52 protein-coding genes and 3 pseudogenes (1 of these 55 running past the window's edge) are annotated in these 56614 nt (G+C 63.9%); 23 read left to right on the plus strand and 32 right to left on the minus strand.

Going from position 1 to position 56614, the window contains the following annotated elements; all coding sequences use genetic code 11:
- The 3 genes in view from P6U27_RS19055 to P6U27_RS19065 are tightly spaced (at most 46 nt apart) and all read right to left on the minus strand, a layout consistent with a single transcriptional unit that may run on beyond the window.
- Positions 1-24 carry the beginning of a Bug family tripartite tricarboxylate transporter substrate binding protein gene (locus P6U27_RS19055; protein ID WP_407192321.1) on the minus strand. The gene continues 969 nt to the left of window position 1, outside the view, so 24 of the gene's 993 nt are visible here — the first part of the coding sequence; the start codon lies at positions 22-24; its stop codon lies beyond the left edge, outside the window.
- A 46-nt stretch (positions 25-70) separates the two neighbouring features.
- A complete protein-coding gene (locus tag P6U27_RS19060) occupies positions 71-1330 on the minus strand; it encodes a CaiB/BaiF CoA transferase family protein (protein WP_407192322.1) in 1260 nt (419 codons plus the stop codon).
- A gap of 9 nt (positions 1331-1339) precedes the next feature.
- Complete coding sequence (locus P6U27_RS19065) at positions 1340-2134, minus strand: enoyl-CoA hydratase/isomerase family protein (protein ID WP_407192323.1); 795 nt, start codon at positions 2132-2134, stop codon at positions 1340-1342.
- Positions 2135-2250: 116 nt separating this feature from the next.
- On the opposite strand from P6U27_RS19065, the gene P6U27_RS19070 reads away from it, so the two are divergent.
- Positions 2251-2916, plus strand: a complete 666-nt coding sequence (locus P6U27_RS19070) for a GntR family transcriptional regulator (protein ID WP_129142837.1) — start codon at positions 2251-2253, stop codon at positions 2914-2916.
- A 4-nt stretch (positions 2917-2920) separates the two neighbouring features.
- On the opposite strand, the gene P6U27_RS19075 is transcribed toward P6U27_RS19070, so the two are convergent.
- The 6 genes from P6U27_RS19075 to P6U27_RS19100 all read right to left on the minus strand — a co-directional run bounded on the left by P6U27_RS19075 (position 2921) and on the right by P6U27_RS19100 (position 8535).
- The gene (locus tag P6U27_RS19075) at positions 2921-3361 is read right to left on the minus strand and encodes an ASCH domain-containing protein (protein ID WP_209294265.1); all 441 of its coding nucleotides are present in this window, start codon (positions 3359-3361) and stop codon (positions 2921-2923) included.
- Between the two features lie 78 nt (positions 3362-3439).
- The gene (locus P6U27_RS19080) at positions 3440-4159 is read right to left on the minus strand and encodes a haloacid dehalogenase type II (RefSeq protein ID WP_122403381.1); all 720 of its coding nucleotides are present in this window, start codon (positions 4157-4159) and stop codon (positions 3440-3442) included.
- Positions 4160-4302: 143 nt separating this feature from the next.
- The gene (gene glpX / locus P6U27_RS19085) at positions 4303-5304 is read right to left on the minus strand and encodes a class II fructose-bisphosphatase (RefSeq protein WP_122403382.1); all 1002 of its coding nucleotides are present in this window, start codon (positions 5302-5304) and stop codon (positions 4303-4305) included.
- A 161-nt stretch (positions 5305-5465) separates the two neighbouring features.
- Positions 5466-6782, minus strand: coding sequence for a homoserine dehydrogenase (locus tag P6U27_RS19090; RefSeq protein WP_407192324.1), 1317 nt, complete (start codon positions 6780-6782; stop codon positions 5466-5468).
- Between the two features lie 29 nt (positions 6783-6811).
- The gene (locus P6U27_RS19095; protein ID WP_407192325.1) at positions 6812-8032 is read right to left on the minus strand and encodes an LL-diaminopimelate aminotransferase; all 1221 of its coding nucleotides are present in this window, start codon (positions 8030-8032) and stop codon (positions 6812-6814) included.
- 227 nt (positions 8033-8259) lie between these two features.
- On the minus strand, positions 8260-8535 hold the full coding sequence (locus P6U27_RS19100) for a hypothetical protein (protein WP_122403385.1): 276 nt from the start codon (positions 8533-8535) through the stop codon (positions 8260-8262).
- Positions 8536-8789: 254 nt separating this feature from the next.
- Between P6U27_RS19100 and P6U27_RS19105 the strand changes: the two genes are divergently transcribed.
- The 3 genes from P6U27_RS19105 to P6U27_RS19115 all read left to right on the plus strand — a co-directional run bounded on the left by P6U27_RS19105 (position 8790) and on the right by P6U27_RS19115 (position 11490).
- Entirely contained in the window at positions 8790-10598 is a 1809-nt protein-coding gene (locus P6U27_RS19105; RefSeq protein ID WP_162500291.1) for an alpha/beta hydrolase, read from the plus strand.
- A 64-nt stretch (positions 10599-10662) separates the two neighbouring features.
- Entirely contained in the window at positions 10663-11061 is a 399-nt protein-coding gene (locus P6U27_RS19110) for an MAPEG family protein (RefSeq protein WP_122403387.1), read from the plus strand.
- Between the two features lie 105 nt (positions 11062-11166).
- Positions 11167-11490 carry a hypothetical protein gene (locus P6U27_RS19115; RefSeq protein WP_407192326.1) on the plus strand — a complete coding sequence of 108 codons (324 nt, stop codon included), beginning with the start codon at positions 11167-11169 and terminating at the stop codon, positions 11488-11490.
- 88 nt (positions 11491-11578) lie between these two features.
- Here P6U27_RS19115 and argC read toward each other — a convergent pair whose 3' ends face one another.
- The 3 genes from argC to P6U27_RS19130 all read right to left on the minus strand — a co-directional run bounded on the left by argC (position 11579) and on the right by P6U27_RS19130 (position 13995).
- Entirely contained in the window at positions 11579-12562 is a 984-nt protein-coding gene (gene argC, locus P6U27_RS19120) for an N-acetyl-gamma-glutamyl-phosphate reductase (protein WP_407192327.1), read from the minus strand.
- Positions 12559-13239 (minus strand): FMN-binding negative transcriptional regulator, encoded by a 681-nt coding sequence (locus tag P6U27_RS19125; protein ID WP_122403390.1) that lies wholly within the window; start codon positions 13237-13239, stop codon positions 12559-12561. Before P6U27_RS19125 ends, argC begins: the two co-directional genes overlap by 4 nt.
- Positions 13240-13464: 225 nt before the next feature.
- Positions 13465-13995 carry a DedA family protein gene (locus P6U27_RS19130; RefSeq protein WP_122403391.1) on the minus strand — a complete coding sequence of 177 codons (531 nt, stop codon included), beginning with the start codon at positions 13993-13995 and terminating at the stop codon, positions 13465-13467.
- Between the two features lie 273 nt (positions 13996-14268).
- Between P6U27_RS19130 and parE the strand changes: the two genes are divergently transcribed.
- The 4 genes from parE to P6U27_RS19150 all read left to right on the plus strand — a co-directional run bounded on the left by parE (position 14269) and on the right by P6U27_RS19150 (position 18721).
- Positions 14269-16311 carry a DNA topoisomerase IV subunit B gene (gene parE, locus P6U27_RS19135; protein WP_407192328.1) on the plus strand — a complete coding sequence of 681 codons (2043 nt, stop codon included), beginning with the start codon at positions 14269-14271 and terminating at the stop codon, positions 16309-16311.
- A gap of 443 nt (positions 16312-16754) precedes the next feature.
- A complete protein-coding gene (locus P6U27_RS19140; RefSeq protein WP_209294258.1) occupies positions 16755-17531 on the plus strand; it encodes an outer membrane protein in 777 nt (258 codons plus the stop codon).
- A 212-nt stretch (positions 17532-17743) separates the two neighbouring features.
- Positions 17744-17929, plus strand: coding sequence for a hypothetical protein (locus tag P6U27_RS19145; protein WP_018641722.1), 186 nt, complete (start codon positions 17744-17746; stop codon positions 17927-17929).
- Between the two features lie 21 nt (positions 17930-17950).
- A complete protein-coding gene (locus tag P6U27_RS19150; RefSeq protein WP_407192329.1) occupies positions 17951-18721 on the plus strand; it encodes an SDR family NAD(P)-dependent oxidoreductase in 771 nt (256 codons plus the stop codon).
- Positions 18722-18833: 112 nt separating this feature from the next.
- Here the strand turns inward: P6U27_RS19150 and P6U27_RS19155 are convergent, their stop codons facing one another.
- The 5 genes from P6U27_RS19155 to P6U27_RS19175 all read right to left on the minus strand — a co-directional run bounded on the left by P6U27_RS19155 (position 18834) and on the right by P6U27_RS19175 (position 24593).
- Positions 18834-19595 (minus strand): outer membrane protein, encoded by a 762-nt coding sequence (locus tag P6U27_RS19155; protein WP_122403396.1) that lies wholly within the window; start codon positions 19593-19595, stop codon positions 18834-18836.
- 178 nt (positions 19596-19773) lie between these two features.
- Positions 19774-21021: an FAD-dependent oxidoreductase gene (locus P6U27_RS19160; RefSeq protein WP_407194459.1), complete on the minus strand. Its 1248-nt coding sequence runs from the start codon at positions 21019-21021 to the stop codon at positions 19774-19776.
- A 174-nt stretch (positions 21022-21195) separates the two neighbouring features.
- Positions 21196-21624: a hypothetical protein gene (locus P6U27_RS19165; RefSeq protein ID WP_407192330.1), complete on the minus strand. Its 429-nt coding sequence runs from the start codon at positions 21622-21624 to the stop codon at positions 21196-21198.
- 388 nt (positions 21625-22012) lie between these two features.
- A complete protein-coding gene (locus tag P6U27_RS19170; protein WP_407192331.1) occupies positions 22013-23521 on the minus strand; it encodes a caspase domain-containing protein in 1509 nt (502 codons plus the stop codon).
- A 118-nt stretch (positions 23522-23639) separates the two neighbouring features.
- Positions 23640-24593 carry an AraC family transcriptional regulator gene (locus P6U27_RS19175; RefSeq protein ID WP_407192332.1) on the minus strand — a complete coding sequence of 318 codons (954 nt, stop codon included), beginning with the start codon at positions 24591-24593 and terminating at the stop codon, positions 23640-23642.
- A 307-nt stretch (positions 24594-24900) separates the two neighbouring features.
- Here P6U27_RS19175 and P6U27_RS19180 point away from each other — a divergent pair, with 307 nt between their 5' ends.
- The 7 genes and pseudogenes from P6U27_RS19180 (at position 24901) to P6U27_RS19210 (ending at position 32898) form a co-directional block, all read left to right on the plus strand.
- On the plus strand, positions 24901-26010 hold the full coding sequence (locus P6U27_RS19180; RefSeq protein ID WP_122403401.1) for a YadA-like family protein: 1110 nt from the start codon (positions 24901-24903) through the stop codon (positions 26008-26010).
- A gap of 5 nt (positions 26011-26015) precedes the next feature.
- A complete protein-coding gene (locus P6U27_RS19185) occupies positions 26016-26717 on the plus strand; it encodes a hypothetical protein (protein WP_407192333.1) in 702 nt (233 codons plus the stop codon).
- A 132-nt stretch (positions 26718-26849) separates the two neighbouring features.
- On the plus strand, positions 26850-27824 hold the full coding sequence (locus tag P6U27_RS19190) for a helix-turn-helix transcriptional regulator (protein WP_407192334.1): 975 nt from the start codon (positions 26850-26852) through the stop codon (positions 27822-27824).
- A 298-nt stretch (positions 27825-28122) separates the two neighbouring features.
- Complete coding sequence (locus P6U27_RS19195; protein ID WP_407192335.1) at positions 28123-29589, plus strand: DEAD/DEAH box helicase; 1467 nt, start codon at positions 28123-28125, stop codon at positions 29587-29589.
- Positions 29590-29753: 164 nt separating this feature from the next.
- Positions 29754-30818, plus strand: a complete 1065-nt coding sequence (locus P6U27_RS19200; protein WP_407192336.1) for a GGDEF domain-containing protein — start codon at positions 29754-29756, stop codon at positions 30816-30818.
- A 93-nt stretch (positions 30819-30911) separates the two neighbouring features.
- A complete protein-coding gene (gene fabA, locus P6U27_RS19205) occupies positions 30912-31403 on the plus strand; it encodes a bifunctional 3-hydroxydecanoyl-ACP dehydratase/trans-2-decenoyl-ACP isomerase (protein ID WP_407192337.1) in 492 nt (163 codons plus the stop codon).
- A gap of 146 nt (positions 31404-31549) precedes the next feature.
- A pseudogene (locus P6U27_RS19210) lies at positions 31550-32898 on the plus strand (IS5 family transposase).
- Positions 32899-32976: 78 nt separating this feature from the next.
- On the opposite strand, the gene P6U27_RS19215 reads toward P6U27_RS19210, so the two are convergent.
- From P6U27_RS19215 to P6U27_RS19250, 8 genes are all read right to left on the minus strand, one after another.
- The gene (locus tag P6U27_RS19215) at positions 32977-33420 is read right to left on the minus strand and encodes a TfoX/Sxy family protein (RefSeq protein ID WP_407192338.1); all 444 of its coding nucleotides are present in this window, start codon (positions 33418-33420) and stop codon (positions 32977-32979) included.
- A 225-nt stretch (positions 33421-33645) separates the two neighbouring features.
- Positions 33646-34047, minus strand: coding sequence for a HesB/IscA family protein (locus P6U27_RS19220; RefSeq protein ID WP_407192339.1), 402 nt, complete (start codon positions 34045-34047; stop codon positions 33646-33648).
- A gap of 49 nt (positions 34048-34096) precedes the next feature.
- On the minus strand, positions 34097-34468 hold the full coding sequence (locus P6U27_RS19225) for an SUF system Fe-S cluster assembly protein (protein WP_122403409.1): 372 nt from the start codon (positions 34466-34468) through the stop codon (positions 34097-34099).
- Positions 34465-35712: a cysteine desulfurase gene (locus P6U27_RS19230; protein WP_122403410.1), complete on the minus strand. Its 1248-nt coding sequence runs from the start codon at positions 35710-35712 to the stop codon at positions 34465-34467. Before P6U27_RS19230 ends, P6U27_RS19225 begins: the two co-directional genes overlap by 4 nt.
- Positions 35709-37013 carry a Fe-S cluster assembly protein SufD gene (gene sufD, locus P6U27_RS19235; RefSeq protein WP_407192340.1) on the minus strand — a complete coding sequence of 435 codons (1305 nt, stop codon included), beginning with the start codon at positions 37011-37013 and terminating at the stop codon, positions 35709-35711. The genes P6U27_RS19230 and sufD overlap by 4 nt, the downstream gene beginning before the upstream one ends.
- A gap of 11 nt (positions 37014-37024) precedes the next feature.
- A complete protein-coding gene (gene sufC / locus P6U27_RS19240; protein WP_122403412.1) occupies positions 37025-37777 on the minus strand; it encodes a Fe-S cluster assembly ATPase SufC in 753 nt (250 codons plus the stop codon).
- Positions 37778-37837: 60 nt separating this feature from the next.
- Positions 37838-39334: a Fe-S cluster assembly protein SufB gene (sufB, locus tag P6U27_RS19245; protein WP_122403413.1), complete on the minus strand. Its 1497-nt coding sequence runs from the start codon at positions 39332-39334 to the stop codon at positions 37838-37840.
- 113 nt (positions 39335-39447) lie between these two features.
- The gene (locus P6U27_RS19250; RefSeq protein WP_407192341.1) at positions 39448-40587 is read right to left on the minus strand and encodes a cysteine desulfurase family protein; all 1140 of its coding nucleotides are present in this window, start codon (positions 40585-40587) and stop codon (positions 39448-39450) included.
- Between the two features lie 330 nt (positions 40588-40917).
- Here P6U27_RS19250 and P6U27_RS19255 point away from each other — a divergent pair, with 330 nt between their 5' ends.
- Positions 40918-41565 (plus strand): alpha/beta hydrolase, encoded by a 648-nt coding sequence (locus tag P6U27_RS19255; protein WP_025036034.1) that lies wholly within the window; start codon positions 40918-40920, stop codon positions 41563-41565.
- 9 nt (positions 41566-41574) lie between these two features.
- Here P6U27_RS19255 and P6U27_RS19260 read toward each other — a convergent pair whose 3' ends face one another.
- The 3 genes from P6U27_RS19260 to P6U27_RS19270 all read right to left on the minus strand — a co-directional run bounded on the left by P6U27_RS19260 (position 41575) and on the right by P6U27_RS19270 (position 43801).
- The gene (locus P6U27_RS19260; RefSeq protein WP_407192342.1) at positions 41575-41898 is read right to left on the minus strand and encodes a DMT family transporter; all 324 of its coding nucleotides are present in this window, start codon (positions 41896-41898) and stop codon (positions 41575-41577) included.
- A gap of 10 nt (positions 41899-41908) precedes the next feature.
- The gene (locus P6U27_RS19265; RefSeq protein ID WP_122403416.1) at positions 41909-42586 is read right to left on the minus strand and encodes a glutathione S-transferase family protein; all 678 of its coding nucleotides are present in this window, start codon (positions 42584-42586) and stop codon (positions 41909-41911) included.
- Positions 42587-42697: 111 nt separating this feature from the next.
- The gene (locus P6U27_RS19270; protein ID WP_407192343.1) at positions 42698-43801 is read right to left on the minus strand and encodes an anhydro-N-acetylmuramic acid kinase; all 1104 of its coding nucleotides are present in this window, start codon (positions 43799-43801) and stop codon (positions 42698-42700) included.
- A 165-nt stretch (positions 43802-43966) separates the two neighbouring features.
- Between P6U27_RS19270 and tyrS the strand changes: the two genes are divergently transcribed.
- The 5 genes and pseudogenes from tyrS to P6U27_RS19295 all read left to right on the plus strand — a co-directional run bounded on the left by tyrS (position 43967) and on the right by P6U27_RS19295 (position 47913).
- Positions 43967-45220, plus strand: coding sequence for a tyrosine--tRNA ligase (gene tyrS / locus P6U27_RS19275; RefSeq protein ID WP_129142845.1), 1254 nt, complete (start codon positions 43967-43969; stop codon positions 45218-45220).
- Positions 45221-45275: 55 nt separating this feature from the next.
- On the plus strand, positions 45276-46523 hold the full coding sequence (locus tag P6U27_RS19280; RefSeq protein ID WP_407194460.1) for an MFS transporter: 1248 nt from the start codon (positions 45276-45278) through the stop codon (positions 46521-46523).
- A gap of 218 nt (positions 46524-46741) precedes the next feature.
- Positions 46742-47146, plus strand: coding sequence for a DoxX family protein (locus P6U27_RS19285; protein ID WP_122403420.1), 405 nt, complete (start codon positions 46742-46744; stop codon positions 47144-47146).
- 282 nt (positions 47147-47428) lie between these two features.
- Positions 47429-47563 (plus strand): annotated as a pseudogene (locus P6U27_RS19290) (hypothetical protein); the annotation flags it as partial.
- A gap of 185 nt (positions 47564-47748) precedes the next feature.
- A complete protein-coding gene (locus P6U27_RS19295; RefSeq protein WP_407194546.1) occupies positions 47749-47913 on the plus strand; it encodes a hypothetical protein in 165 nt (54 codons plus the stop codon).
- Here P6U27_RS19295 and P6U27_RS19300 read toward each other — a convergent pair.
- Positions 47839-48021 (minus strand): hypothetical protein, encoded by a 183-nt coding sequence (locus P6U27_RS19300; protein WP_407192344.1) that lies wholly within the window; start codon positions 48019-48021, stop codon positions 47839-47841. The two genes, P6U27_RS19295 and P6U27_RS19300, sit on opposite strands and share 75 nt — an antisense overlap.
- A 25-nt stretch (positions 48022-48046) precedes the next feature.
- Complete coding sequence (locus tag P6U27_RS19305) at positions 48047-51856, minus strand: DUF3971 domain-containing protein (RefSeq protein ID WP_407192345.1); 3810 nt, start codon at positions 51854-51856, stop codon at positions 48047-48049.
- A 195-nt stretch (positions 51857-52051) separates the two neighbouring features.
- Between P6U27_RS19305 and P6U27_RS19310 the strand changes: the two genes are divergently transcribed.
- Together P6U27_RS19310 and P6U27_RS19315 are read left to right on the plus strand one after the other, a co-directional pair.
- Positions 52052-52741: a redoxin domain-containing protein gene (locus tag P6U27_RS19310; protein ID WP_407192346.1), complete on the plus strand. Its 690-nt coding sequence runs from the start codon at positions 52052-52054 to the stop codon at positions 52739-52741.
- 111 nt (positions 52742-52852) lie between these two features.
- Positions 52853-54208, plus strand: coding sequence for a M23 family metallopeptidase (locus tag P6U27_RS19315; protein ID WP_209295864.1), 1356 nt, complete (start codon positions 52853-52855; stop codon positions 54206-54208).
- Between the two features lie 18 nt (positions 54209-54226).
- On the opposite strand, the gene P6U27_RS19320 is transcribed toward P6U27_RS19315, so the two are convergent.
- Both P6U27_RS19320 and P6U27_RS19325 read right to left on the minus strand, forming a co-directional pair.
- Positions 54227-55462, minus strand: coding sequence for an ABC transporter substrate-binding protein (locus tag P6U27_RS19320; RefSeq protein ID WP_407192347.1), 1236 nt, complete (start codon positions 55460-55462; stop codon positions 54227-54229).
- Positions 55463-55528: 66 nt separating this feature from the next.
- Positions 55529-56475 (minus strand): annotated as a pseudogene (locus P6U27_RS19325) (DMT family transporter).
- Between the last annotated feature and the right edge of the window lie 139 nt (positions 56476-56614).

The raw sequence follows: 56614 nt of genomic DNA on the forward strand, positions 1-56614 counted from the left end.
CAGAAATGTTGACGTCCGACCCATGATTTCCTCCAGCTGATCTTGTCTTTTGTTGTTGTCGGCCCCCTGTTCAGGCGACGCGTTCCTCGCGTTGTCCCGATGCGAGCACGATCGCGCCTTCTTTTTCGAGCGCTTCGATTCGTGACTGGTCGAACCCGTGCTCGGCCAGCACCTCGCTCGTGTGCTCACCATAGACCGGCGCGCCTGACAGCACTTTGCCTGGCGTCTCCGAAAACTTGATCGGAAGCCCGATCGTCTTGACCGGGCCGAGCGTGGAGTGCTCGACCTCGACGACCATCTCGCGCGCCAGCGTCTGCGGATCGTTTAAGGCCTCCAGCATGTCGTGCACGGGGCCGCACGGCACGCCCCTCTCGTCCAGCGCCGCCAGCCAATGCGCCCGCGACTTGGTGCGGAAGCGTTCGCTCAGGACGGATTCGAGCTCTTTCAGATTGGCCATGCGATCGGCGCCCGTGACGAAGCGCGGATCGGCGGCAAGCTCGCTCGCGCCGAGCGCTTCCAGCATCAGCAGCCAATGCTTCTTGTTGGCGCCGCCGACCACGAGCCAGCCGTCCGAGGCTTCGAACGCCTGATACGGCGCATTGAGCGGATGCGCCGAGCCCATGGCGCGCGGCGCCGTGCCGGCCGCAAGCGCAATGGTCGACTGCCAATAGGTCTGCACCAGGGCGGCTTCATAGAGCGAGGTCTCGACCCACTGCCCTTTGCCGGTCTTGAGACGATGCGCGTAGGCCGCAAGGATGCCCATGCTCGCGAGCAGGCCGGCCGTGATGTCGGACAGCGGCGGACCGCATTTGACGGGCGGACCGTCCGGGCGTTCGCCGGTAAAGCTCATGATGCCGCTCATCGCCTGCGCGACGAGGTCAAATCCCCTGCGGTGCTTGTAGGGACCGGTGCGGCCGAAACCCGACAGCGAGCAGTAGATCAGTGCCGGGAATTCCGTGTGCAGCGCCTCGTAGCCGAAGCCGAGGCGCTCCATCGCGCCCGGCGCAAAGTTCTCGACCAGCACGTCGGCATCCGCGATCAGCCGTCGCAGCACCTGTTTGCCACCGTCGGTCTTCAGATCCAGCACGATGCCGCGCTTGTTGCGGTTCATCATCAGGAAGGACGCCGCCTCCTCGCCGATCTTCGGCGGCACCGAATGGCGGGTGTCGTCACCGTTGGGCCACTTCTCGATCTTGATGACGTCGGCGCCCATGTCGGCGAGCATCAAGGTGCAGGTCGGCCCGGCCATGACATGGGTGAGATCGATGACCTTGAGGCCGGCCAGCGGTCCCGAACGGCGGGAGGTGGATTGAGATCGGTCGCTTTGCATCGGCTCGTCCTATTGGCCGCGCCATTGCGGCGCGCGCTTGTTGAGGAAAGCATCGAGCCCTTCGCGAAAGTCCTGGCTCGTGTAGCACATCAGGATGAGGTCCTCGCCCTCGTCCCGGGTCAGCCGCCTTTGCAGGCGGGCGACCGCCTGCTTGGTCGCATTCAGCGTCAGCGGCGCATGGCTCGCGAGGAGGCGGGCCACCTCCTCGGCACGCTGGTCGAGGGCCGCAAGATCGTCGACGACCTCGCCCAGCAGCCCGATGCTCGCAGCCTCCGCGGCATCGACAAGGCGCGCGGTGAAGATGAGATCCTTGACGCGCGCGGCGCCGATGAGCGCGGTGAGACGGCTGACATTGGACATCGACAGGCAGTTGCCGAGCGTCCTGGCGATGGGGAATCCGATTCTCGCAGCTTTCGTGCCGATGCGGAGGTCGCAGGCCGCAGCAATGCCCGCCCCGCCTCCGGTACAGAACCCGTTGATCGCCGCGATCGTCGGCACCCGGCACTGCTCCAGCGTGGTCAGCACGCGATCGATGCGGTTCTCGTAGTCGATCGCGTCCTGCGGCGTCCTGAATTCGCGGAACTGGTTGATGTCCGTGCCCGAGGCGAAGGCCTTGTCGCCGGCCCCGCGCAGCACCAGCACCTTGATCGCATGGTCGCGGTTGGCCTCCTCGCAGATCGCGGCAAGCCGTTCGTACATGGCGAAGGTGAAGGCATTGCGGGCCTGCGGTCGGTTGAAGGTGATCCGCCCGATGCCGTCGTCGCGCTCGAAGACGAGGTCTTCTGCCGCCAGTTGCAGGTCCATTTCCTCACACCTTTCTGTCTTTTGCATTTTTGAATGCAAAATTTGGAATTTTCAAGCTATAACTTACAAATAGATGCGTATAAGTTCACTTTTGCATTCAAATTGAGCTCGGACCCATGCTTCATGAGGAAGTCGTCGGCCGCATCCGCGCCATCCTGCTCGACGGCGAAATCCCCCCGGGTGCGAGGATTCCGGAGCGCGAGCTGTGCGAGCGGCTCGAGATTTCGCGCACGCCGCTGCGCGAGGCGCTCAAGGTGCTGGCGGCGGAAGGGCTGGTGCAGCTGCTGCCGCATCGCGGCTCGCGCGCAGCAAAACTGACCGACAAGGACATGCGCGACCTGTTCGAGGTCTGCCAGGGGCTGGAGGCCCTCGCCGGCGAGCTCGCCTGCGAGCGCATCACGGACGCCGAGATCGACGCGATCGCCACGGCCCATGCGGCCATGGTGCAGCATTATCGCGACGGCGACCTGATCCAGTACTATCGCGGCAACCGCGCCATTCACGAAGCCATCGTCACCGCAGCCGGAAATCCCGTGCTCGCGGGGCTTTACACCTCGGTGACCGCGCGCATCCGGCGGGCGCGCTACGTCACGCCGATGACGCCGCAGCGCTGGGCATTCGCGGTGAAGGAGCATGAGGCGATCCTCAACGCGCTTCAGCGCCGCGACGGCGTCGGCCTCGCCCACATCCTGCGTGCGCATCTGCGTCACAAGCGCGAAGAGGTTCTACAGGCGGGCTTTGCCGAGACCGAGGGCGGCGATCTTACGCTGCGTATCGCGTGAGGTGCTATCCCCCGGGCTCCGTCAGTTCGAACGAGCCCTCGGGTGGACTGTCGCCGAAGACCTCGACCAGACGAAAACGCTCGCACATCAGCATCATGTCATCGCTATATCGTCCGAGCCTGCCGAAATAGGACTGATGGGCGCGGCGCCAATAGGCCAAGCTCCGGTCGCCTTCTCCCTCCTCATACGCAAACGCTGCGTCGACCTCGTTGAAGCGCCGATACGTCACGTCGACGGATTCGATGACGCAACGCGGCTCTCCTCGGCCGTCGAGCACGACCCAGCGCTCACCGGGCGTGGAGGTGTTCGGCTCGTCTTCCGTGCTGCACGTCGCCGTTTTGATGCCCTTGATGACGAGCTCGACCAGTTCATCCGCCAGCGCGGGGCTGTCGCCGAACGCGAAGGTTCGGAGATGTCGATATGGTTCGGGGATCCGCTTGCCCATGCTCTTCGCATCCCATGTTGCCTGCGCCAAGGCGTCCCCGAAAAGCAACCGAAGCCGATCGCATCTGGAAAACGCGGCCTAGCAGCCCAATCTATCGGCGATGCCGCCAAAGTCCTTTGCAACGATGTCCCAATTGCCGGTCGCCTCGAAATCGACCTTCTGCAAAGGACCGTATTCGGTCGGTCGCGCCACGAAGGCAGTCTTCAGCCCGTACTTCTGCGCGGCAGCGAGATCGCCGTTGTGGGCGGCGACCATCATCACCTCTTCCGGCTTGAGGCACAGCAGACGGGCGGCGCCGAGATAGGTCTCGGGATCAGGCTTGTAGTGCTCGAATAGCTCGGCCGACATGATGAGGTCCCACGGGAGCCCTGCAAACTTCGCCATGTTGGTGAGCAGCGCCACGTTGCCGTTCGAGAGCGGCGCGATCACGAATTTGGATTTCAGCCGCTTGAGGCCGGCGACGCTATCGGGCCAGGGATGCAGGCGGTGCCAGCCCTTGGTGAGATAATCGAGATCGGCCTCGGTGAGGCCCTTGATTTCGAGTTTCTCGACCAGCTTCTCCAGCGAGCGGCGGTGCAGATCGTCGAGCATGACGTAGCCGCGTTCCGGGTGCTTGCGCACATCATCCATGGACGCGACGTACATGCCGCGCCAGCCGTCGACCAGCGCGGTCCAGTCGGTGGCGATGCCGCGCTGTTTGCCCCACCACATGAAGTCGCTGATCAGGCTGGTGCGCCAGTCGACCACGGTGCCGAACACGTCGAAGACGAGGGCTTTGACGGCGGAGAGATCGGACATGTGCGCTTCCCATTTGTTCTTATCATTGTCATTCCGGGCGATGGGTCCGCGCCACGCACGGCCCTGAGAACCCGGAATCTCGCGCTGTCATCTCTGGATTCCGGGTTCGACGCCTTCGCGTCGCCCCGGAATGACAGCAAACATCAATCCAGATGGAACTTCGCCAGCTCGCGATGCTCGGCCTTGATGTAGCGCACGGTGCCGGTGACGGAGCGCATCACCACCGTCTCGGTCTCGATCACGCCGTCCTTGCGGAATTTGACGCCCGAGAGCAGCGAGCCCGTGGTGACGCCGGTGGCGGCGAACAGGCAGTCGCCGCGCGCCATGTCCTCGATGCCGTAGATCATCTTGGGGTCGTTGACGCCCATCTTGGCGGCGCGCTCGCGCTTCTCGTCGGAATCGAGGATGAGGCGGCACTGCATCTGGCCGCCGATGCAGCGCAGCGCCACGGCCGCGAGCACGCCTTCCGGCGCACCGCCGGTGCCGAGATACATGTCGACGCCGGTGTTGTCGGGGTCGGCGCAGTGGATCACGCCGGCAACATCGCCGTCGGTGATGAGGCGCACCGCAGCGCCGGTCGAGCGCACGCTCGCGATGATATCGGCATGGCGCGGACGGTCGAGCACGAGCACGGTGATGCCTTCCGGCTTGACGCCCTTGGCCTTGGCGAGGCGGCGGACGTTGTCGGCAGGCGAAGCGTCGAGATCCACGACGCCCTTGTCGTAACCGGGTCCGATCGCGAGCTTCTGCATGTAGACGTCGGGGGCGTGCAGCAGCGTGCCGCCATCGGCCATCGCCATGGTCGCGATCGCGCCCGGCATGTTCTTGGCGCACAGCGTGGTGCCTTCGAGCGGGTCGACCGCGATATCGACCTGGGGACCGGCATTCATACCGACCTTCTCGCCGATGAAGAGCATCGGCGCCTCGTCGCGCTCGCCTTCGCCGATCACGATGGTGCCTTCGATCGGCAGCTTGTTGAGCTCGCGGCGCATGGCGTCGACAGCGGCCTGGTCAGCCTGCTTCTCGTTGCCGTGCCCGCGCAACCGCGCCGACGACACCGCCGCCCGCTCCGTCACCCGCACAATCTCCAGCGTGAGGATGCGCTCGAGCAACGCGTGCGGCGGGACTGAAATATGGGTCGACATCGGCTTACTCCTTCGAAACGGTTTGGGACAGACATCTCTGCCCGCATCAACTCTCAACGCCCGGTGTTCGTTCGAACGAACGCCTTTTAGTTCGAGCATGCTCTTTTCCGGAAAACCGCTTCACACTTTGCGCTAGCGCGGCCCTCCGGGTCCCAGCATGCTCAGTTCTTCTCGATCCGGATCACCTGCGGCCGTCCGCTGATGACCTTGTCCTTCTGCACGGCGGCGAGTGCACGACGCACGGCGTCCTCATGCGTGGCATAGGTGATCAGGATGACGGGCACCGGGACCGCCTTGCCATTCGCCGGCGCAGCGCCGCCGTTGGGATGACGCTGCACGATCGACTCGATCGAAATCTTCTGCTCTGCAAGCCGGGTCGCGATCGCAGCCGCGGTGCCGGGGAAATCGCGCGCGAGCAGGCGGATGTAATAACCACCCTCGTGCCGCTCCATCGGCGCCTTCTTGGTGTCGCGCAGCTGCGATATCGGCCGGCCGAACGGATTGGCGCGGATGCCGCGCGCGACATCGGCGATGTCGGCGACCACCGCGGATGCGGTCGCTGCGCCTCCGGCGCCGGGGCCGACCAGCGTGATCGGTGGAATGCCCTCGCCATCGATCGTGACCGCATTGGTAACACCCATCACCTGCGCGATCGAGGAGGATTTGGGAACCATGGTTGGATGCACGCGCTGCTCGATGCCCTTGGCGGTGCGAACCGCAACGCCGAGCAGCTTGACGCGGTAACCGAGATCGGCGGCGGCGCGCAGATCTTCCGGCGCGATGGACGAGATGCCTTCGACATACACGGCGCTTTGAGCAACTTTCGTGCCGAAGGCGAGGCTGGCGAGAATGGCGAGCTTCTGCGCGGTGTCGTGGCCGTCGACGTCGAAGGACGGATTGGCCTCGGCATAACCGAGCCGCTGCGCGTCCTTGAGGCATTCGGCGAAGGAAAGCCCCTCCTGCTCCATGCGGGTCAGGATGTAATTGCAGGTGCCGTTGAGGATGCCGTAGACGCGGTTGATGCCGGTTCCGGCCAGACCTTCGCGCAACGTCTTGATGACCGGGATCGCTGCGCCGACGGCTGCCTCGAAATTCAGCGCCCCGCCGTGCTTTTCAGCCGCCTTGGCGAGCTTGAGGCCGTGCTTGGCCAGCAGCGCCTTGTTGGCGGTGACCACCGACTTGCCGGCGCCCAGCGCGGCGTCCACCGCCGACAGCGCCGGATCGCCGGCGCCGCCCATCAGTTCGACGAAGCAATCGATCTCGGGATGAATGGCGAGCGCCATCGGATCCTTGGCCCATTCGACGCCGCGCAGGTCGATACCGCGCTTCTTCGCCTTCGAGCGCGCAGTGACGGCGACGACGCGGATGCCGCGGCCGCTGCGGCCCGCGAGCACGCGCGCCTGCGTTTCAATCAATCGGACAACTTCGGCGCCCACGGTGCCGAGCCCCGCTATGCCCACTTTCAGGGGTGCAACCATGATGTCTTAGAAAACCTGCCGAAGAGAACTCAACGCCGATTGGCGAGCGGAACGACGTTGTGCAACGTTTCGATGCCGCTTTCAAGGAAGCGGCGCACGCCGCGCGCGGCCTGCCTGATCCGTTGCTCGTTTTCCACCATGGCGATGCGGACATATCCTTCACCATGCTCGCCGAAGCCGACGCCGGGCGAGACCGCAACGCCGGACTTCTCTACCATCAGGGTCGCGAACTGCATGCTGCCGATGCTGCGGAACGCTTCCGGCAGCGGCACCCAGGCGAACATCGAGGCCTCCGGCGGCGGAATCTCCCAGCCGGCGCGGCCGAACGATTCCACCAGCGCGTCGCGGCGCTTGCGGTAAGTGTCGCGCATTTCCTTGATGCAATCGTCCGGGCCGTTCAGCGCAGCCGTCGCCGCGACCTGGACCGGCGTGAACGCGCCGTAGTCGAGGTAGGATTTGACGCGGGCGAGCGCCGCGATCACGCGCTCATTGCCGACGGCAAAGCCCATGCGCCAGCCGGCCATCGAATAGGTCTTCGACATCGAGGTGAACTCGACGGTGCAGTCCATCGCGCCCGGCACCTGCAGCACCGAGGGCGGCGGGTTGTTCTCGTCGAAATAGACTTCGGCATAAGCGAGATCGGACAGGATCAGAATCTCGTGCCTCTTCGCGAAGGCGACGAGGTCCTTGTAGAAGTCGAGGCTCGCGACATAGGCGGTCGGGTTCGAGGGATAGCAGACGACGAGCGCCAGCGGCTTCGGGATCGAGTGGATGATCGCCCGCTCCGCCGCCTCGAAGAATTGCGGCGTCGGCTCCGATGGCACCGAGCGGATCACGCCGCCCGCCATCAAAAAGCCGAACGCATGAATCGGGTAACTCGGGTTCGGACAGAGGATGACATCGCCGGGCGCGGTGATCGCCTGCGCCACGTTGGCAAAACCCTCCTTCGAGCCGAGCGTCGCCACCACCTGGGTGTCGGGGTTCAGCTTCACACAGAAGCGGCGGGCGTAGTAGGCGGCCTGGGCCCTGCGCAGTCCGGGGATGCCGCGCGAGGCCGAGTAGCGGTCGGTGCGCGGCTTGCCGAGGGTCTCCTTCAGCTTCTCCAGCACATGAGGCGGAGCAGGCAGGTCCGGATTGCCCATGCCGAGGTCGATGATGTCGGCGCCGGCATTCCGCGCAGCCGCCTTGGCCCGGTTGACCTGCTCGAACACGTAAGGCGGAAGGCGGCGAATGCGGTAAAATTCTTCCATGGCTCTCTGGGCTCCGGGCAACCGGTCAGGACAGAATCGACAGGCCACGAGGGCCATTCCAAAAGGCGCTCAGAATCATCGCGAAAATCACTCAAAATCAAATACTTAGAGCAATCGTCGACGACGAAGACTGAAGTCGTTCGCCCTGACTCTTGGCTGAACCGAGGTCTTTTAGCACGGCAAAGCGGAGGCGCCAGCGATTACGTTGCCCGTCTCCCGTCACGGGCCTATTTGGCGTCCTTGGCGGCCACAGCCTGGCGATCGCGTGCGGCGGCGAGCTCGGCCTCGATCTTGGCGCGCTGCTCCGGCGGGATGATCGCCTGGTCGCGATCCGGCGGCAGATCATGCACCGGCAGATAGGTGCCGGACTCCCTGGCATGCGGCTGCGCATCGGTGGGCGTCAGATCCGCGAGCTGGCTCGAACACCCGCCCAGCGCGAGCGCCCCGATCAACAGCGCGCCGCGGATCGACAGCGTCTTTTGCAGGTCCCATAACGCCAACACTTGGGAAATCCCCTACTCGTCCCAAAGCACGGCCCCGGGCAACCTTACCCCAAGACCGAACCCAAGCTCAAACCATTGCTGCCCAAATGGCGTGAGCGAGAAAATAGCCCGGCGCTACCAAGCCGAGCGGTGCGGCTTGATTGTGACGGAACCAAGAAGATTTGTCGCAGTGCAACACATCTTCGAGAGTGTTTAACGTCAAACATGCGAGCTTCGCGGTGACGAATACGGAATGAATCGTTACTGTTCTGCTCATGAGTATGGCCACGACCGACACGCCGAAACCCGAGACGAAGTTCGATGCGGAAGCCTTCGCGATGAATGTCGCGCGGGCGATGGAGAGCGGCGGCAAGGCGCTCGCCGCTTACCTCAAGCCGCGCGAGAGCGGCGAGGTGCAGGATCGCCCGCCGGCCGAGCTTGCCGAGGTGGTCAAGACCTTCACGTCGGTCGCCGAATATTGGCTGTCGGATACGTCCCGCTCCTCCGATCTGCGGACCAAGCTCGCGAAGGACTATCTCGACCTCTGGGGCTCGGCGGTGCGACGTATGGCCGGTCAGGACGCCGACCCCGCGATCGCACCCTCGCCGCGCGACAAGCGCTTTGCCGATCCGGAATGGAAGTCGAATCAGTTCTTCGATTTCGTCATGCAGCTCTATCTGCTCACGACCAAATGGGCGCAGGAGCTGGTGCGCGATGCTGAAGGGCTAGATCCGCACACCCGCCGCAAGGCCGAGTTCTACGTCCAGCAGGTCACCAATGCGCTCTCGCCATCGAACTTCGTGCTGACCAATCCCGAGGTGCTGCGCGAGACGGTGGCATCCAGCGGCGAGAACCTCGCGCGCGGCCTCAAGATGCTGGCCGAGGACATCGCGGCCGGCAAGGGCATGCTGAAGATCCGCCAGTCCAATCCGGACAATCTCGTCGTCGGCGTCAACATGGCGACGACCCCGGGCAAGGTGATCTACCAGAACGAGATGATGCAACTGATCCAGTACACGCCGACGACGGAGAAGGTGCTGCGCACACCGCTCCTGATCGTGCCGCCCTGGATCAACAAGTTCTACATCCTCGATCTCAAACCGGAGAAATCCTACATCAAGTGGTGCGTCGACCAGGGCATCACCGTGTTCGTGATCTCATGGGTCAATCCCGACAAGCGGCTCGGCAACAAGGGCTGGGAAGACTACATGAAGGAAGGCCTGCTCACGGCGATGGACGTGATCGAGAAGGTCACCGGCGAGATGAAGGTGCACACCGCCGGCTATTGCGTCGGCGGCACCATGCTCGCGACCACGCTGGCCTGGCTCGCCGAGAAGCGCCGTCAGCGCGTGTCGTCCGCGACGTTCTTCGCCGCCCAGGTCGACTTCACCCATGCCGGCGATCTCCTCGTGTTCGTCGACGAGGAGCAGATCGCAGCGCTCGAGCAGGACATGAAGACGGCCGGCGTGCTCGAAGGCTCGAAGATGGCGATGGCCTTCAACATGCTGCGCTCCAACGATCTGATCTGGTCCTATGTCGTCAGCAACTATTTGAAGGGCCAGCAGCCGAGCGCGTTCGACCTGTTGCACTGGAATTCCGATGCGACGCGCATGACCCAGGCGAACCATTCCTATTATTTGCGCAACTGCTATCTGGAGAACCGGCTGTCGACCGGCACGATGGTGCTCGACAACACCCTGCTCGATCTCTCCAAGGTCAAGGTGCCCGTCTACAATCTCGCCACCCGGGAGGATCACATCGCCCCCGCTGAATCGGTGCTGTACGGCTCGCAGTTTTTCGGCGGTCCGGTGAAGTACGTGTTGTCGGGCTCGGGTCACATCGCGGGCGTGGTCAATCCGCCGGCCTCGAACAAGTACCAGTACTGGACCAACGACAACATCAAGGACGTCAACGTCGCGCAGTGGATGAAGGGCGCCGTGGAGCACAAGGGCTCGTGGTGGCCGGACTGGCGGGAGTGGCTGGGCCGACTCGATCCCGAAGAAGTCCCGGCGCGCGCGGTCGGCAGCGACGCATTCCCACCGATCGAGGACGCACCCGGCAGCTATGTCAGAGTTCGCGCATAGCGGAATCTCGCGTGCTTTCGTATAGACTCGTCTCAATCCAGCGACGACACAGGGGATCGGCACTATGACACGCGAATTGTTCTGGCTGACACTGACGGTGATCCTGACGGGGGTTCTCTGGATTCCCTACATCATCAACCGATGCCAGGTGCGCGGGTTGAGCGGTGCCATGGCCAACCCCTCGCGGGGCGACAAGCCGCAGGCGGAGTGGGCGAACCGGCTGATGTTCGCGCATGACAATGCGGTCGAGAACCTCGTGATCTTCGCGCCGCTGGTGCTGATCCTGAACGCAATCGACTATTCCACGAAATGGACCGTGCTCGCCTGCGCCGTTTATTTCTGGTCGCGCGTCGCACATACCATCGTCTATGCGATGGGAATCCCGGTGTTCCGCACGCTGGCCTTCACCGTCGGCTTCCTCGCCCAGGCCGTGCTGGCGCTGGCGATCTTCGGGGTGGTGTGAGCATCCGAAAGGAGCTGCAGGCCCCTGCAATCTACGATATTGTCATGCGAGCCGAGGCAACCGATGCGAGGATGCCTGATGCGGACCTGTCTTTCAGCCGTCGCAATGATCGCGCTCGCCGGAGCTTGCAGCCAGGCCGGCGCGCAGGCGCAATGCCCTGAACTGACGCGGCTGCGCAACGAAGCCGTCGAGGCTTCAAAGCCGATGACGCGCGCGTTGATGTCGAGCCGCTGCGATGCCTATGTTCGCGCGTCCCTCGCCTGGGCCGCCGCGGTCGACTACGCGCGCAACCACCAGGACGTGTGCGATATTTCCAATCGCTTGCTGAGCGACCTCGAGAAATACCATCTCGACAGCGTGACCGCCCGCAACAATGTGTGTGCCGGCCGGCCTGTCCGGCCATTCCCGGCCGACGTCGTTCTCCAGTAAGGAACGGCGCGCGAGCCAAGTCGCTCGCCGCCTTTGCAGCGCGCCGCCGAAGCGGCGCCGCGCTGCGTCCATCGCACGATAGCGTGCCTTACTCCTCCGGCAGGCCCAGCATCAGGCGCATGTTCTGCACGGCCGCGCCGGATGCACCCTTGCCCAGATTGTCGAGCCGGGCGACCAGCAATGCCTGATGATACTTGTCGCTGGCGAAGACGTAGAGCTCGAGCATGTTGGTCTCGTTGAGCGCCTCCGGCTCGAGCCGGCCGCCCTTGGTCGCCTCGTTCTGCAGCGGCATCACCTTGACGTATTTCGAGCCGGCGTAACGCTTTGCCATCGCTGCTTGCAGGTCGGCGCCGGCAGGCTTGCCCGGCAGCGTGTCGAGCTGGAGCGGCACCGAGACCAGCATGCCCTGCCGGTAGTTGCCGACCGCGGGAATGAAGATCGGCCGCCGCGTCAAATTGGAATAGAGCTGCATCTCCGGCAGATGCTTGTGCTCGAAGCCGAGGCCATAGAGCTCGAATGACGGCGCGCTGCCATCCTCAAAGCTTGCGATCATCGACTTGCCGCCGCCGGAATAGCCGCTCACCGCGTTGACGGTGACGGGATAGTCCTGCGGCAGCAGGCCGGCATCGACGATCGGCCGCAGCAGCGCAATCGCGCCGGTCGGATAGCAGCCGGGATTGGAGACCTTTTTCGCCGCCCTGATCTTGCCGGCCTGGTCTGGCGTCAGCTCGGGAAAGCCATAGGCCCAGTCGGGCGCGACCCTATAGGCGGTGGAAGCGTCCAGCACTTTCGGCGCAGAAGTTCCCATGCTGTCGACGAGCGCGACCGTCTCCCTGGCGGCGTCGTCAGGCAGACAGAGGATGACGAGGTCCACCTCTTCCATCACCGCCTTCTTGGCCGCGGGGTCCTTGCGCTTGTCATCGGCTATGGTCTTCACCGCGACGTCGCTCTGGAGCTTCAGCCGCTCGTTGATGCCGAGCCCGGTGGTGCCGGAGCCGCCGTCGACGAAGACGGTGGCGGGCTTTTTGGCCGCGCTGGCGATCGGGGCTTTGGTGGTGTCAGCGAGGCTCATGGTGCGCTCCTTTCGAGCATGTTCGTATCGTCTGCGAAAACTTGTTCTGCGAAGGCTTGCGGCCTGGCTTGCCGCATCAAATGTGAGATCTGCTTGGCGTCGGCATCGCCGGCGCTAAGCGCATTGGCGATCGCCACATAGTCGGCGTCGGATTTGTGCTGGTTCAGCTTGAAGCTGCCTTCGACCTCCTCAACCGTCATGACCAGCCCAACGATCGCCTTCTTCATCGTCTCGAGCCGGCCCGCTGTCATCTTGCCTGACGTCCACGGCTTTTTCGGCAAGAGCCGGCTCTCGAACTTGGCGCTGAGCGTGTCGAGCTGCACCGACAGCTCATCGTCCGACAACAGCCGCACCGGCCCGGTCAGATGCACCGACTGGTAGAGCCAGGTCGGGACCTGATCCGGCGAGACGTACCAGTCCGGCGATACATAGGCATCGGGACCGTTGACCGCGAGCAGCCAGGACACATCACCGCCCGCAAGCTTTAGCAGCGGATTGTGACGGGCGAGATGAAAGGCGGCCTGCGGCGTGCCGTCCGCGGCATAGGTCAGGTAGAACGGCAATGGCGAGGCAACGGGCTTGTGGCCGTCAAAGGCGCACATGGTCCCGAAGCCGCGCTCTTCGGCGAATTTCAGGCTCGCGGCGCGGTCCTGCTTGAAATGGGGTGGCGTGTACATCGTGGTCTCCTGCTGGGCCTCCTCGGGGGAAGCCGCCGGATCAGATCGCGCTGACAGGAGAGAATGCCGCGGATCGGGTCCAGCGGCAAAGACGATGATCTCAAACGCGATCGACCGCCCAAACCGCTAAGCTGCGGCGGCGGCGACGAGCGAACAGGATGGTCGCGGCGTCGATCATGGCGCGCGGCTATAAGGCCAGTTGCGGTTCCCGTCAAGGTTCTGGCGTCAGATGACGCGCCAGATCCATTCCATGATCTTGGCGAGCACGTCGCCGAACAGCAGGAGCACGGCCGACCAGATCAGGGCCGAGACGAAATTGGCGGCCTGGAAGCTCCAATAGGGCATCTCGAAGATGCCGGCCGCGAGCGGCACCGAGGCGCGCAAGGGCCCGAAGAAACGCCCGATGAAGATGCTGGGTATCCCCCAGCTCCGGACAAAGGCCTCGCCCCTGGGCAGCAGCTCCGGGTAGCGCGAGAGCGGCCACATCTGGGCGACGTGCTCCTTGTAGCGGTAGCCGAACCAGTACGAGACCCAGTCGCCCAGCGCCGCCCCGAGGCCACCGGCGATCCAGACCGGATAGAAGTTGATGCCGCTCACCCCGATCAGCGCTCCGATGGCCACCAGCGCGCCCCAGGCCGGGATCAAGAGCGAGATGAACGCAAGCGACTCCCCGAAGGCGAGCAGGAACACGATTGGCGCCGCCCAAGCCTGGTGAACACGCACGAGGTCAGCCAGGCCGTGCGCAAACTGCTCCATCAAAAATAGCCTTCCCGCCCCGTCTCAAGGTGCTGCTCGATGAAAAGGACTGGTAAGCCAAGGACTTGTGTGACATCAAGTCACAAAAGCCCGACATGCTCGGGTGGGAACGTCAAATTGGCGGGAACTGGTGGGGCTGCGGCGTAAAATCGCCGGGATTGGCTCCCAACCCACACCGCCCGGCCCGCCCGCGGTAACCTTTCCGAGTGAGAAGTGGCATAGTCGGCCTAACCGATTCGCCGCTTCCGCGGCCCTCAAAACGCATCAAGATATATGTCCAAGCAATTGAAACCCAAAGCAAAAGACGACTTTTTCGGCGGTGACGAGCCGAAACCCCGTGCCGCCAAGGCGGCGTCACGCGGAAGCGGCGGGGAAGCCGATTACACGGCGGCCGACATCGAGGTGCTCGAAGGCCTGGAACCGGTGCGGCGCCGGCCCGGCATGTATATCGGCGGCACCGACGAGAAGGCGCTGCATCACCTGTTCGCAGAAGTCATCGACAACTCGATGGACGAGGCGCTGGCCGGGCACGCGACCTTCATCGAGGTCGACCTCAGCGCTGACGGGTTCCTGACCGTCACCGACAACGGCCGCGGCATCCCGATCGATCCGCACCCGAAATTCCCGAAGAAGTCGGCGCTCGAAGTCATCATGTGCACCCTGCATTCGGGCGGCAAGTTCGACAGCAAGGTTTATGAAACCTCGGGCGGTCTGCACGGCGTCGGCATCTCGGTGGTGAACGCCCTCTCCTCGCGTCTCGAGGTCGAGGTCGCGCGCAGCCAGAAACTCTACCGCATGACGTTCGAGCGCGGTCACCCGAAGGGCAAGCTCGAGGACCTCGGCAAGGTCAGCAACCGCCGCGGCACGCGCGTGCGCTTCAAGCCGGATACCGACATCTTCGGTGCCAAAGCGGCGTTCAAGCCGCAGCGCCTGTTCAAGATGACGCGCTCGAAGGCTTATCTGTTCGGCGGCGTCGAGATCCGCTGGAATTGCGCGCCCGAGCTGCTCAAGGGCATCGAGGACGTGCCGGCCGAGGCGACGTTCCACTTCCCCGGCGGCCTCAAGGATTACCTGGCGGCCGCAATCCACGCCGACACGTTGGTGCATCCCGACATCTTCTCCGGCAAGTCGGGCCGCAACGGCGCGCATGGCGCCTGCGAATGGGCGGTGGCCTGGACGGCGGATGCCGATGGGTTCCTGTCTTCCTACACCAACACCGTGCCGACGCCCGATGGCGGCACGCACGAGTCCGGCCTGCGCAGCGCACTTTTGCGCGGCCTGAAGGATCACGCCGAGCGCGTCGGCCAGGGCAAGCGCGCGGCCTCCGTCACTTCGGAAGACGTGATGGTCGGCGCGGCCGTGATGCTCTCGGTGTTCGTGCGCGAGCCTGAATTCCAGGGCCAAACCAAGGACCGCCTCGCCACCGCCGAAGCGCAGCGCATCGTAGAGCAGGCGATAAAGGATCCGTTCGACCATTGGCTGTCGGGCAATCCGAACATGGCCAACCGGCTGCTCGACTTCGTGATCGACCGCGCCGAGGAGCGGCTGCGCCGCCGCCAGGAGAAAGAGACCGCGCGGAAAACCGCGGGCAAGAAGCTGCGCCTGCCCGGCAAACTCGCCGACTGCACCGACGCCGGCACCGAAGGCTCCGAGCTCTTCATCGTCGAGGGCGACTCGGCCGGCGGCAGCGCCAAGCAGGCGCGCGACCGCAAGACCCAGGCCGTGCTGCCGCTGCGCGGCAAGATCCTCAACGTCGCCTCCGCCGGCAAGGACAAGCTGACGGCGAACGCGCAGCTTTCCGATCTCGTGCAGGCGATCGGCTGCGGCACGCTCGCGCATTATCGCGAAGAGGATCTGCGCTATCAGCGCATCATCATCATGACCGACGCCGACGTCGACGGCGCCCATATCGCCTCGCTGCTGATCACCTTCTTCTACCGGCAGATGCCGCGGCTGATCGACGAGGGCCACCTCTTCCTCGCGGTGCCACCGCTCTACAAGCTGACCCACGGCTCGAAGTCGGTCTACGCCCGCGACGACGCCCACAAGGAGGCGCTGCTCAAGAGCGCGTTCAGCGCCAACGCCAAGGTCGAGGTGAACCGCTTCAAAGGCCTCGGCGAGATGATGCCGGCGCAGCTCAAGGAGACCACCATGGATCCGACCAAGCGGACGCTGCTCAAGGTGGTGCTGCTCGCCGACGATCGCGATACCACGGCCGATTCGGTGGAGCGCCTGATGGGCACCAAGGCCGAGGCGCGCTTCGCATTCATCTCGGACAAGGCCGAATTTGCCAGCGAAGAGCTGCTGGACGTGTGAGGCCGTAACCAGGCCGGCCGCCTTCCGAGACAGCCCCGGCCTAAAGCCGGGGCCGTTTTGTTTGAGGGGGTGACCGCATTTTCCGGCGATCCGGCCGGACGATCCGTCGATGTTTTCGTCGCGTCCCGCAATCGCCGCATGGCGACTCAGCCATCGACTCACCGGCGCCAAGCGCGAGGCAGGATTGCCTCCATTTCGGACAAAGCCGAATTCGCTAACGAGACGTTACCCGAAATCAAAATTCTCAAATTCCCCAACGCATTGAAATATCGAATTAATTTTGATTTGCGCGATGGCGCTCCGAATACCCACGCACCGGCGTTTTCCGGCGACTGTGCCTGCCCGGCAACAGCATTTCGGCGAGAACCGTCTATAGTCCGGGTATCAGATGATACGAACTTCGGTGCGCTCGCGCCTACAGACCTAAGGTTGGGGATTTTGACATGAAGAAGACTTTGCTCGCTCTGACCGCGGTCGCGGCGATGACCGGTTCGGCCTCGGCGGCCGACCTTGCGGCCCGTCCCTACACGAAGGCTCCGGTCGCGGCGCCCGTCGCCAGCTGGACCGGCTTCTACATCTTCGGCGGCGCCGGCGGCGGCGTCTGGGATGCGGACTCCCACACCAACTTCGTTGGAGTTCCCGTGACGATCGATCAGCGTGTTGGCGGCGATGGCTGGTTTGGAACGGTTGGTGCCGGCTACGACTGGCAGTTCGCCGGCACCTGGGTGGCTGGTGTGTTCGCCGATGGTCAGTTCGGCAGCCTGCGCGGCAGCATCAACGATGAGTTTGCTGCGCTGACCGGCCGCATCAAGATGCAGGACGCATGGGCTGCGGGTGTTCGCGTCGGCTATCTGGTTGCTCCGAATGTTCTCTCGTACGTCAATGGCGGTTACAGTGGATCGCACTGGTCGGGCGCTGGCTTGACGAATCTCGCCGGGACGGCTTCGGGCTTCCACACCGACTCGTTCAACCGCAATGGCTGGTTCGTCGGCGGTGGCGTCGAGAACAATCTGAACATCTTCGGCATCACGGCGCCGGGCTGGTTCATGAAGACCGAATATCGTGCTGCCTACTACGATCGTAAGGACATTGCCGTCCGCACCGACGTTGGCAATGTCGCGACGACCGACTCCATCAGCTTCAAGCCCCTGGTGCAGACCATCAGCACCTCGCTGGTCTACCGCTTCAACTGGACCGGTCCGGTCGTCGCGAAGTACTGATCTGACCTCCCGTTCAGACGTCAAAGCCCCGGCATCGTCCGGGGCTTTTTCGTTGCAGGGATCACCTTGCGCGCGTATGCGTGCTCCCGACGATCTGCACCCAGCCATTGTATCCGGACCGAAGCCACGGCTAGTCTGAGTCGAAGTTTTCGTGGCCGCGGCGATCGTTGATGCCGCAGACCGCGACAGAACCAGACCAACGGGAGGAATGCATGCGCAGATTTCTGCTTGTCGCAGGCCTGTTTGCGACCGCCGTCGGCCTGCTCTGGATCGGACAGGGCACGGGCACCGTTCCGTGGCCGCGGTCGAGCTTCATGGTCAACCAGCTGCAATGGGCCGGCTATGGCGCAGCCATGGCCGGCTTCGGGCTGGTGCTGATCTGGCAGAGCAACCAATAGAAGAAACCAGGGAATACAAGCATGACATCCAGCCGGTTCGATCTCCGCGGCAAGGTCGCGATCGTCACGGGAGGCAATGGCGGCATCGGGCTCGGCATGGCGCGCGGCCTTGCCGATGCCGGCGCCGACATCGCCGTGATCGGACGCAACGAGACCAAGTCCGCGGAAGCGGTCGCCGATCTCAGGCAGCGCGGGGTGAAGGCGATTGCCATCGCGACTGACGTCACCGACAAGGCGGCCGTCGCGGCCATGATCGACCGCGTGGTGAAGGAGCTCGGCCGCATCGACGTCCTCGTGAATAATGCCGGCATGAGCATCCGCAAGCCGCCGCACGAACTCGAGCTCGACGAATGGAACAAGGTGATCGACACCAACCTCACCAGCGCCTTCGTGTGCTCGAAGCTGGCCTATCCGGCGCTGAAGGCATCCGGCAACGGCAAGGTGATCAATATCGGCTCAATGATGTCGATCTTCGGCGCGAGTTTCGCGACAGCCTATGCGGCGAGCAAGGGCGGCATCGTGCAGTACACCCGCGCCTGCGCCAATGCCTGGGCGCCCGACAACATCCAGGTCAACGCCATCCTGCCAGGCTGGATCGACACCGATCTCACCCGCGGCGCGCGGCAGAAGGTCTCGGGGCTGCACGAGCGCGTGCTGGCGCGCACGCCCGCGGGACGCTGGGGTGACATCGACGACTTCGCCGGCATCGCCGTGTTCCTCGCCTCGCCCGCGTCGAACTTCGTCACGGGCACCGCGATCCCGATCGACGGCGGCTTCTCGGTGATGGCCTGAGTCCGGGCCTGCACCACAACATTGCGCACAAAAGGAAGCCCCGGTCGAAGCCGGGGCTCTTGAATTTTGGCAGTGCTCTTTTTTGATCGTTGGTCGCGTTGCGTCGACGTGCTCAGTAGCGGGCGATGGTCGGCGCGTCGAACTTGTAGCTCGCGCGCACGACGGCCCACTGGATGTCACGCGGCTTGGCATCGAAGGTGTAATTGCCCGCCGTGCCGCCGAGCTGATAGGTCTGGCTGCCGAAGGCCGCGTAATTGTATTCGAGGCCGACGATCCAGTTGCGGGTGATGCCGTATTCCCAGCCAGCGCCGACGGTCCAGCCATTGGCCCAGTGAGTTTGTCCGCCCGTACCCGTCACAACCGGGTCGGTGACCGAGAGCCGGTTGTTGACCCCCGCATAGCCGCCCTTGATGTAGAACAGGTTGTTCTGCACGGCAAAGCCGGCGCGGCCGACGACCGTCGCCAGCACATTGGCACGCCAGGAGAACACATCGTTCGCCGGTGCGAACGCGGTGTTCACGACCGTACCCTTGTTGTCGAGGCCGGAGATCGTGCCTTCCACACCGAACACGTAGTTGTTGGCCTGCCAGTTGTAGCCGATCTGCGCGCCGCCCATGACGCCCGAATTGCGCTGACGATATCCCTCTCCCGGAAGCAAATCGCCGAACGCCGCGCCCGTCCCGTTGTTGATGAACTGCTCGTTGGTCCATGCGCCACCGATGTGGCCGCCGACATAGAAACCGGTCCAGTTGAACAGCGGCTCGACATAGGCGGGCGCCTTGGTGTAGCGCGCAGCGAGATCGGCCGCCGAAGCAGCGCCGGTCGAAATCAGAGCTGTCGTACAGGCGAAGGCGGCAATCAATTTGTTACGCATGGTACACCCCGTGTCTTTGATGGCCGCACGGTCACCGACGGCTCTTACTAAAATTGAAATCAACACGGTTAATGTGGCGGCTGGGCACGCATCGGCCTGTGAATCCGTTGGGGCTGTTGCAAGCGCGCAACGCGCAGTGCGCGATTTAGCACGGCGTTATCCCTACCGAAGCCTTGCGCTACGATCCCGGCGCGGCCCGCGAATGCACGTGCTCGGGCCGCACGCCGAGCGCAATCAGGCGCGCCGGAATGCCCTGAAGCCACGGCAGCGCGGTGATGAGGCGCACGATCAGCGGCACCTTCAGCGGCTGGTCGCCGCCCTGTAAGGCGCCGCGGATGATGTTGTTCTGCACGATCACCTGCATTGCTTGCGTCATCTTCACTGGAAACTCGCGGCGACGCCTGACGGCATCGAGCTCGTTCTCCGAGGGACAACCGTGCTGCAGCTTGTCCGCCAGCAGGTTGGCGGTCGCGACCGCGTCCTGCACGGCGAGATTGACGCCGACGCCGCCGACCGGCGACATCGCATGCGCGGCATCGCCGATGCACAGCAGGCCCGGCTGCATCCAGCGCGTCAGTCGGTTGATCGCGACGGTGAGCAGCTTGATGTCGTCGAAGCTCTTCACCTCGGCGATGCCGGACCTGAGGATCGGCGCCATGCGCACGACATCGTCGAGCAGCGCCGATAGTCCCCTCGCCTTGACTGCCTCATACTGTCCTTTTGCGATGACATAGGCGCATTGCCAGTAATCGCCGCGGTCGAAGGTGACCATCATCTTGCCAGGCTCGATCCGCGCGAAGAGGTTTTCAGTCTCCTCGGGCTTGCGGCCGGCGCGGAACCAAAGCACGTCCATCGGCGCGCCGATCTCCTCGACCGCAAGGCCGGCGCGCTCGCGCACCGTCGAATGGCGGCCGTCGCAGGCAACGGTGAGATCGGCCTCGATGTCGATGAAGCCGTCAGGCGTCCTCGCCCGCACGCCGGCGACCGTCTCGCCGCGACGGATCAGATCCACCGCCTCCGTGCTCATCATCACCTTGAGCTGCGTTAAGCGCCGGCCGGCCTCGCGCAGGAAATTCAGGAAATCCCATTGCGGCATGAAGGCAATGAAGGGGTATTTGGTATGGAGCCGGCCAAGATCGGCGATGCGCACCGGCGTGCCGCCGAACAGGCCGTCCATCTTCTGCAGACGCTGATGCGGCAGCTTCAGGAAGCCGTCGATTAGCCCGAGTTCGTCCATCACCTGAAGCGTCGAGGGATGCACGGTGTCGCCGCGGAAGTCGCGGAAGAAATCCGCATGCTTCTCCAGCACCACGACATCGATGCCGGCCCGTCCCAGGAGATAGCCGAGCATCATGCCGGCCGGGCCGCCGCCGACGATGCAGCAGCGGACCTTCATGGTCCGGCTTTGTTGTTGGTCGGATATCATTGCCACCGCGATCCGCGCCGTGAGCATCGATCAAGCTATGCCGGACGATACTAGCGCGATTCAGGCCGAAGGCAGTCTCAATTTGCAGGGAAAAGCGCACCGCGGTTTCCAGCAGCAAACAAGCGCCCGACAAAAGGCCCGCCGGACGCGGGCCTTGCCTGAAACGGGGCCAGACTATTTCTGGTCCTCGTTGCTGGTCCCGGTGCCCGGACTGCCGATCGGCAACCCGTTGGGGGCGTGACCGACGCCCATGTTTCGCTCGGCTTGCGCTGCTGCCGGCGTCTTGGCGTTCGCGGTCGGGGGCTGAGCATTCGGATTGGGTCGGCCGATGTTGGTGTTGACGTTGGCTCCCGTGGTGGTGTCATGCGTTCCCATCCCGGAGGGAGCCGACGGCCCGAAGTTGGCGCTGCTGGACGACGAGCCCACTCCGACACCTGAGTTGGCCGCAGCCCCCGCGCTGGCGCCACCGGTCCCCGTGCCGGCGCCGGCCGCTCCACCTGCACCTGCACCACCGCCGCCCCCAGCACCACCGCCGCCTTGGGCAAAGGCCGCCGTCGAAAGTGCGGCACAAGCGATGGTCACGAGAATGGATCTGCGGATCATGGATCGTCTCCCTGGTTTGACAGACAATCCAGGGACCAAAGGAGTTGTTCCTTCCGCTGGGAAGCGATGTTCGCTCGTCTCAGGGCTTTGACGACTTCCGTTCCCATGGGCGCTTGCCATCGGCATCGCGATCCCATGGTCGAGTGATCGGAGCTAGCCTCTCATCTTCGGCGGCTTTCGAACGGTCTGCTTGGACTCGCTCGCGGTCGGTCAGTGGTGGCGGTGCGGGGACTGGAGTGGTCTGGGCCAGAACCGGAAGCGTCGTAAGGAACGTGACGATGATGAAATTTATCATCCCCTGCTCTAGCACTTTCACCTTGGCTTGTCCGATGTAAGTTCGTCCACGTCGTAAGGTGATCCCATCACAATCCTCCGGCCGAACAGCGTATCAATTATTACTCCGGTTCGCGCTCCGAAACGTCTTGATCTCCGAGACGCTGCCGTCGCGATAGGTCAGCTCCACCGAGACGGACTGCGTGCTTGGTGCGAGCTTCATGTAGAGCGGCATGCCGGCGCTAATTGCGCTGGGGTCGCGCATGTCGCAAGGCGGCATCTTGAGCACCTGGTTGGGCACGGCGGTGTCGATGCCGATGCGCACCTCGCGGATGGCGCAGCGGTGCGACACGAGGTGCGTGTAGTAGACCAACAGGCCGTTGAACACGCGGAACGACAGCCAGCTGGTCGACGTCATGTCGAGGATCTTGCGCTGGTCGCGGATCAGTGCGGCCTCGGGATCGAACTTGATCGGGAACGGTCCCTGCGTCTCGCCGGACTGATCGACATAGCGGACCTCGATGGTGCCGGCCTGCGCATCGGGCGGCAACTCGATCGACGGGTTCGGCACCCGCTTGCGCGTGCGCGGATCGAGCGTGTCGATGAAGCCGGTTTCGCGGAAATCGCCTTTGCCGGCCATGCGCCAGGAAATGCCGAGCGTCGGATCGGCGAAGGAGAACGTAATGCTCCAGCCGCCATCGTGCCGCGAGAAGCTCGCGATCGGCGCGTTGATCGTCTCTTCCTTCGGGATCTGCGGCACCGACACCGGCGGCAGCGCCGCGAGCTTCTGCGGCGGCTCGGCCGGCCGCGCCGTGGTATCCTTCGCCATGCCGCTGAGGAAGACGTCGTCGACCATCTGGTCGAAATAGACCGGCACCTGCCTGTGCTTGACGGTGTCGGCCATCTCGCTGACCAGACGGCGCGTGCGCTGCGCCACCTGCACGAGGTTCTCGCCGGGCTGGAGCAGCTCCTTGGCGAAAGTGCGCGTGAACACCGAATTGGGATTGGTGTCGTCATTGGACAGACGATCGAGCGCGGTCTGGCGAGGTCCTGCCGAAAACACCGAGAACACGCCTTCCGGCAGCTGCGTCATCGGCGCTAGCCCGCCGCCGCCGGCGACCGCGCGGGTGCCCTTGCGTTCGAACGGGTTGTTGCGGCAGGCATCGAACACCAGGATCGAGGTCCGCGCCTTCTTGTTCTGGAGGCGCTCGACGATGCGGTCGGCCAGGATGGAAGCATCGCGCACCAGCTCCTCCTGTCCTTCCGTCGCCGCGGGCACGTCGGTCGGCAGCAGATAGTTCTGGCCGGCGATCTCGAAGCCATGACCGGCATAGAAGAAGAACGCGGTGTCGCCGGGCTCGACCGCCTTGTCGAACGCGAGCAACGTCTCGGAGAATTGCTGCCGGTTCTGGTTCTCGGCGACCATCACCGAAAAGCCGAGCTGCTTCAGCGTATCACCCATGGTGCGGGCGTCGTTGACCGCCTTGAGCAGCTTCGGCACGTTCTTGTAGTCGTTGTTACCGACGACCAGCGCGACGCGCTTCTCGGCTTGGGCGGGAGCTGCGCCCACCAGCAACGCAGCCAGGCCGAGAGCCAAAGCCGCCTTGGACAACATACATGTCATGTGAAGTTCCCGCCCCTGCATCCCTGGCCAAAACGCTCAATACATAGTGCGCAAACTGGGCAGATCGGTTCAAGCGCCTATCATCACGGGCGACGGGACCGATCATCGGCCAGAACCGTCAGGCACGGTCGCGTACCCCACTTGGGCTATCGCCGAACCGATTCCGGAACAATCGATTGAAATGCGAGACATTGGAGAATCCAACCTGAGCCGCAATCTCGGACACAGGCCGGTCCGGGAATTTTGTGACGAGCGCAAACGCCCGCTTCAACCTCAATTCGTTCACGCGTGCGGTAAATGATGCCCCCGACTTCTCCAACAGTTCCTGCAGATAGCGCGCCGAGATGTGTTGACGATCGGCAACACCTGCCAGCGACAATCCGGGATCCGTAAAGGATTTTCCGATGAAATCGATCGCAGCGGCCAAACGTGCCGCCGCGACCGCGCCCCTTGCCTGCTGTCGCGTATCGCGGTTGGCGCCGATCATCAGCGCAGCGAAATCGTGAATGTGATTGACAACCGTTTGCTGCAGCGCGGTCTGCTCAAGACCAGGCGCATTCTGAACGAGATCAAGGTACCCGAGAAGCAGCCGCAGCGCCGGATCGTTGTGCGCAATTGGCCGCATGACCGCGCCGTCCAAATCGTGTGTCCGGAGGGCCAGAGCGGCGCGCGGAAACAACAAATGGAGATGTCTTGTGCCGCACAGCAGGGCAGCTTCGCCCGGGCGGACGAACGCCGCATTACCCGGTCCAAGCTCCAATTCGGCACCGCGCTGGGATACGGATGCAGCTTGCCCAAGATTGATGAATAACCCAATCCAGTCCCCACCGTCGGCAGCCAACGCGCGCGTGCGATTGAGGCGCGCCGCGGAGCCATCGCAGGACGCGAGGCGCACACCCGGGAGGTTTTGAAGCACGGCCTCCGCCCTGAACGGAACGTCGTTCGACAAGGGTTCGATATCTACACGTACCAGCGTCCTTCCGAACTCCTCACGCCATCGGGCGAGCCTTTCTCGCTCGGGCAAGTCATCGGTGCTGAAGCGTCGGGGTGCAAATTCGCTGGCACAAGCCATGGACGGTGCATTCCAATGAGCTTTGGAAGCTAGCGATTCACGCAAAGATTGCAAGATTCGGACTGGTTCCTCACTTCGTAAAAAGCAAAGATCCCGCTCGCCTAACATCAAGAATGAGCGCGGATCAATCAACAGGCCTGCGTCATGCTGACGCGCTGTCGCGCAAATCGCAAAGCCTCACTCGTCTTATGTAAACCCATCCGACAACGCTGTTGCCTGCCGACGACAGAAGATCGGCGATCGTTGTGCAAGACTACGCACGACAAGCCGTTTCAGAGGTTACATCCTCGGCTTCTGGAGATTCGAAATGATATCCCAACAAAGCCTCACCAGCCGTTCATTGAAGAATTGGGGTCCGCTGCTCGCCGTCGCCGCCTGCATGTTGGCGCCGAAACCGGCCCATGCGATCCATGCCGTCTGTTCTTTCGTAAACGGCAGCGAACAGCAAGTTCTGATCGTGCAGGACGACGACTGCTCCAATCCCTTCGACCCGTTCTTCGCCGGCCCCCTGCTTTTCGGTGACAGTATTCATGCTGCGCAGGACATGACCGTGGACGGCACCACGACAACGGGCACGACCAACGTCAACGGCAATTCGACCTTTGCCACCGGCACGACGGCTACATTCAATGGAAATGCTGTCTTCAACGGAGGGGTGACCTTTGCGGGCTCCCAGAACTTTTCGGGCATCAACAACACCGGAAACATTTCTACCGACACGTTGAGCACGACAGGCAATGCCACGATCGGAGGCACCCTCAACGTGGCGGGTCTCGCGACGTTCAATGGCATTACCAACACAGGCAATCTGACAACCGACACATTGACGGCAAATACCTCGGTCAACACGCCTCTGATCAACGCAACCAACGCCAACGTGACGACGGCTACGATCACGACTGCTAACGTGACCACTGCCAATGTCACTACGGCGAATATGACCACGGCGAACGTCACGACGGCGAACATCGGCACGGCCAACATCACGACAGCGCTGCAGGTGTCACCCGGCGCCTCGGTCAACATGGGCGCCAACAGAATTCAGAACGTTGCCGCCCCGCTGGCAGGAACGGATGCTGCAAACAAGAGCTATGTTGATGCCAGCCTCTCGGCACTGGGAGGACAGTTCGACCAGGCGCTTGCGGGGGTAAATAGCAGGATCGACGAAATTTCAAATCGCACCACTAAAGCGACGGCCGGCGTCGCCATGGCAATGGCCATGGCAGGCGTGCCAACGGTGCTCCCAAGCGAGCGCGTGGCGTTCACGATGAACTATGGCAACTTCCAGGGACAAAACGGTCTGGCGCTCAACGGCGCGGTCCGTCTCAATGATAATCTGCAGTTCACAGGCGGCGTGGGCTACTCGACCAATCAGAACCTCGTTGGCGCGCGCGCAGGCCTGCGCGTCGGATGGTAGGTGTCATGCTGCGCCCCCCGCTTTATGCCGCCTTCATCCTGGCGCTGTGTGTCATGGTCCTCCGCCCAACCAGCGCTTCGTCGCAGACCAGCATTCCTTCCCAGAACTCGTCGGGCGGTGCAGCTCCTGGCGCCACCCCAACCGAAAGAGCCCCCGCGGCGCCGGCACGAACCAAGGTCCATGTGCCGGTCGACCAAGCTCTGCTGTTGGTGCGTTCAACATTGCTGACGCTCAACGATGCCAACCAGTCCGGAAACTACACGGTCCTGCGGGATCTCGCCTCACGAGAGTTCCAGATTAGAAACACATCCGCCGATCTTGCGCTCGTTTTCGCAGACATGAGAAGGAGCAATCTCAGCCTATTTAGTGTGATGCTGTTGTCACCTCAGCTTTCTGGCACTCCCGACATAGACGCCGACGGGCACCTTCGCATCTCCGGCTACGTTCCAACGAGTCCGCAGCAGGTGAAGTTCGATCTCGTGTTTGAAGCCTCTTCTCGCCAGTGGAAATTGTTGAGCCTCAACATCGCGACCGCGCCCGTCCAGGCTTCATCGGCCGCTCGAGAGCAGCAAAGAAGCGAACCCAAGAAGCAGATGCAGAGTGCAAAGGTCCTGCCGAAAGCTCCGCCCGCGAAAGGATCTCCGGTAAGATTGGAGGCCGCTCAGAGCCCAGCGCCCCAGCCGGAGGAAGCTTCCAATCGGGAGTGAAATGCACACGCGGCTTGGCCTGCTTTACCGACTACGTCTCGGGCGTCGCTTTCGGTCCATCCGCCAGCCCGCCTATGGAATAATTGGGGTGAATCTGCTCCTCTGGTCAGGCCATCCGAAGGGGAGTCTTCCGTGTATTGGTGTACGAACGAGGTGGAGCCGCAGGACCGCTTCGACTATTGGCGCGAGGTGCGCGCCAAGGGCCTGTTCGGCGTCACCGCCGAGCTCGAACGCGAACGGCGCGCGGACTTCTTCGGCGAATTCTCGCTGCGCCAGCTTGGCGGCGCCGGCCTCGTCGAGCTGAAGGCTTCGCCCTACGCGGTCGAGCGCAGTGCGTCCGACATCGCCAACGCCCCGGGTGACGCGATTTGCGTCTACCAGCAGCTCGGCAGTGGCGGCTGGTTCGGCGGCATGCGCACAAGCGATTTTTCGATCGCGAGCGGCAGCTTCGCCACCAGCCATACCGACCTGCCCTACCGCACCGCGCCGCTGGGCGCCGGCGGCTTCCATCTCCGGATCCTGAAGATCCCGATGAGCAGCATCCCGGCGCAGGACAAGCGCATGCGCGAGCTGTCGCCCCGCACCTTCAACGATGCAGCCCTGGCGCCCCTGCTCGCTACCTGCCTTGCCGATCTCGGCGAGGCCGGCGCGGATGATGCCGCCGCCGATGCGGCCTCCGTGGTCCAGACCTCCTTGGTTCAAGCTTTGGCCCATCTGGCGCTGATCGAACGCGGCATCGTGCGGCCCGGCAGCCGGCGCGGACAGGCCGCGCTGCGGACCGCCCGCCTCTCACAGGCCCGGCGGCTGATCGCACGCCGTCTGCAAGACCCTCATCTCGCGCCGACCATGGTGGCCGACCTGCTCGGCATCTCCGTGCGTCATCTCCACATGCTGTTCGAGACGGCGGAGAAGAGCTTCTCGCAGACCGTGACCGACGAGCGTCTGAAACAGAGCCGCCGCCTGCTGCGCGACACGCCGGAACGGCTGATCGCCGACATCGCGAGCGCCTGCGGCTTCGAGAGCCTGGCGACCTATTACCGGGTGTTCAACGCCGCCTATGGCATGGCTCCCGGCGACTTCCGGGCCAAGGCTTCGGACGGGCATTAACCCTCGTCTTGGCGGTTCCGGCCGGACCGCTGGAGGAGCGGAAAACCCAAACCGCGCCCGCAATTTGGGTAAAAACCTCAGGTTTTTTAGGGCCTTCCCGCGTCCGCTCCATTGACTTTGGCCAATTCCTCCCTATGTTCCGGGGCGACGCGGCTCAGATCGAAGAGCGATTCCTGGGCCTTGCGCTTTGTCCGCGTGAGTCAGCACCCCCAGCTTCTTTGAGAGCGCGCCGTTTCGGGGTGGAACGCGACAGCCTTATTACCCTCGATTCCGAACGGCGGTTTCGACCAGAGGCTCAATGTCCTTTTCTCATCTCGGACTGTCCGAAAAAGTCCTCGCCGCAGTGGCGGCCACCGGTTACACCAACCCCACCCCCATTCAGGAACAGGCGATCCCCCACGTCCTCGCACGCAAGGACGTGCTCGGCATCGCCCAGACCGGCACCGGCAAGACCGCGGCCTTCGTGCTGCCGATGCTCACCATCCTCGAAAAGGGCAGAGCCCGGGCGCGCATGCCGCGCACGCTGATCCTCGAGCCGACCCGCGAGCTCGCGGCCCAGGTGAAGGAAAACTTCGACCGCTACGGCGCCGGCCAGAAACTCAACGTCGCCCTCCTGATCGGCGGCGTCTCCTTCGGTGACCAGGATGCCAAGCTGATGCGCGGCGTCGACGTGCTGATCGCAACCCCCGGCCGCCTGCTCGACCATACCGAACGCGGCGGCCTCCTGCTCACCGGCGTCGAGCTGCTCGTCATCGACGAGGCCGACCGCATGCTGGACATGGGCTTCATTCCCGACATCGAACGCATCTGCAAGCTCGTCCCGTTCACGCGGCAGACCCTGTTCTTCACCGCGACCATGCCGCCGGAAATCCGGCGCATCACCGAAGCCTTCCTGCACAATCCGCAGAAGGTCGAGGTCTCCCGGCCGGCCACCACCGCCGTGACAGTCACGCAAGCCCAGGTGCCCGCCGGACGCGAGGCGCACGAGAAGCGCGAGCTGCTTCGCCGCCTGCTACGCGAGGCCAAGGACCTCAAGAACGCGATCATCTTCTGCAATCGCAAGCGCGAGGTGGCGATCGTCCACAAATCGCTTCAGAAGCACGGCTTCAGCGTCGGAGCGCTGCATGGCGACATGGACCAGCCCGCCCGCATGGCCGCGCTCGACCAGTTCCGCAAGGGTGAGCTGCCGCTGCTCGTCGCCTCCGACGTCGCCGCCCGCGGCCTCGACATTCCCGAGGTCAGCCACGTCTTCAATTTCGACGTTCCCCATAACGCCGACGATTACGTCCACCGCATCGGCCGCACCGGCCGCGCCGGGCGAACCGGCACCGCGATCTCGATCGTGACACCGCTCGACCAGAAGTCGATGGCGGCGATCGAAAAGCTGATCGGCCAGAGCATTCCGCGCGCCGAAGGCGATTACGAAGTCCCAGCCGAGGCCGCCGATGCCGGCGAGCGTCCGCGCGAGCAGCGCGGTCGCGAACGTTCACGCGGCGGACGCGGCAAGCCGCAACGCGGCCACGACCGCGAGCGCAGCCACGAGCCGCGCGAGGCAAGACAGCCCGCCGCGGCAAGGCATCGGTCCGACGACAAGCGCCGGGCGGAGCCGCGGCACGATGCGCGCCAGCAGGCCAACACCTCCCATGTGCCCTCGATCGGCCGTCCCGAGCCGCGCCGCCAGCGCGAGATCGACACCGAGCCGGGCGATCACTCGCATCTGCCGGCGTTTCTGCTGCGGCCGGTTCGCTCCCCTGCCGGCGCCTGAAGTGCGCTTCCCGCTTTCGGTTGCAGAAAATTGAAATACACGTTTTTAGAGGTTTCGTGGACGTATATTTACGGGGCGTTCACGATCGTCCGTTAGCCTACGAAGATAATTAATTTAAGCATTGCTGCGGTCGATGGCGCGCCGACCGTTGTGGGGTATGTTCTGTGATCAAGGTGCTCGACCACGAACGCACGATGGCGTTCGCCGAGGTGGCGCTCGGTCAGATCCGATCGCTTCGGCAGACGGCAATTCCCCGCAACTATGAGATCTGGTACGTCTACGCCACCGGCTACAACGCGCCGCTCAACAAGATCATCAACGAGACGCTGGCGCGCAGCGGCAAGCTGACCGAAGCCGATCTCGAGCAGATCTACGAGACCTATCTCTCCCACATCAAGACCACCGACCGCATCGACAAGGTCGGCGCGCGCGTCATCGGCGAGATCGACGACGTGATGAAGGTCTTGGGCGAGGCGCTCGGCATGACCGGCGCCTACGATGCCAGCCTGTCGGGCGCGACCGACAAGCTGTCGTCGGCCAAGAGTCGCGACCAGATCAAGGGTATCGTCGAAGCGCTGCTGCGCTCGACCAGCGAGATGCGTCAGACCAACAAGGCGCTGGAAGACCGGCTGACGCTGTCGAAGAACGAGATCAGCAATCTCCAGCAGAGCCTGGAAGCGATCCGCGCCGAGAGCCTGACCGATCCGCTCACCGGCCTCGGCAACCGCAAATATTTCGACCGCATGATCGGCATGGCCGTGCAGAGCGCGCTCGCCTCGGGCGAGCCGCTGTCGCTGCTGCTGTTCGACATCGATCACTTCAAGTCGTTCAACGATTCCTACGGCCATCTCACCGGCGACCAGGTGCTGCGGCTCGTCGGCCTCTCGCTGAAGCAGACCATCAAGGGCCAGGACATTACGGCGCGTTACGGCGGCGAGGAATTCGCGGTCGTGCTGCCCAACACCGCGCTGCGCCAGGCGCTCACCGTGGCCGACCACATCCGCCGCGCCGTGATGGCGAAGGAACTGAAGAAGAAATCGACCGGCGAGATTCTCGGCCGCGTCACCATCTCCGTCGGCGTCTCCATGCTCAAGGAGGGCGACGACACGGACGCGCTGATCGAGCGTGCCGATGCCTGCCTCTACGCCGCCAAGCGCAACGGCCGCAACCGCGTGATCTGCGAAGCCGATCCCGAATACGCGGTCGAGACTCGCAGCCGGGTAGCGTGAGACGGCCGCCGTCCGCGCTTGACATTCCCGCTTGCGGACCGACATCTTCCTCGCCGCCGCGGCGCCTGACGCGGGCATCGAGGACCCATCACCTTGCCCAATCCTCACGATTTCCATACGCCGCAACCGTCCTACACCAGGGACGAGCTGCTGAGATCGAGCGAGGGCGGCTATTTCGGCCCGGGCAATGCGCAGCTGCCGGCACCGCCGATGCTGATGATGGACCGCATCACGGAGATCAGCCTGGACGGCGGCGAGTTCGGCAAGGGCCATGTCGTCGGCGAGTTGGACATCACACCGAGCCACTGGTTCTTCGATTGCCATTATCACGGCGACCCGATGATGCCGGCCTCCCTGGGGCTCGACGCCATGTGGCAGATGATCGGCTACTGGCTCGGCTGGTCGGGCTCTCCGGGCAAGGGCCGCGCCATCGGCGTCGGGGAAGTCGAGTGCACGGGGACCATTACACCCGACACAAAACGCGTGCGTTACGAGGTCGCAATGCGCATGGTCCGGCGCGGCAAGCTGGTGCTCGGAATTGCCGACGGCCGCGTGCTTGCCGAGTCATCCGTGAAGAGCGGCTAAGCGATTGAGCTGGAATCGCATTTGTGGTTGCGGGGTGTTTTAGGATTGCAGGGTTTTGATGCTTCGGGCATCGGAACCTTGCAATTTCATTTTCAGGATTCCGTCAGATCGCCAGACATGATTCGGTGGCCGCATCGGAGGTGGCGATGCGACCGAAGAAGCACAGGACGACGGGATCGGGCGATCTGTTCCGGGCCAGGCTGGACCAGATCATCAACATGAAGCACGAGCTGGTTCAGCTCGCTGGCAAGGTCGATTGGGACTGGATCGACGGCGAGATCGCGCCGCTCTACAGCGAGAACGGCCGGCCCGGCATCGCGACCCGCTTCGTGATCGGGCTGCTGCTGCTCAAGCACATTTACGGCCTGTCCGATGAGGGGGTCTGCGAGCGCTGGGTCCACGACCCATATTTCCAGTACTTCACCGGCGAAGAGTTCTTCCAGCACGCCTTCCCGCACGAGCGCTCGGACCTGAGCCACTGGCGCAAGCGCGGCTCGGCGACAAGCTGGAACTGCTGCTGGCCGAGAGCCTGCGGGTGGCGCACGAGGCCGGCGCGTTACGCGGCCAAGACCTCAAGCGGGTCACAGTCGATACCACGGTGCAGCCAAAGGCCATCACCTTCCCGACCGATGCCAAGCTGCTGCACGCGGCGATCAAGGGGCTCAACCGTCTGGCGAGGAAGCACGGGATCAGGCTGCGGCAGTCCTATCTTCGCATTGCCAAGACCGCGGCCATGATGGCTTCCCGCTACGCCCATGCCAAGCAATTCAAACGGCATCAGCGGCAGTTGCGCATCCTGCGCAGCCGGTTGGGCCGGATCATCCGCGATATCCGCCGCAAGATCGAAGCTCAGGCCGTGCTCGAGAACGCCTTCGCCCTGCCGCTCAGCCGGGCCGCGCAGATCCGCTCGCAGCAGCAGCGCCAGCGCGGCTGGAAGCTGTATTCCTTCCATGCTCCGGAGGTCGAGTGCATCGGCAAGGGCAAAGCAGCCGCGCCTTACGAGTTCGGTGTCAAAGCCTCCATCGTCACCAACAACCGCCGTGCTCCCGGCGGCCTGTTCGTGCTGCACGCCAGGGCGCTACCCGATAACCCGTACGACGGTCACACCCTGCGGGACGTCATCGACCGCACCGAGACACTCACCGGCTGTCCGATCGAGCGGGCCTATGTCGACAAGGGATACCGCGGCCATGACGCGCAGAACCCGCGCCGTGTCTTCATCTCCGGCCAGAAGCGCGGCGTCTTCGGTATCATCAAGCGCGAGCTGCGCCGCCGCTCCGCCATCGAACCCGTCATCGGACACCTGAAGGCCGATGGTCACCTCGGCCGCTGCTACCTCAAAGGCCGCGCCGGCGATGCCGCCAACGTCATCCTCTCTGCCGTCGGTCACAACTTCCGCCGCATCCTCGCCTGGCTGAGGGTTCTTTGGTGCCTCTTCCTGGCCACCCTCATCGCAGCCATCAGCGACCGCTCACCGCTGCAATCGGCTTCTTAACGGACGACTGCCGACGGCAGCTGCGTCTTCACGGCCAAGTACATGAGGGTCGGCCTGACCAAGGCCGTGGATTGATCGTCAGGCCTTTCGCTTGGCACGCTTTCGAAGCGAACTCTTCCTGGTCACCGTTCTCGACGCTTTCGCAGGCTTGACAGCCTTCTTCGCGGGTTTGCTCGCCGCCTTGTTCGCCTTCGGCCGCTTCTTCACCTTGGCGCGCTGAGCTGCGGCGAGTGCCGCCCTCGCCCACTGGGCAAGCTCTGCAGAATCATCGAAGAGGCGCGCGGGCAGCTCCCAGTAGGAGTTGACCAGCACGGTCTTGGCGCGGGTCGCGTACTGGAATGGCTTTGAGCCCTCAGCCTCGAAATGCGGAATGGTCGTCTCGTCCGCACGGAAGAACAGGCCGGCACGCAGCGACAGCGCGAAATTGACGCCGTCAGCGGAGATGCCGTAGCCGGAGAACATCTTGCGAATGGTGACGGGGCCGAAATCGGCGAACAGATCGATCAGGAATTCGCGGTCCATGGGCACGCTCTCTCGTGCCCCGGACGCGGCGCAGCGTGACATAAGCGCGCTTACGCGCGCCTTTCGACTCGCTATGGCGCTGCTGAGCCGGGGCCCAGTCTTCTGCACCGACGACTATAGCGTGGGTCCCGGCTCTGCGCAGCAGCGCCATAAGCGCGTTTACGCGCGTCTTCGACGCGCCATAGCGCTGCAGCGCGTCCGGGACACGAGAGTACTGAGAAGGCGCTACCCGTCGATCTTGGCCGGCCGCAGCTCGACCGACTCGCCGCAGCCGCAGGCGGAGACCTGGTTGGGATTGTTGAAGACGAACTGGGCCTGCATCTTGTCGGTCTTGTAGTCCATTTCGGTGCCGAGCAGGAACAGCACGGCCTTGGGATCGACCAGGATCTTGACGCCCTTGTCCTCGACGACCTCGTCGGTCGGGCGAATCTCATGGGCGTATTCGACCGTGTAGGACTGGCCGGCGCAGCCGCCATTCTTTACCCCCACGCGCAGGCCCACGATCTCCGAATCCGCCCGTTGGGTCAGCTCGGTGATGCGCCGGGCAGCAGCGTCCGTCAGCCGCATCACCTGCGGGCGGGGCCGCCGCGGCTTCGGAGTGGAGGATGCTGGTGTCGCCTGGGTCATGTTATCTATGTGGTCCGTTGAGGAGCGAATTCAATGCGGGCTGACACCGTTACCACATGTTGAGCACGAGGCGCGCCTCGTCGCTCATGCGTTCCGGCGACCACGGCGGCTCCCAGACGACCTTGACGTTGACCACGCCGACGCCGGGAACGCTGGCGACCGCGTTCTCGACCATGGTCGGCAGCTCGCCGGCGGCCGGGCAGTTCGGCGTCGTCAGCGTCATCAGCACGTCGACCGAACGATCGTCCTTGATCTCGACCTTATAGATCAGGCCGAGCTCGTAGATGTCGGCGGGGATCTCCGGGTCGAACACGGTCTTGAGCCCGGCGATGATCTCGGTCGTGAGACGCTCGGTCTCCTCAGGCGGCAGAGCCGACTGGGTCTCCATCGGATTGGCTTTGACTTCGGCCGTGTCAGTCATGCGAACAAATCCCGCGCCTTCAGCAGCGCCTGTGCCAGATGATCGACTTCTTCCCGCGTATTATACATGCCGAACGAGGCCCGGCAGGTGGCCGTCACGTTGAACCGCTCTAAAAGCGGCATCACGCAATGGGTGCCGGCGCGTACCGCAATGCCCTGGCGGTCAATCACGGTGGCGACGTCATGGGCGTGTGCGCCCTTGAGCTCGAAGGAGATCACCGGGCCCTTGCCGCGCGCCGTGCCGATCAGCCGCAGCGAGTTGATCTCGCGCAAGCGCTCCTGGGCATAGGTGGTGAGATCTTGCTCATGGGCGGCGATGCGCTCCTTGCCGATCGAGTTGACGTAGTCGATGGCAGCGCCAAGGCCGATCGCTTCCACGATAGGCGGGGTGCCGGCTTCGAACTTGTGCGGCGGATCGCCATAGGTGACCCAGTCCTTCGCAACCTCGCGGATCATCTCGCCGCCGCCGTTGAAGGGCCGCATCGCGACAAGGTGCTCATGCTTGGCATAGAGCGCGCCGATGCCGGTCGGGCCATAGATCTTGTGGCCGGTGAACGCGTAGAAATCGCAGTCGAGGTCCTGCACGTCGATGGGCAGATGCACCGCGCCTTGCGCACCGTCGACCAGCACCGGAATGCCGCGATCATGGGCCAGCCGCACCACCTCCTTGATCGGAACGAACGTTCCGAGCGCGTTCGACATCTGGGTGATGGCGACAAGCTTGGTCTTGGGCGTCAGCAGCTTCTCGAACTCGTCGATCAGGAAATTGCCGTCGTCATCGACGGGCGCCCATTTGATCACCGCGCCATGACGTTCCCTGAGGAAGTGCCAGGGCACGATGTTGGAATGGTGCTCCATGATCGAGAGGACGATCTCGTCGCCCTGCTTGATGTTCGGCTCGCCCCAGGACGACGCCACGAGGTTGATGGCCTCGGTGACGTTGCGGGTGAAGATGATTTCCTCGGTGCGGCGGGCGTTGACGAACTGCGCGACCTTTGTCCGCGCGCCCTCGTAGGCCTCCGTCGCCGCATTGGCGAGGTAGTGCAGGCCGCGATGCACGTTGGCGTATTCGCTCGTATAGGCCTGCGTCATGCGGTCAAGCACCGACTGCGGCTTCTGCGCCGAAGCCGCGTTGTCGAGATAGACCAGCTTCTTGCCGTAGACCTGCATGGCGAGCGCTGGAAAGTCCTGGCGCACGCGCGCGACGTCATAGGCGCCGTTCTTGACGGCCGGATGCGTGCTCATGACCGCTGCTCCAGCCAGCGCTCGGCGATGCCGATCACGTGCTCGCGCAAACCGTCATCTGCGATCTGCTCGATCGCCTCGCCCACGAAGGCCTGGATCAGCAGTGCCTGGGCCTGCTTCTCGGGCAGGCCGCGCGCCTTCAGATAGAACAGCAGGCTGTCATCCAGCGCGCCGGCGGTGGCGCCGTGGCCGCAGGAGACGTCGTCGGCAAAAATCTCCAGCTCGGGCTTGTTGTCGGCCTCGGCTTCGTCCGAGAGCAGCAGCGCACGGGTCATCATCTTGCCGTCGGTCTTCTGCGCGTCGGGACGGACGATGATGCGGCCCTGGAACACCGAATGGGCGCGATCGTCGATCACCGCGCGGAACGTCTCGCGGCTGACGCAGTTCGGCACGGCATGGTCGACCACCAACGTGGTGTCGCCATGCTCGGTCTTCTTCAGGAGGTTCACGCCGTTGACCGCGAGCTCGCTGCCCTCGCCCGAGAACGTAATGAAGCCCTGCAGCCGGCTGACCGCCGCGCCGGTGGTCATGTTGAAGAAGTTCAGCTTGGTGTTGGCACCGACGGTGACGAACTGCGAGGTGACGTTCACCGCATCAGGCGCATCATCCATCAGGCGGATATGGGCGACGTCGGCGTCGTCGCCGATCGCGACGATGACGGCGTCGTTGACCTGGTAGGCCTTGGCGTCGGCCGCGACGAAGCTTTCGATGATGGTGGCGCGGGCGCCCTTCCCGACGGCCACCCGCGAGCGCGTGAAGGCCGACGCCGAAGCGGCAGTTGCGACATGGATGATCTGGACCGGCGCAGAGAGCTGCGCACCATCGGCAATCGAGAGCACCACGCCGTCGGTCGCCAGCGCCGCGTTGAGCGCGATCACGGCATCGGTGGACGCGGTCTTGAGGAGACCGGCATCCTTGTCCAGCATCTCCCGCAGAGCTTTGAGGCTTACTTCAGAGGCCAGCGCCTTCACATCGGACAGATCGGCCGCGAACACGCCGTCGACCAGCACCAGCTTGCAGGCGCCTGCGATTGCATGCGCCTTGACGGCGTCCGCGGCGCGCTTCAGCGCGGCCGCATCGGGCGCGGCCGCCAGCGGCAACACCTCACCGACCAGCGCGCGCAGATCCGTGTATTTCCATTCCTCGATCCGGCGATGCGGCAGGCCGAGACGCTCATAGCTCTCGAACGCCTCGCGGCGCGCCGCGATCACGTCAGGCGAACCCGGCAAGCGGCCTTCGGCGCTGGCGAAGAGATCACTCACCGCGCGGCCGTTCCCGGTCTTTGCCACAGCAACGTTCATCGCAAAATTCCTTACGCGGCGTCCTCGAACTGGGTGTAGCCGGACGCTTCCAGCTCGAGCGCCAGGTCCTTGCCGCCGCTCTTCACGACGCGGCCCTTCGACATCACGTGCACGAAATCGGGCACGATGTAGTTGAGCAGCCGCTGATAGTGGGTGATGACGACCATCGCGCGCCCCGGCGAGCGCAGCGCGTTGACGCCGTCGGCCGCAATGCGCAGCGCGTCGATGTCGAGGCCGGAATCCATCTCGTCGAGGATGCACAGGCTCGGCTCGAACAGCGCCATCTGCAGCACCTCGTTGCGCTTCTTCTCACCGCCGGAGAAGCCGACATTGACGCCGCGCTTGAGCATGTCCTGCGGGATGTTCAGCGACTTCGAGACCTCGCGGACCTTCTTCAGGAAATCCGGAGTCGAATATTCGCTCTCGCCGCGCGCCTTGCGCTGCGCGTTCAGCGCGGTGCGCAGGAACGTCATGGTGGCAACGCCGGGAATCTCGACCGGATACTGGAACGCCAGGAACACGCCCTTGGCAGCGCGCTCGTCCGGCTCCATCTCCAGCAGGTCCTCGCCCTTGAACAGGATCTGGCCGTCGGTGACCTCGTAGCCGGGCTTGCCGGCGATGACATGCGAGAGCGTCGACTTGCCGGAGCCGTTCGGCCCCATGATCGCGTGTACCTCGCCCTCGTTCACGGTCAGCGACAGCCCATGGAGGATCTCACGTTCCTCGACACGAACCTTGAGGTCTTTCACTTCAAGCAAAGCCATCTTGTATCCAGTCTATCAATTGATGTTGGAGCGCGAGGTGCGCACCGCTGGGGTCGGCGATCAGCCGACCGATCCCTCGAGCGAGATCGAGATCAGCTTCTGCGCTTCCACCGCGAACTCCATCGGCAGTTGCTGCAGCACGTCCTTGACGAAGCCGTTGACGACGAGGCCGACCGCTTCTTCCTGGCTGAGCCCGCGCTGGATGCAGTAGAACAGCACGTCCTCGGAGATCTTGGAGGTCGTCGCCTCGTGCTCGAACGTCGCCGAGGAGTTCTTGGCCTCGATGTAGGGCACGGTGTGCGCGCCGCATTTGTCGCCGATCAGCAGCGAGTCGCAGGCGGTGAAGTTGCGCGCGCCGGTCGCCTTGCGATGCGCGGTGACGAGACCGCGATAGGTGTTCTGCGACTTGCCGGCGGCGATGCCCTTGGAGATGATGCGGCTCGACGTGTTCTTGCCGAGATGGATCATCTTGGTGCCGGAATCGACCTGCTGGAATCCGTTCGAGATCGCGATCGAGTAGAACTCGCCGCGGGAGTTGTCGCCGCGCAGGATGCAGCTCGGATATTTCCAGGTGATCGCAGATCCCGTTTCGACCTGGGTCCACGAGATCTTCGAATGGGCGCCGCGGCAGTCGCCACGCTTGGTGACGAAATTGTAGATGCCGCCCTTGCCTTCCGAATTGCCGGGGTACCAGTTCTGCACCGTCGAATATTTGATCTCGGCATCGTCGAGCGCGACGAGCTCGACCACGGCGGCGTGCAGCTGGTTCTCGTCGCGCTGCGGCGCGGTGCAGCCTTCGAGATAGGAGACGTAGGAGCCCTTGTCGGCGATGATCAGCGTGCGCTCGAACTGGCCGGTATTGCGCTCGTTGATGCGGAAATAGGTCGACAGCTCCATCGGGCAGCGCACGCCCGGCGGCACGTAGACGAACGAGCCGTCGGAGAACACCGCCGAATTCAAGGTCGCGTAGAAATTGTCGGAGGTCGGGACAACCGAGCCGAGATATTTCTGCACCAGTTCCGGGTGCTCGCGGATCGCCTCCGAGATCGGCATGAAGATCACGCCGGCCTTCTTCAGCTCGGCCTTGAAGGTGGTCGCAACCGAGACCGAATCGAAGACGGCATCGACCGCGATCTTGCGCTGCGCCGGATCCTGCTCGCCCACCTTGGGCTCGATACCCTCGAGCATCGCGACTTCCCGCAGGGGAATGCCGAGCTTCTCGTAGGTCTTCAGGATCTCCGGATCGATCTCGTCGAGCGAGGTGACCGTCTTCTTCGGTTTCGGTGCCGCATAATAGTGGATGTCCTGGAAGTCGATCTTGGGATATTCGACGCGGGCCCAGGTCGGCTCGGTCATGGTCAGCCAGCGCCGATAGGCTTCCAGCCGCCACTGGAGCATCCAGGCGGGTTCGTTCTTTTTCTGCGAGATGAACTTTACGATCTCTTCCGACAGCCCCTTGGGGGCCTTCTCGGAGTCGATCAGGGTCTCAAACCCATAACGATACTGGTCGACGTCGATGCGCTTCACGCGCTCGACCGTCTCTTGTACGGCTGGCATTCCATCCTCCGCTCGCGGTTTCAAGGACCGCGGTGGATCAAACTCGGACGAGTATTACGATATTTCTCAGCGGAAAGCACGGGCTTAGAACCGTTCAAGCCGTGTTTCGTCGCTTAGCCCTTAAGTAGGGTATTACCAAGCTTTCGCCAAGCCTCTAACGCCCTATTGATGTGCTCTGGTTCCGTGGACCAGCCCAGACTGAGACGCACCGCTCCCTGGGCCACCGCCGGATCATAGCCCATCGCAGAAAGGACGTGGGATGGCTGGACTTTGCCTGAGGAACAGGCGGATCCAGAGGAGACGGCGATGCCCTCCAGATCGAAGCCGATCACGGCGGTTTCGGCCTTCAGGCCTGGCGCGGTGAAAAGCACGGTATTCGGCAACCGCGCCACGCCGTCCGCAAAGATCGTCGCCCCGGCAATTCCGCGCAAGCCATTTTCCAAATGATCTCTGAGGTTTGTCATGCGCTTCGCATCCTCCGGCAGAGCCTGAAGCGCGGCCTTCACCGCCGCGCCGAAGCCGGCGATCCCCGTGACGTTCTCGGTTCCGGCGCGACGGTTGAGCTCCTGCCCGCCACCCCGCAATGCCGGCTCCAGGCCGCCTATCCCTTCGCTCATCACCAATGCGCCAACCCCCTTGGGGCCGCCGATCTTGTGCGCAGAGAAGGTCGCAAGGTCAGCGCCTAGCAAATTGATATCGAACGGGACTTTTCCCAGCGCCTGGATCGCATCGACGTGCAGCAGGCCGCCGGACTCGTGGACGATCGTTGCAGCCTCGGCGACGGGCTGGAGCGCTCCGGTCTCGTTGTTGGCGGCCATGATCGAGACCAGGGCTGGCGGGCCGTCCTTGAGCTGCGCCTTCAGATGATCGAGGTCGACCACGCCGGAGCGCGTGACCTGGATCAGGCCGATCTTGTCCGCCGGGAATCGGCCGCCGGCCAGCACCGATACATGCTCAACCGCAGAGACCAGCAGCCGCTCGACCGGGCCGCCAGAGCGCCCCCGCAAACCCGGCGAGAGCGCCAGCGCATTGGCCTCGGTTCCAGCGGAGGTGAAGACGACGTTGCGCGGCTGCGCGCCGACCGCAGCTGCCAGCGTGGCGCGGGCCTCCTCGACCAGCCTTCGCGCCTCCCTCCCCTCGGCATGGACCGAGGACGGATTGCCGGTCAGATCGTAGGCAGCCAGAATCGCAGCCCGCGCTTCCGGGCGGAGCGGCGTGGTCGCATTCCAATCGAGATAGACCCGGGTTCGCATTGAGTAGGATATTACCTCACGTCGCGGAGATCTTTCCGACATGGGCTGCAGGCACGGACTTGGCAACCCAATTCCGAATGAGCGGCCGGCGTGACGCGCTCATGACACGCTAACGCCTTGAGCCCATTGGTTGATGTTTAAGATGCTTGCTTTTTGACCCTCAGCCTATGTTAGAACGCGCACCGTCAAGTCACCGCGCGCTCTCAGCGCATCACCGCAAGGCGCGCCTTCTCACCCGTCCTTCGCGCTTCGGTCGGCATCTGCCGACGAGGCCGCAATCGGTTGATTGCTAGGGATCATCTCTCCAGGAAATCAATCAAGAGATCACCGATGCCCGAAGTCATTTTCACCGGCCCTGCTGGCCGTCTCGAAGGCCGCTACCACCCGGCCAAGCAGAAGAACGCGCCGATCGCGATGATCCTGCATCCGCATCCGCAGTTCCACGGCACGATGAACCATCAGATCGTGTACCAGTGCTACTACGCCTTCGCGCATCGCGGCTTCTCGGTGCTGCGCTTCAACTTCCGCGGCGTCGGCCGCAGCCAGGGCTCGTTCGACCACGGCACCGGTGAATTGTCGGATGCGGCGGCCGCGCTCGACTGGGCGCAGACCATCAATCCCGAGGCGCGCGCCTGCTGGGTCGCCGGCTTCTCCTTCGGCGCCTGGATCGGCATGCAGCTTTTGATGCGCCGCCCCGAGGTCGAGGGCTTCATCTCGATCGCGCCGCCGGCCAATCTCTACGACTTCTCCTTCCTCGCACCCTGCCCGTCGTCGGGCCTGATCGTGCATGGCGAGAAGGATGCGGTGGTGCCGCCCAAGGACGTCAACACCCTGGTCGAGAAGCTGAAGACACAGAAGGGCATCGTGATCGACCAGCAGATCATCCCTGGCGCCAATCACTTCTTCGATTCCAAGCTCGAGCCGTTGATGGAGACCATCACGGCCTATCTCGACATGCGCCTTGCCAACGTGCGGTGAGTCTGCAGCTCAAGCCAGCTTGAGAGCGACGATCCCCATCAAGACGAGCGCGATGCCTGCAAGCTTCATCGCGCTCAAGGTCTCGCCGAACAGCACCACCCCCATCAGAAAGGTGCCGGCCGCGCCGATGCCGGTCCACACCGAATAGGCAATGCCGACCTCGAGCACCTTCAAGGCGCGCCCGAGCAGGAAGACGAAAGCGGCGAGCAACACCAGCGAAGCGATGCTCCAGCCGATGCGGGTGTAGCCATCCGCATATTTCATCGAGATCGCCCAGCCGACATCGAGCGCGCCGGCGATCACGAGCATGAGCCAGGCCATCGACGGCGACATCCGCGTGCTCTCAGGCCGCGAGCTTGAGCAGATGCGCGTCGTGGCGGACGAGGAAGGCCCGCAGCAATTGCGGATAGTCCGCGCCGACCGCGCTGCGCACGCTCGGGCGTTTCGCGAGCTCCGCGCGCCAGGCACGGACCTTCGGCACATCGTTGAAGATGCCGTGCTCCGTCAGTTCGTCGAACAGGTCGAAGTAGCGGAAGATCGGCGCGAACACGGCGTCGACCAGACTGAACGCATTGCCGGCGAAGAACGGGCCTGCGCCGAGCGCGGCTTCGACGCGCGCAAATTTCGCAACGAGCGCCTGGCGCTTGCTTTCGAACGTCGCCGGATCGGTCGTCGTCTCCAGCCCCCAGAGGTCGCCAAGGATCGCCGAGCCGAACTCCATCCAGGCGCGGTGCTCGGCACGCTGCAGCGCATCCCCCGGATGCAGCCTCACGCCGCCTTGCGTCTCCTCGATGTACTCGCAGATCACGTTGCTCTCGAACAGCGCGACCTCGCCCTTGTCGGTCGTCACCACCAGCACCGGCACCTTGCCGAGCGGCGAGAGCTTAAGAAACCAGTCGGGCTTGTTGGCGAGATCGATATCGATCCGCTCGAACGGCACCCCCTTTTCCTTCAGCGCGATCACGGCACGCTGCACGTAGGGGCAAAGCTTGTGGCTGATCAGTTTCAGTGATGCGGTCATGGCGCGATCCCGGCGGTTAGATGCAACTGCATCCAAAATAGATGCATTTGCATCCCGCGGTCAAGAATAGATGCATTTGCATCAACTGCCTGTGACCTCAGGCAGTCATGGTCAGGGTCTGGCGATCACCCCGCCGGTCATCGGCATCGGCACGCCCGTGGTCGTGGGATAGGACAGTGGCAGGCCTTTCAGGCCACGCGCCGCGAGGAAGCCGAAGGCCTGCGCCTCGATGGCATCGGAAGCCCAGCCGAGCGTCTCGGCGGCCTCGACTGTGGCCGAGCCCACCCGCTCCCGCAGCATCCGCAGCATGGTGAGATTGCGGGCGCCGCCGCCGCACACGATCCAGCTCCGCGGCCGGCGCGGCAAGAGCGGGATGACGCGGGCGATGGCGGCGGCGGTGAACGCGGTCAGCGTCGCGGCGCCGTCGGCCGGTGCCACCTCACCGAGCTTGAGCACGGCAAAATCGTTGCGGTCGAGCGATTTCGGCGGCGGGCTTGCGAAGAACGGCAGCTCCAGCGCCCGGGCGATCCAGGCTTCATCCACCTTGCCGAGTGCTGCGAATTTGCCTTCAGCATCGAACGCCTTGTTCATGGTGCGGTACATGAAATCGTCGAGCAGCGCGTTGCCGGGGCCGGTGTCGCAGGCGATCAGCGTGTCGTTGCCGTCGATATAGGTGATGTTGGAGACGCCGCCGATATTGACCACGACGATCGGCCCCTCGCGCTCGAGCGAATGTGCCAGTGCCCGGTGGTAGACCGGCACGAGCGGCGCGCCCTGCCCGCCGGCCTCGACATCGGCGGCGCGGAAATCATGCATCACGGGGATATGGATGGCCCTGACCAGCGCCGGCGCGTCGCCAATCTGCACCGTCAGCCGTCTTTCGGGCCGGTGCAGCACGGTCTGGCCGTGGAAGCCGACAATGTCGATGTCCTCCGCCCTCATCCGGTTCTGGGCGAGGAAGGCAGCGACCGCCTCGGCATGGGCCCGCGTCACCGCACGCTCGGCCTCGGCCAGAATGCCCGGGCGGGCGTCGCGTTGCTGCAGATGCACGGCCTCGCTCAGCGCCTGACGCAGCAGGTTGCGCTCGGCCGGGCTGTACGGCCGGTAACCGGATGGCCCGAACGCCTTCAGATGTTTTCCGTCGGTTTCGATCAGCGCGACATCCACCCCATCCAGCGAGGTGCCGCTCATCAAACCGAGTGTCGTCAACATCATGGATCAGCGTCCTCAAGAGACCCGCCCTGGCATGCCGATCTTGTGCCAGAGGGACACATCTTATAATGCCACAGCGCCAAGTGGCGGGCAGCAATCGAGTTCCCATGCAAGACCCTTAAATTGCCCCCAAAACAGTAAACCAAGAATTGTCAGGCACGCCGACAGATGACTGCATTTAAATCGGATTTCCTCAACACCCTGCAGGAACGTGGATTCATCCACCAATGCTCCGATTTCGAGGGGCTCGATGCGCTTGCCGCGAAGGGCGAAGCCATCGCCTATGTCGGCTACGATTGCACCGCCCGCTCGCTGCATATCGGCAATTACCTGACCATGATGATGCTGCACTGGCTGCAGCAGTCCGGCAACAAGCCGATCACGCTGATGGGCGGCGGCACCACCATGGTGGGCGATCCCTCCGGCAAGGACGAGACGCGCGCGATGCGCACCATTGCCGAGATCGAGGCCAACAAGGAATCGATCCGCGGCGTGTTCGCCAAGGTGCTGCGCTATGGCGAGGGCAAGAGCGACGCCATCATGCTCGACAATGCGGAGTGGCTGACCAAGCTGAACTGGATCGAGATGCTGCGCGACATCGGCCGGCATTTCTCGGTCAACCGCATGCTGACCATGGACTCCGTTCGGCTGCGTCTCGAGCGCGAGCACGAGATGAGCTTCATCGAGTTCAACTACATGGTCTGCCAGGCCTACGACTTCGTCGAGCTCGCCAAGCGCACCGGCTGCCGCCTCCAGATGGGCGGCTCGGATCAGTGGGGCAACATCATCATGGGCGTCGATCTCGGCCGCCGCATGGGCACGCACCAGCTGTTCGCGCTGACGACACCGCTGCTGACGACCGCGTCGGGCGCCAAGATGGGCAAGACCGCGCAAGGCGCGGTCTGGCTCAACGCCGACCAGTTCTCGCCCTATGACTTCTGGCAATACTGGCGCAACACCGAGGACGCCGATGTCGGCAAGTTCCTAAAACTGTTCACGACACTGCCGCTCGCCGAGATCAAGAAGCTCGAGGCGCTCGGCGGCTCGGAGATCAACGAGGCCAAGAAGGTGCTCGCGACCGAGGCAACGGCGCTGCTGCACGGCCGCGACGCCGCGAACGAAGCTGCGGAGACCGCACGCCGCACCTTCGAGGAAGGCGCGCTCGCCGAGAGCCTGCCGACGGTGGAAATTCCGCGCGGCGAGCTCGACACCGGGCTTGGCGTGCTCAGCGCTTTCGTGAAGGCAGGCCTCGTCGCCTCCAACGGCGAAGCGAGGCGCCAGATCAAGGGCGGCGGCCTGCGCGTCAACGATGCGCCCGTTACCGACGAGAAGATGGCCCTGTCGGCGGGCAATCTGACGCCGGAAGGCGTGATCAAGCTGTCCTTCGGCAAGAAGAAGCACGTGCTCATCAGGCCTGCATAGGCGTATGAGCTTTTGATGCTTGTCAGGGCGCACCGAAGCGCGCTCCCTGACGGCAATGGACCAGAACACGCCCAGGGAACAAGGTGGGGCAGCTCAGCGAGATGCGGTACGCACCGCACTCGTGGTGCTCGGGTTGTGCTTTACGCTGGCTGTTCTTGGCCGCGGCTTAAGCGAGAGCTTCACCGTCTTCCTCAAGCCGATCTCCGAAAATCTTGGCTGGGATCGCGCCCAGGCCGTCTCGATCTACTCACTGACGTGGCTCATCAGCGGGCTGACAGCGCCGCTGGTCGGCCGCCTGTTCGATCATTCCGGTCCGCGCATCGTGTATGCGCTCGGCCTGTTCCTGCTTGGCTCCGCCTTCCTGATCGCGGGCCAAGCGCACGCACTCTGGCAATTCCAGCTCTCGATCGGCGTTTGCGTCGGCATCGGCGTCGCCTTCATCGGCAATGTGCCCAATTCGATCCTGCTCGGCCGCTGGTTCGGCCCAAAGCTGCCGACCGCCATGGCGGTGGTCTATTCGGCGATGGGCGGCGGCGTGCTGGCCTTGCTGCCGGCCTCGCAGCTTCTGATCGATCATCTCGGCTGGCGCGAGACCTACCAGGTCTACGGCCTCGCCGCGCTCGCGCTGCTGGTGCCGCTGCTGCTGCTGCCCTGGCGCATGTTCGCGGCCGGCTCGCCGCACGTCTCCAAGAGGAGCGATCCGGATTTCGTCGACAGCGGCTGGACGCTTGTGAGCGCGATGCGTCATCATGCCTTCTGGGCGCTGTTCTCGACCTTCTTCTTCACCGCGGTCGGCATGTATTCGATCGCGGCGCAGATCGTGGCGTATCTGATCGACGCCGGCTTCCCGCCGCTCCAGGCTGCGACCGCATGGGGCTTCTCCGGCGTCGTCCTGGTGTTCGGCATGCTCGGCGTCTCCGTGCTCGACGGCCTGATCGGGCGCCGGCCATCGGTGCTGCTCAGCTACGCGATCTCGATCCTCGGCATTGTTCTGCTCTGGCTGCTGCAGCATTATCCCAACGTCATCCTGCTCACCGGCTTCGTCGTCTGCTTCGGCAGCATGATGGGCTCCCGCGGGCCGCTGATCACCGCAACCGCGATGAAGATTTTTCGTGGCAAGCGCGTTGGCACGATCTACGGCACGATCTCGATCGGCAGCGGCCTCGGCTCGGCCTTCGGCTCATGGAGCGGCGGCCTGATTCACGATGCCACGCACGGCTACAATCTCCTGCTCGTCTTCGCACTTGCGAGCGTCGTGCTGGGCATGATTCCGTTCCTGGTCGTCCCCGCTTTGCGGGAGTAGGTCTCTCAGAGGTAACCTGCGCGAATTCACGTCACCGGGGAACTACTGACGGCTGCGGCGTGAACACGCGCAAAAAATGCGAGTCGCGCGAGGCTGAAGGCCGGGCCTGCGGTGTTTTGTGGACATGACGAAAATGTCAGCGCGGAATTGGTCCCGGGTGGCTTGCGAGCCAGGACCGAATACGGTCCAAGTCGCAGCATTGGATGGAGGGCAAACCAATGGACTTTCCTTATCTCACTCGCTTTCAACCGGTTCTCCTGAGCCTGTTTCGCTTCATCACCGGCCTCTTGCTGTTCCAGTATGGCGTCGCCAAACTGTTCAAGTTCCCGGTGCTCCCCTACTTCGCGAACATCCCGCCGCTGATCTACGCGGCCGGCACGCTCGAGCTTGTGCTCGGCGGGCTCCTGATGGTCGGCCTGTTCACCCGCCTCGCGGCTTTCATCCTCTCGGGTGAAATGGCCTTCGCCTACTTCATGGGCCACATGTTCAAGGGCGAGACGCCGGTCTTCCTGCCGTTGCTCAACGGCGGCACCGCCGCGATCCTGTTCTGCTTCGCATGCCTGTACCTCTCGGCAGCCGGCGCCGGCCCGGTCAGCGTCGATGCCGCCATGGGCAAGAAATAGCCGCCGGGGCGGCGCATTCGCGCCGCGCAGACACAGCCATCATAGCTTGCAAGGACGACGGCACCGGCAGACCGGCGGTGCCGTCTCAGCGCGCCCCCAGCACGTTCCAGATCAGAACGAGGGCCGCGACGAGCAGCAGAGACATGATGATGCGATGAACGAATCGAGTCATTGCAGGTCCGTCCATATCTCTAATTTAGCTGCCAAAACCCAAGATCGATTCCCTTCCTCAAATGGGCCGTCGAGCTCCTCCACAACTACGCCCAAGCGCTCCAGGACGAGGTGACCGCGGGCAAGCTGACGCCGGCCGAGGCCAAGAGCCTGTTCCATCAGCGCGGCCGCCGCATGAACGTCAACGGCAACCAGGGCTATCCGGTGGGCTACAATCAGGATGGCGCGCTCGTCGTGCATGGCGCCGATCAACAGCTCGAAGGCAAGATCACCGGCGCCAAGGATTCCAACGGCGTGCTGATCGCCGACGCCAGGCCGGCAGCGAGACCGCGCAGGGCGGCGTCACCTCCTATCTCTATCCGCATCCGCGTCCCGGCCGGACCGAGCCGGTCCGCAAGACCGTGTTCGCGCGCAAGTTCGCGCCCTGGAACGTGACGATCAGCTACGGCCTTTATGTCGACGACATCGACGCCGACGTGCGCGCCTTGACGGTGGATCTTGGCATCGTGCTCGCGGCAGCCTCAAATCTCTCCAAGCAGGCCGAACAGCTCTCCGGCGAGGTCGGAACGTTCCTGAAGGGCGTGCGCGCGGCGTAGGAGCCACACAACGCTCCAAGCGATCGCCGTCAGCCCGGGCTTGTCCCGGGCATCCACGTTCTTGATGCCGTATGGTGAGGCGTGGATGGCCGGGACAAGCCCGGCCATGACGCCGTAATAAAGCAGCCCGCTCCTAACGCCGCGCGAGGCTGCAACCGCTCGACAGCTGTCGTGTCGATCCAGTCGAGCCGTCATTCGACTGAGACGGGAATTCATCGAACGGCGAGTTCTGCTTGCCGGTGTTGAATTCGAAGATCTTGCGGAAAAGGCCGGGTGCCATCGCGGAGATCGGATTGACGCGCATCACGGGCGCGGCCGGGGTGCCGACGACCTCATAGGTCACGCCGATCAGCCCCTCATTGTTGCCGCCGCCGAGGAAGATGCCGAACAGCGGGATCTGGCCGAAGATGTTGTTCACGCCATACATCGGCACGAAGGTGCCGCTCATGCACACCTGGTTGCCGGGATAATCGATCGAGCCCTCGATGGTGGCACCGATCATGGGGCCTTTGACCACGCCGTCGCGGATCGTGAGCGCGCCGTTTTGCCGGGTGAACTCGGCGCGCAGCGCGTTGAAGGAGACGCCGTTGCCGGTGCCGTTCGGCGCGCCTGCCGCGACGCGCTCCAGCTGCGCCTCGCCCTTCACCGTGAAGTCGCGCACGTTGATGAGGCCCTCGCGCGCCGTGTTCGGCTCGGAGGTCGGCGGCTCCATCGCCACGACCATCTGGCCACCGACCGCCTTGGTGTAGATATCGGTGAAGCGCAGCAGCGCGCCCGCATCGTTTGTCTGGAGATAGATCACTTCGCGGTTGCCCTGGGCGCGGCCACCGCGCAGATCGGCTGCCACCGGCGTGTCGCGGCCGATCTTGCCGCTGAGCGTGAAGGCTTTGATCGCGCCGTTGCGTTTCGACATCTTGGCATCGACGCTGCGCATCGCCTCGCCGTTGAAGCCGGCGACGGCACCAAGCTTCACGTCGATATCGAAATCGACGTTCTTCATCCTGTTCTTGGCGTCATCCTTCGAATTGCCCGAGATTGCCGACTTCAGGAAGCCCCGGCCGTCGAAGACGTCGCCACGCATCGTGCCGCGCAGCACGCCGTCCTGACCGCGTTCGGCCTTCAATGAGGTCTTGTCGCCGTCAGACGGCGAATACGTCGGGAAATTGACGTTCATGAGCTCGCCGTTGGCGTCGACCTCGAGCGAGCCCTTGATCGAGGCGCCGCCGCCTTCGACGACGATGTCTTCCAGGCGCGTCGATTGGGCCGTCGGCACCACCTTGAAAGTGGCCTTGCCGGACTTGCCCGGCAGCTTGACCCAGCCGGGCAGGATGTTGTCGAGCTTGACCGAGGTCAGGTCGGCCTCGACGCCGAGCTTCGTCGTCTGATCCGGGCCGCTGGCGATCTTGCCCGACAATTTGATCGGCAATGATCCGCTGACGGCGGGGCTGAGATCGAATCCCAGGCGCGCGCGGCTGGCATCGTCCAGCGTCGCCTGCAACCTGACATCCGCATCGCCCTCGGCCGGCTTGCGATAGTCGAGCGAGGCCGCCTGGCCGTTGATCTTGACGTCGCCCTTGACTTGGTAGCCCTGGTTACTGGCTGATATCTTGAGGTTGTTGGCCTCGAGTTTCTGGTTCATCACCAGCTTGTCGGCGGCAAAGCCGTTGAGCTCGGCGCTGACGGCATAGGCGGTATCAGCCTTGGTCAGCTCGCCCTTGACCGGCATGCCGAGCTGGATGTTCGCGGAGAACGTTCCCTTGCTGGTATTGGGATCGACGACGGTTGCCGACAGATCGCTCAGCCGATCATTGGCGAGCATCTCGGCGGCCGCCGGCACCGAGCCTTCGACACGGAACCTGCTCCGCGACGGCGACGGCTTGGGCGCCATATCAGGCACCTCGAACACGAAGTCGGAGATCGTGACCTTGCGGCCGGAGGGCGTATCCGCAACCCCCTGCCCGATGTTCACGGTCGCAGTGCGTCCGGTCACGCGCGCCTTCAAATCGGCATCGCGCACCACCGGCATGCCATCCACCGGGCGGACCGCGACGCCGCTCGCGACGATGTTCACCGACAGACCGTCGTCCGGAATGGGCGGGCCCTTGCGCGGCAGGTTCCTGGTCGGCGAGTTCACGCCGATCTCGATGCGCTGGAGCGTTCCGCGCTCGATCCGTTCGATCACCCATTCACGCAATTCGGGCACGATCAGCGTCGGCCACATCCGCTTCAAGGCGGAGGCCGACATCGGCGTTCCCGCAAAGCCGAGGGTCAGCCGCGGCTCGCCCGAATAGTCGAGCGCGCCGGTGCCGGCGACGCCGATCTCGCCGTTTGAGACATCGGCCTGCGTCAGCAAGATGCGCTTGTGGTCGGTATCGAAGCGGAAGCCGATCGCGATGCGGTTGAACACGAGCGGCGGCTCGTTGTCGATGCCGCCGAGCAGGATCGAACCCCCGCTGAAGCCGAGCTGCCAGTCGTTGGTGGTGCCGTTGGGCGGCTCCAGATGACCCAGCAGCGTCAGGCGGTTCGCGCCGGAGAGAATCTTGAATGGTGCGACCAGCACCCGCCGGTTCGCATCCCATTCGACGTTGATCTCGGCCGAGTCGATTCCCATGGGATAGTCGGGCGTGTCGCTGTCGATGATGTTGCCGGCGCCGACCGCGATCTTGCCGCGGAAAAACGTCGGCACGCCGTCGCGGCCGAGCTCACCCTTGAGCTCGCCCGTCAGCGGCAGGTCGGCGGTGTAGGTGAGGTCCTTCACCCGCAGCGCCAAGAGGATGTTGGAGGTCGAGACCTTGTCGGCCTTGATGTCGACCGAACGCACGCCGTTCTCGGCCGGGCCGATCGTGGCGCGCAACATCCACGGGCGCGCGCCCTCCTCGCCGAGGCTGAGCGCGACGCCGCCGTGGCTCGGCCGGCGCAGGCTGAGCGTGATGTTCTCAAACGACCATTTGCTGCCGCGCTGCTGATCGTCGACGATCAGATTGCCGTTCTTCAGACCGATCTCGTTGAGGTTCTGGCCGTCGAGGCCGGTCATGCTCAGACTATCGAGCCAGTCGAGGCCCTGGAGGATGCCGCTCTGCGCGGTCGCCTGCGGTACGGCCTGCGACACCTCCGGGCTCGCAGGCGCGGTCGCGAATGGCGGCGGCGGGACACCGTTACGCGGGAATGTCGGCGGCAGGCCCGCGTCCTTCTTCGATGCGACACCGGTCGCCAGCGGCTTTGCGGTGTCGCCGGCGGACACGGTGACAGTCCCGTCAGGCGCGATGCGGATTGCGAGCTCGGCATCGACGAGGTTGAGGCTCTCGGCGCGCAGGTGCCCCATCAGGAGGGCTGCACCCGACAGCTTCACCTCGGCCTTCGGCGCGCTGGCGACGATGGCGTGATCGCGGTCGCGAACGATGATGTCTCGGATGCGGACGGCGACTCGGACCCGGCCGGCGCGCTCGATCTGGGTGCCGCCGACCTCAACCGTGTTGCCGTGGCCGATATTGTCCTCGATCGCAGCCGCCAGCCATGGCGTGGCGATGTCGAGATTGATCGGACCGGCACCGAGCCGCCACCACAGCGCACCAAAGCAGCCGACGAAAATGACGACCAGGGTGCCGACGACCACGGCCATGCGCTTCAGCCAGCGGCCGCCACCCACCCAGCGGCGTAACGCGCCGAATCCGTCACCGAACCGATGGAAGCCCGACCCGGAACGCGCCAGCAACCGGCGTGCGCGATAGCCCGCCGCCGCTTCCTGATCCGGATCCCAGTCGGCGTCATCCCATTCCTGCGGCTCATATTGGCCGCCGCGCCGATCGAAATCCCGGTTGTAGTCCTGGGGCGACGTATTCCTTGCCATTGCCTCTCGATACAGGCGCCCGTCATTGGATTGAGCGCTGCCGGGACCGCAGCCGTCCGCGGGAAGTGAAGCTCCCTGCGGCGGCACTGCCGCCATACCTCGAATATTCCTGCTGTTCGTCATTTCGCCCCGGGAGCGCGTTCAACGAGCAGTGGGGTGGTGTGTGGAATTCCTTGTAACCATACTCCGGCGTCGTCAGACTTGCCCAGCCGAGGGCGCGATTCCGGCACGCCGGACGAGAGCTGCAATACCGCTTCGGTTGACCCGCCGAAAGCGTCGAAAGGAAGGCGTATGTCCAAGAAATCCCGAAAGAAATCGTCCAAAACGTCCTCCGGCAGTCCGACAGCGAAAAAGAAGACCGCAAAAACGCGGGCCGCGACTCAAACAAGATCCGCGAAAACACAGCGGACACCGGCACGCAAATCAACCGGGACCATAGCAAAAGCAGGATCGCATAAGGCCGCCTCGAAACAGTTAAAGTCATCCAAATCGGCCGCCCCGCCCGCTACGGCGAAGTCCGCTTTGGCCGAGGGCCAAAAGGCCCCCGCGTTCCGCCTGCCTCGCGACGGCGGCGACGTGGTCACCTTGGCGGACTATGCCGGCCGAAAGCTGGTCCTGTTCTTCTATCCCCGCGCCGACACTCCCGGCTGCACAAGGGAGGCGATCGACTTCACCCGCCTAGTCGGCGCCTTCGCTGCCGCCGGCACCGCCGTGCTCGGCATCTCCGCCGATCCGTTAAAGGCCCAGGAGAAGTTCCGCGACAAGCACAGGCTCGGCGTTCCTCTCATCTCCGACGAGAAACATGAGATGCTGGAAGCCTATGGGGCATGGGGCCAAAAATCCATGTACGGCAAGAGCTTCCTGGGGATTCTTCGCACCACGGTACTGGTCGGGGCGGACGGTAAGGTGGCCCGGGTCTGGCGTAACGTCCGGGTCGACGGCCATGCCGACGAGGTGCTGGAGGCGGCAAGAAGCCTTTAACCAGTCCTTTAAATTCGCGCGCTCCTATTTCCGGAAAATTAACCATGACCAGCCCAGATTGCTGCGGCAATTGAGCCGCAAGGAACCCATCCGACCGGCGCGGGAGTGCCGATGTCGAAAAGTTCTGTCCAATACTCGCACTACCCCCAACATCATCCTCACGACCACGGTCGGGCCTTCCAGCGCCGTCCGGCCGCCGCGGCGGCGGCAACCGCGATTCCCCTGCCCGCTACCGACGATGCCTACACCATCGTCCATGCCGGCAAGCAGGTTCGCTTCGGCCCTGTGGTGTTCTGGATCGTGGTCGGCACCGTGGTGCTGCTCGGGCTGTGGTCGGCAGCGACGGCCACCTATTTTGCGTTCCGTGATGACGTCCTGACCCGGCTGATCGCCCGTCAGGCCGAGATGCAATACGCTTATGAGGACCGTATTGCCGAGCTTCGCGCCAAGGTCGACCGCACCACCAGCCGCCAGCTGCTCGACCAGGAACAGTTCGACCAGAAGCTCGACCAGATTATGAAGCGACAGACGGCGCTGGAGTCCCGGGCCACGGCGCTCGGGGCCATGCCCGACGTCACCGGCTCGATTCCCCGCGCCGCCCCGCAGCGCGGCGATTCGAGTCAAACCACGCCGAAGCCGTCGCCGATCAGCGACACCGTGATCTTCGTGGCGCCGCCGGATCGCGAAGCGCGTCTCGAATCGCGCGCGCCGACCGTCGTGGCGGCGCCGACCAACCAATTCGCCAAGAACCAGGGTTTCGACAACGTCCTGGTCCGGCTCACGACATCGCTTGATCAGGTCGAGCGGCGCCAGATGGCGGCGCTCAACGCCGTCGAGGAAAGCATGGATTCACGCATGCGCCGGATGCGCGGCGTGGTCAGCGATCTCGGCCTGAACCTTGCCCATCTCGAAGCCGCCGTGCCGCGCTCCGCGATGGGCGGGCCGTTCGTCCCCGTCAAGCTGACGGCCAATGCCGGACCGTTCGAGAAGCAGCTCTATCGCATCAACACCACGCGCGCCGAGATGGACCGTCTCAACCGCACGCTGGCGCTGGTGCCCTACCGCAAGCCCGTCATCGGCGAGGTCGAGTTCACCTCCGGCTTCGGCGTGCGCAGCGATCCCTTCCTGGGCCGGCCCGCTATGCACACCGGCCTCGATTTCCGCGCTGCCACGGGTGACCCCGTCCGCGCCACCGCCTACGGCAAGGTGGTTTCCGCCGGCTGGTCCGGCGGCTACGGCCGCATGGTCGAGGTCGACCACGGCAACGGGCTTTCGACCCGCTACGGACATCTATCCGAGATCAACGTCAAGGTCGGCGAGATCGTGAAGATCGGCCAGGTCGTCGGGCTCGTCGGGTCCACTGGCCGTTCCACCGGTCCGCATCTGCACTACGAAACCCGCATCGAAGGCGAAGCGGTGGATCCGCAGAAGTTCTTGCGCGCCGGCGTGCGTCTCAGCGCGGGCTAGCGCGGAAAGCGCTGACGATCACTGGCTGCGCTCGTGGCCGACCTCGCCGGTGATGACGTCGCCGAACAGCTCCCACGCATGACCGTTGAAGCGCATCAGCTGCATCTGCTCGATCGGAAAATAATCGTCCGGTGAGGTGTTGACCGTGATGCCAGGCAGCATCAGGTCGGTGTGGAAATCCCTCAGGTTGGCCGCCTGCTTCATGACGTTCTCGCGGGTGAGATTGTCGCCACACTGCTTCAGGACCTGCGCCACCGCCTCGGCCTGCACATAGCCGTAGATGTTGTTGGCGTTGGCCTTGTCGCCGTCAGGATAATATTTGTCCATGAACTCGCGCCACTTGATCACCGCAGGGTCCTTGTCCCAGGTCGGGTCGGTCGGGTCCTTGAGGTAAGCAGTCGAGATGATGTCCTTGGCATAGTCGAGCCCGGCGGGCTTGAGCACCGATGCGACTGACGTTGCGGTGTTGGCAAGGAAGAACTTCGGCTTCCAGCCGAGCTCACCCACCTTCCGGATCGCCTGCGCGGAGCCCTTCGGCGCGGCCCATGAGAAGAAGATGTCGGCGCCGGAATCGTGCAGGGCCACGATCTGCGAGTCGATCGAGGGATCGCTGACCTCGTAGGACTTGTCGGCGATGATCATGCCGACCTTGTCGCCGAGCCCGTCCTTCAGGCCCTTGAACTGGTCCTTGCCGGCGTCGTCGTTCTGCCAGAACACCGCGATCTTGCCGTTCGGAAACTTGTCGCGGATGTATTTTGCGTAGATCCGCCCTTCGCTCTGGTAGTTCGGCTGAAAGCCCATGGTCCACGGGAAATTCTTGGGATCGCCGAACTTGGTGCCGCCGGAGGCGACGAAGAGCTGCGGCACCTTCTTGGCGTTCATGTATTTCATGATCGCGGAGTTCGAGGGGGTGCCGAGCGCCTGGAAAATCAGCAGCACCTCGTCGCTCTCGACCAGCTTGCGCGCCTGCTCGATCGCCTTCGGCGGCGAATAGGCATCGTCATAGCTGATGAAGTTGATCCTGCGTCCGTTGATGCCGCCCTGGTCGTTGATCATTTTGAAATAGGCGGCCTCGGTCTTGCCGATCACGCCATAGGATGACGCCGGCCCGCTATAAGGCATGATGTTGCCGATCTTGATCTCGGTGTCGCTGGCGCCGGGGTCATATTTCTTCTGCGCCAAACCCGGCGTCGCGACGAGCGCTCCGGCAACAAGCATGGCGAGGGCAGCGAGATTCTTGCGACGACCCGGCATCGTTCTCTCCCCTATTGTATTTTTGTTTTGCTGGAGTGTCGCAAGGAGGACAGCGGCTGGCAAGCGTCACGATTTTCCGCGTGGTGAAACGGCGGAATTGAACCCCACGACGCGCCGCAGCAGGTGCAAAGTGCGCCCGTCAATCACCAGCAGCGCACTGCCGACGACGATGGCGCCCGCGATCTCGCGGCTGGAGATGGGCTCACCCAGCACCAGCCAGCCCAGCAGGATGGCGGTGACGGGAATGAGCAGCGTCACCAGCATCACATTGCTCGCGCCCGAACGCCGGATGATCTGGAAGAAGACGATATAGGCGAGTGCCGTCGACAGAGCAGCGAGGCCGAGCACGGCGAGCCACGTCGCGACGCCGGGGTTGCAAGGCGCCATGGCTGCTCCACCACGCCAGCGACGACCGCCACCATCACCGTCGACGCCATCAGTTGAAACGTGGCCGTCCCCAGTGGCGCTGCGTCCTTCAGCAATCGCCGCGCCGCCAGCGCCGCAAAGCCATAGCTCAGTGCGCCGCCAAGGCAAAGCAGGATGCCGAGCCCCTGCCCCGGCCTTGTCTCGAAGCCCCATCCACGCAACAGCATCACGCCGGCAAGGCCCAACGCTACCCCGGCCAGGCGGCGCATCTGCAAGGCCTCCTCGCCCGCTGCAATCATGACGACAATCGTGAACATCGGCGTGGTCGCGTTCAGGATCGACGCCAGCCCGCTCGGAATGAATGTCTGGCCGATCACGATGAACGAGAACGGGATGACGTTGATGAGCAGCCCGATCGCGACAAACGGCGTCCAGTCCGCCCAGCTCTTGGGAAAGCCGATTCCCTGCATGCGTAGCAACGGCAGCAGCAGGGCCGCGCCGAGCGCAACGCGCAGAAACACCAGCGTCAGCGGCGGCAACTCCCGCAACGCCGCGCCGTTGAAGAAGAACGAGCCGCCCCAGAGAATTGAGAGCACAACGAGCAACGACCAGTCGCGCGCATCGATCCGCTTGTCGTTCGGGGGCATGCGTCTCGCCTCGGCGGCCAAGTCCGTCCGCATAGAACGGCACGACTGATAGTGCCACCCGATTTCCGTTGAAGCACAGTTTTGCAGAAGCGTTGCTCGGAATGGATCCAGCGACGAGGCCATTCCATCGATGCGATGG

Source organism: Bradyrhizobium sp. STM 3566 (assembly GCF_045571445.1).
In the GTDB taxonomy this organism is placed as follows: Bacteria; Pseudomonadota; Alphaproteobacteria; order Rhizobiales; family Xanthobacteraceae; genus Bradyrhizobium; species Bradyrhizobium vignae.

Coding starts and splice junctions, on each gene's coding strand:
- P6U27_RS19060 (WP_407192322.1), bottom strand. CDS start 1,330: ATGCAAAGCGACCGATCTCAATCCACCTCCCGCCGTTCGGGACCGCTG.
- P6U27_RS19065 (WP_407192323.1), bottom strand. CDS start 2,134: ATGGACCTGCAACTGGCGGCAGAAGACCTCGTCTTCGAGCGCGACGAC.
- P6U27_RS19070 (WP_129142837.1), top strand. CDS start 2,251: ATGCTTCATGAGGAAGTCGTCGGCCGCATCCGCGCCATCCTGCTCGAC.
- P6U27_RS19075 (WP_209294265.1), bottom strand. CDS start 3,361: ATGGGCAAGCGGATCCCCGAACCATATCGACATCTCCGAACCTTCGCG.
- P6U27_RS19080 (WP_122403381.1), bottom strand. CDS start 4,159: ATGTCCGATCTCTCCGCCGTCAAAGCCCTCGTCTTCGACGTGTTCGGC.
- glpX (WP_122403382.1), bottom strand. CDS start 5,304: ATGTCGACCCATATTTCAGTCCCGCCGCACGCGTTGCTCGAGCGCATC.
- P6U27_RS19090 (WP_407192324.1), bottom strand. CDS start 6,782: ATGGTTGCACCCCTGAAAGTGGGCATAGCGGGGCTCGGCACCGTGGGC.
- P6U27_RS19095 (WP_407192325.1), bottom strand. CDS start 8,032: ATGGAAGAATTTTACCGCATTCGCCGCCTTCCGCCTTACGTGTTCGAG.
- P6U27_RS19105 (WP_162500291.1), top strand. CDS start 8,790: ATGAGTATGGCCACGACCGACACGCCGAAACCCGAGACGAAGTTCGAT.
- P6U27_RS19110 (WP_122403387.1), top strand. CDS start 10,663: ATGACACGCGAATTGTTCTGGCTGACACTGACGGTGATCCTGACGGGG.
- P6U27_RS19115 (WP_407192326.1), top strand. CDS start 11,167: ATGATCGCGCTCGCCGGAGCTTGCAGCCAGGCCGGCGCGCAGGCGCAA.
- argC (WP_407192327.1), bottom strand. CDS start 12,562: ATGAGCCTCGCTGACACCACCAAAGCCCCGATCGCCAGCGCGGCCAAA.
- P6U27_RS19125 (WP_122403390.1), bottom strand. CDS start 13,239: ATGTACACGCCACCCCATTTCAAGCAGGACCGCGCCGCGAGCCTGAAA.
- P6U27_RS19130 (WP_122403391.1), bottom strand. CDS start 13,995: ATGGAGCAGTTTGCGCACGGCCTGGCTGACCTCGTGCGTGTTCACCAG.
- parE (WP_407192328.1), top strand. CDS start 14,269: ATGTCCAAGCAATTGAAACCCAAAGCAAAAGACGACTTTTTCGGCGGT.
- P6U27_RS19140 (WP_209294258.1), top strand. CDS start 16,755: ATGAAGAAGACTTTGCTCGCTCTGACCGCGGTCGCGGCGATGACCGGT.
- P6U27_RS19145 (WP_018641722.1), top strand. CDS start 17,744: ATGCGCAGATTTCTGCTTGTCGCAGGCCTGTTTGCGACCGCCGTCGGC.
- P6U27_RS19150 (WP_407192329.1), top strand. CDS start 17,951: ATGACATCCAGCCGGTTCGATCTCCGCGGCAAGGTCGCGATCGTCACG.
- P6U27_RS19155 (WP_122403396.1), bottom strand. CDS start 19,595: ATGCGTAACAAATTGATTGCCGCCTTCGCCTGTACGACAGCTCTGATT.
- P6U27_RS19160 (WP_407194459.1), bottom strand. CDS start 21,021: ATGATATCCGACCAACAACAAAGCCGGACCATGAAGGTCCGCTGCTGC.
- P6U27_RS19165 (WP_407192330.1), bottom strand. CDS start 21,624: ATGATCCGCAGATCCATTCTCGTGACCATCGCTTGTGCCGCACTTTCG.
- P6U27_RS19170 (WP_407192331.1), bottom strand. CDS start 23,521: ATGACATGTATGTTGTCCAAGGCGGCTTTGGCTCTCGGCCTGGCTGCG.
- P6U27_RS19175 (WP_407192332.1), bottom strand. CDS start 24,593: ATGGCTTGTGCCAGCGAATTTGCACCCCGACGCTTCAGCACCGATGAC.
- P6U27_RS19180 (WP_122403401.1), top strand. CDS start 24,901: ATGATATCCCAACAAAGCCTCACCAGCCGTTCATTGAAGAATTGGGGT.
- P6U27_RS19185 (WP_407192333.1), top strand. CDS start 26,016: ATGCTGCGCCCCCCGCTTTATGCCGCCTTCATCCTGGCGCTGTGTGTC.
- P6U27_RS19195 (WP_407192335.1), top strand. CDS start 28,123: ATGTCCTTTTCTCATCTCGGACTGTCCGAAAAAGTCCTCGCCGCAGTG.
- P6U27_RS19215 (WP_407192338.1), bottom strand. CDS start 33,420: ATGGACCGCGAATTCCTGATCGATCTGTTCGCCGATTTCGGCCCCGTC.
- P6U27_RS19220 (WP_407192339.1), bottom strand. CDS start 34,047: ATGACCCAGGCGACACCAGCATCCTCCACTCCGAAGCCGCGGCGGCCC.
- P6U27_RS19225 (WP_122403409.1), bottom strand. CDS start 34,468: ATGACTGACACGGCCGAAGTCAAAGCCAATCCGATGGAGACCCAGTCG.
- P6U27_RS19230 (WP_122403410.1), bottom strand. CDS start 35,712: ATGAGCACGCATCCGGCCGTCAAGAACGGCGCCTATGACGTCGCGCGC.
- sufD (WP_407192340.1), bottom strand. CDS start 37,013: ATGAACGTTGCTGTGGCAAAGACCGGGAACGGCCGCGCGGTGAGTGAT.
- sufC (WP_122403412.1), bottom strand. CDS start 37,777: ATGGCTTTGCTTGAAGTGAAAGACCTCAAGGTTCGTGTCGAGGAACGT.
- sufB (WP_122403413.1), bottom strand. CDS start 39,334: ATGCCAGCCGTACAAGAGACGGTCGAGCGCGTGAAGCGCATCGACGTC.
- P6U27_RS19250 (WP_407192341.1), bottom strand. CDS start 40,587: ATGCGAACCCGGGTCTATCTCGATTGGAATGCGACCACGCCGCTCCGC.
- P6U27_RS19255 (WP_025036034.1), top strand. CDS start 40,918: ATGCCCGAAGTCATTTTCACCGGCCCTGCTGGCCGTCTCGAAGGCCGC.
- P6U27_RS19260 (WP_407192342.1), bottom strand. CDS start 41,898: ATGTCGCCGTCGATGGCCTGGCTCATGCTCGTGATCGCCGGCGCGCTC.
- P6U27_RS19265 (WP_122403416.1), bottom strand. CDS start 42,586: ATGACCGCATCACTGAAACTGATCAGCCACAAGCTTTGCCCCTACGTG.
- P6U27_RS19270 (WP_407192343.1), bottom strand. CDS start 43,801: ATGATGTTGACGACACTCGGTTTGATGAGCGGCACCTCGCTGGATGGG.
- tyrS (WP_129142845.1), top strand. CDS start 43,967: ATGACTGCATTTAAATCGGATTTCCTCAACACCCTGCAGGAACGTGGA.
- P6U27_RS19280 (WP_407194460.1), top strand. CDS start 45,276: ATGGACCAGAACACGCCCAGGGAACAAGGTGGGGCAGCTCAGCGAGAT.
- P6U27_RS19285 (WP_122403420.1), top strand. CDS start 46,742: ATGGACTTTCCTTATCTCACTCGCTTTCAACCGGTTCTCCTGAGCCTG.
- P6U27_RS19300 (WP_407192344.1), bottom strand. CDS start 48,021: ATGGCCGGGCTTGTCCCGGCCATCCACGCCTCACCATACGGCATCAAG.
- P6U27_RS19305 (WP_407192345.1), bottom strand. CDS start 51,856: ATGGCGGCAGTGCCGCCGCAGGGAGCTTCACTTCCCGCGGACGGCTGC.
- P6U27_RS19310 (WP_407192346.1), top strand. CDS start 52,052: ATGTCCAAGAAATCCCGAAAGAAATCGTCCAAAACGTCCTCCGGCAGT.
- P6U27_RS19315 (WP_209295864.1), top strand. CDS start 52,853: ATGTCGAAAAGTTCTGTCCAATACTCGCACTACCCCCAACATCATCCT.
- P6U27_RS19320 (WP_407192347.1), bottom strand. CDS start 55,462: ATGCCGGGTCGTCGCAAGAATCTCGCTGCCCTCGCCATGCTTGTTGCC.